The sequence below is a fragment of the Hyphomonas jannaschiana VP2 genome (genome assembly GCF_000685215.1).
GTDB lineage: Bacteria > Pseudomonadota > Alphaproteobacteria > Caulobacterales > Hyphomonadaceae > Hyphomonas > Hyphomonas jannaschiana.
The window spans coordinates 111,130-167,910 of sequence record NZ_ARYJ01000004.1 but is presented as its reverse complement, the minus strand read 5'-3'; the positions used below and the strand labels follow the sequence as shown (position 1 = coordinate 167,910).

53 protein-coding genes (2 of these 53 cut by a window edge) are annotated in these 56,781 nt (G+C 62.0%); 25 read left to right on the top strand and 28 right to left on the bottom strand.

The genetic code is table 11. From position 1 onward, the window contains the following. Positions 1–1,307, top strand: the 3' portion of a protein-coding gene (locus HJA_RS07380) for a M23 family metallopeptidase (RefSeq protein WP_051597480.1). The gene continues 67 nt to the left of window position 1, outside the view; only the last 1,307 of its 1,374 coding nucleotides appear in the window; the start codon falls outside the window, past its left edge; it ends in the stop codon at positions 1,305–1,307. A 76-nt stretch (positions 1,308–1,383) separates the two neighbouring features. Here HJA_RS07380 and clpB read toward each other — a convergent pair whose 3' ends face one another. From clpB to HJA_RS07345, 7 genes are all read right to left on the bottom strand, one after another. Then, positions 1,384–3,999: an ATP-dependent chaperone ClpB gene (gene clpB / locus HJA_RS07375; protein WP_035580253.1), complete on the bottom strand. Its 2,616-nt coding sequence runs from the start codon at positions 3,997–3,999 to the stop codon at positions 1,384–1,386. Positions 4,000–4,194: 195 nt separating this feature from the next. Next, complete coding sequence (locus HJA_RS07370; RefSeq protein ID WP_051597479.1) at positions 4,195–4,863, bottom strand: DUF4167 domain-containing protein; 669 nt, start codon at positions 4,861–4,863, stop codon at positions 4,195–4,197. A gap of 199 nt (positions 4,864–5,062) precedes the next feature. Then, positions 5,063–5,917 carry a peptide chain release factor N(5)-glutamine methyltransferase gene (gene prmC / locus HJA_RS07365; protein ID WP_162177038.1) on the bottom strand — a complete coding sequence of 285 codons (855 nt, stop codon included), beginning with the start codon at positions 5,915–5,917 and terminating at the stop codon, positions 5,063–5,065. Positions 5,918–5,951: 34 nt separating this feature from the next. Beyond that, on the bottom strand, positions 5,952–7,028 hold the full coding sequence (prfA, locus tag HJA_RS07360; RefSeq protein ID WP_035580247.1) for a peptide chain release factor 1: 1,077 nt from the start codon (positions 7,026–7,028) through the stop codon (positions 5,952–5,954). A 65-nt stretch (positions 7,029–7,093) separates the two neighbouring features. Further along, positions 7,094–7,528, bottom strand: a complete 435-nt coding sequence (locus HJA_RS07355; RefSeq protein ID WP_035580244.1) for an MAPEG family protein — start codon at positions 7,526–7,528, stop codon at positions 7,094–7,096. A 49-nt stretch (positions 7,529–7,577) separates the two neighbouring features. Then, positions 7,578–8,864, bottom strand: coding sequence for an alpha/beta hydrolase family protein (locus HJA_RS07350; RefSeq protein WP_035580241.1), 1,287 nt, complete (start codon positions 8,862–8,864; stop codon positions 7,578–7,580). Between the two features lie 85 nt (positions 8,865–8,949). Then, complete coding sequence (locus HJA_RS07345) at positions 8,950–9,786, bottom strand: LytTR family DNA-binding domain-containing protein (protein ID WP_051597478.1); 837 nt, start codon at positions 9,784–9,786, stop codon at positions 8,950–8,952. 183 nt (positions 9,787–9,969) lie between these two features. Between HJA_RS07345 and HJA_RS07340 the strand changes: the two genes are divergently transcribed. Both HJA_RS07340 and HJA_RS07335 read left to right on the top strand, forming a co-directional pair. Further along, positions 9,970–11,184, top strand: a complete 1,215-nt coding sequence (locus tag HJA_RS07340) for an acyltransferase family protein (RefSeq protein ID WP_035580238.1) — start codon at positions 9,970–9,972, stop codon at positions 11,182–11,184. 84 nt (positions 11,185–11,268) lie between these two features. Next, positions 11,269–12,075, top strand: coding sequence for a Stf0 family sulfotransferase (locus tag HJA_RS07335; RefSeq protein ID WP_035580235.1), 807 nt, complete (start codon positions 11,269–11,271; stop codon positions 12,073–12,075). A gap of 38 nt (positions 12,076–12,113) precedes the next feature. On the opposite strand, the gene ispG is transcribed toward HJA_RS07335, so the two are convergent. The 4 genes from ispG to HJA_RS07315 form a co-directional block, all read right to left on the bottom strand. Further along, positions 12,114–13,247, bottom strand: coding sequence for a flavodoxin-dependent (E)-4-hydroxy-3-methylbut-2-enyl-diphosphate synthase (ispG, locus tag HJA_RS07330; protein ID WP_035580232.1), 1,134 nt, complete (start codon positions 13,245–13,247; stop codon positions 12,114–12,116). A gap of 83 nt (positions 13,248–13,330) precedes the next feature. Beyond that, positions 13,331–14,245, bottom strand: coding sequence for a helix-turn-helix domain-containing protein (locus tag HJA_RS07325; protein ID WP_035580229.1), 915 nt, complete (start codon positions 14,243–14,245; stop codon positions 13,331–13,333). A gap of 91 nt (positions 14,246–14,336) precedes the next feature. Continuing rightward, the gene (gene ptsP, locus HJA_RS07320) at positions 14,337–16,601 is read right to left on the bottom strand and encodes a phosphoenolpyruvate--protein phosphotransferase (protein ID WP_035580226.1); all 2,265 of its coding nucleotides are present in this window, start codon (positions 16,599–16,601) and stop codon (positions 14,337–14,339) included. Positions 16,602–16,626: 25 nt separating this feature from the next. Then, a complete protein-coding gene (locus tag HJA_RS07315) occupies positions 16,627–17,874 on the bottom strand; it encodes an aspartate kinase (protein ID WP_035580221.1) in 1,248 nt (415 codons plus the stop codon). A gap of 89 nt (positions 17,875–17,963) precedes the next feature. Here HJA_RS07315 and ubiG point away from each other — a divergent pair, with 89 nt between their 5' ends. Beyond that, positions 17,964–18,734 carry a bifunctional 2-polyprenyl-6-hydroxyphenol methylase/3-demethylubiquinol 3-O-methyltransferase UbiG gene (ubiG, locus tag HJA_RS07310; protein ID WP_035580219.1) on the top strand — a complete coding sequence of 257 codons (771 nt, stop codon included), beginning with the start codon at positions 17,964–17,966 and terminating at the stop codon, positions 18,732–18,734. Positions 18,735–18,752: 18 nt separating this feature from the next. Further along, on the top strand, positions 18,753–19,364 hold the full coding sequence (locus HJA_RS07305; protein ID WP_035580216.1) for a DUF924 family protein: 612 nt from the start codon (positions 18,753–18,755) through the stop codon (positions 19,362–19,364). Here HJA_RS07305 and HJA_RS07300 read toward each other — a convergent pair. Continuing rightward, complete coding sequence (locus tag HJA_RS07300; RefSeq protein WP_035580211.1) at positions 19,361–20,728, bottom strand: MFS transporter; 1,368 nt, start codon at positions 20,726–20,728, stop codon at positions 19,361–19,363. The genes HJA_RS07305 and HJA_RS07300 overlap by 4 nt on opposite strands. Positions 20,729–20,845: 117 nt before the next feature. On the opposite strand from HJA_RS07300, the gene HJA_RS07295 reads away from it, so the two are divergent. Beyond that, positions 20,846–22,333 (top strand): M20 family peptidase, encoded by a 1,488-nt coding sequence (locus HJA_RS07295; RefSeq protein WP_035580207.1) that lies wholly within the window; start codon positions 20,846–20,848, stop codon positions 22,331–22,333. A 73-nt stretch (positions 22,334–22,406) separates the two neighbouring features. Here HJA_RS07295 and HJA_RS07290 read toward each other — a convergent pair whose 3' ends face one another. Further along, on the bottom strand, positions 22,407–23,732 hold the full coding sequence (locus tag HJA_RS07290; protein ID WP_035580205.1) for an oxygenase MpaB family protein: 1,326 nt from the start codon (positions 23,730–23,732) through the stop codon (positions 22,407–22,409). Positions 23,733–23,843: 111 nt separating this feature from the next. Between HJA_RS07290 and HJA_RS07285 the strand changes: the two genes are divergently transcribed. Further along, a complete protein-coding gene (locus HJA_RS07285) occupies positions 23,844–24,455 on the top strand; it encodes a TetR/AcrR family transcriptional regulator (RefSeq protein WP_035580202.1) in 612 nt (203 codons plus the stop codon). Here the strand turns inward: HJA_RS07285 and uvrC are convergent. Both uvrC and HJA_RS07275 read right to left on the bottom strand, forming a co-directional pair. Further along, complete coding sequence (gene uvrC / locus HJA_RS07280) at positions 24,452–26,326, bottom strand: excinuclease ABC subunit UvrC (RefSeq protein WP_035580199.1); 1,875 nt, start codon at positions 26,324–26,326, stop codon at positions 24,452–24,454. The two genes, HJA_RS07285 and uvrC, sit on opposite strands and share 4 nt — an antisense overlap. Positions 26,327–26,364: 38 nt before the next feature. Continuing rightward, positions 26,365–26,694 carry a hypothetical protein gene (locus tag HJA_RS07275; RefSeq protein WP_035580196.1) on the bottom strand — a complete coding sequence of 110 codons (330 nt, stop codon included), beginning with the start codon at positions 26,692–26,694 and terminating at the stop codon, positions 26,365–26,367. A 250-nt stretch (positions 26,695–26,944) separates the two neighbouring features. Here HJA_RS07275 and HJA_RS07270 point away from each other — a divergent pair, with 250 nt between their 5' ends. Both HJA_RS07270 and HJA_RS07265 read left to right on the top strand, forming a co-directional pair. Further along, the gene (locus tag HJA_RS07270; protein ID WP_035580186.1) at positions 26,945–28,156 is read left to right on the top strand and encodes a pyridoxal phosphate-dependent aminotransferase; all 1,212 of its coding nucleotides are present in this window, start codon (positions 26,945–26,947) and stop codon (positions 28,154–28,156) included. A gap of 89 nt (positions 28,157–28,245) precedes the next feature. Beyond that, positions 28,246–28,710, top strand: a complete 465-nt coding sequence (locus HJA_RS07265; protein ID WP_035580177.1) for a Dps family protein — start codon at positions 28,246–28,248, stop codon at positions 28,708–28,710. An 81-nt stretch (positions 28,711–28,791) separates the two neighbouring features. Here HJA_RS07265 and HJA_RS07260 read toward each other — a convergent pair whose 3' ends face one another. Further along, a complete protein-coding gene (locus HJA_RS07260) occupies positions 28,792–30,066 on the bottom strand; it encodes a pentapeptide repeat-containing protein (RefSeq protein WP_155839888.1) in 1,275 nt (424 codons plus the stop codon). A gap of 153 nt (positions 30,067–30,219) precedes the next feature. On the opposite strand from HJA_RS07260, the gene HJA_RS07255 reads away from it, so the two are divergent. Continuing rightward, on the top strand, positions 30,220–31,692 hold the full coding sequence (locus HJA_RS07255) for a high affinity choline transporter 1 (RefSeq protein ID WP_051597477.1): 1,473 nt from the start codon (positions 30,220–30,222) through the stop codon (positions 31,690–31,692). A gap of 159 nt (positions 31,693–31,851) precedes the next feature. On the opposite strand, the gene HJA_RS07250 is transcribed toward HJA_RS07255, so the two are convergent. From HJA_RS07250 to HJA_RS07240, 3 genes are all read right to left on the bottom strand, one after another. Beyond that, complete coding sequence (locus tag HJA_RS07250; RefSeq protein WP_035580173.1) at positions 31,852–32,757, bottom strand: LysR family transcriptional regulator; 906 nt, start codon at positions 32,755–32,757, stop codon at positions 31,852–31,854. Positions 32,758–32,796: 39 nt separating this feature from the next. Beyond that, complete coding sequence (locus tag HJA_RS07245; RefSeq protein ID WP_051597476.1) at positions 32,797–34,296, bottom strand: pyridoxal phosphate-dependent decarboxylase family protein; 1,500 nt, start codon at positions 34,294–34,296, stop codon at positions 32,797–32,799. Positions 34,297–34,363: 67 nt separating this feature from the next. Beyond that, entirely contained in the window at positions 34,364–34,981 is a 618-nt protein-coding gene (locus tag HJA_RS07240) for a S24 family peptidase (RefSeq protein ID WP_035580171.1), read from the bottom strand. Positions 34,982–35,097: 116 nt separating this feature from the next. On the opposite strand from HJA_RS07240, the gene HJA_RS07235 reads away from it, so the two are divergent. Further along, complete coding sequence (locus tag HJA_RS07235) at positions 35,098–35,409, top strand: DUF7957 family protein (RefSeq protein ID WP_035580170.1); 312 nt, start codon at positions 35,098–35,100, stop codon at positions 35,407–35,409. Positions 35,410–35,517: 108 nt separating this feature from the next. On the opposite strand, the gene HJA_RS07230 is transcribed toward HJA_RS07235, so the two are convergent. After that, the gene (locus HJA_RS07230; RefSeq protein WP_035580167.1) at positions 35,518–35,850 is read right to left on the bottom strand and encodes a hypothetical protein; all 333 of its coding nucleotides are present in this window, start codon (positions 35,848–35,850) and stop codon (positions 35,518–35,520) included. On the opposite strand from HJA_RS07230, the gene HJA_RS07225 reads away from it, so the two are divergent. Further along, positions 35,849–36,322: an REP-associated tyrosine transposase gene (locus HJA_RS07225; protein ID WP_051597475.1), complete on the top strand. Its 474-nt coding sequence runs from the start codon at positions 35,849–35,851 to the stop codon at positions 36,320–36,322. The genes HJA_RS07230 and HJA_RS07225 overlap by 2 nt on opposite strands. 106 nt (positions 36,323–36,428) lie before the next feature. On the opposite strand, the gene pdeM is transcribed toward HJA_RS07225, so the two are convergent. Both pdeM and HJA_RS07215 read right to left on the bottom strand, forming a co-directional pair. After that, positions 36,429–37,154 (bottom strand): ligase-associated DNA damage response endonuclease PdeM, encoded by a 726-nt coding sequence (gene pdeM, locus HJA_RS07220; protein WP_035580166.1) that lies wholly within the window; start codon positions 37,152–37,154, stop codon positions 36,429–36,431. Positions 37,155–37,423: 269 nt separating this feature from the next. Then, positions 37,424–39,931: a ligase-associated DNA damage response DEXH box helicase gene (locus HJA_RS07215; protein WP_035580164.1), complete on the bottom strand. Its 2,508-nt coding sequence runs from the start codon at positions 39,929–39,931 to the stop codon at positions 37,424–37,426. Positions 39,932–40,028: 97 nt separating this feature from the next. Between HJA_RS07215 and HJA_RS07210 the strand changes: the two genes are divergently transcribed. Next, positions 40,029–40,721 carry a hypothetical protein gene (locus HJA_RS07210; RefSeq protein WP_035580161.1) on the top strand — a complete coding sequence of 231 codons (693 nt, stop codon included), beginning with the start codon at positions 40,029–40,031 and terminating at the stop codon, positions 40,719–40,721. A gap of 26 nt (positions 40,722–40,747) precedes the next feature. Here HJA_RS07210 and HJA_RS07205 read toward each other — a convergent pair whose 3' ends face one another. Beyond that, the gene (locus tag HJA_RS07205; protein ID WP_081814588.1) at positions 40,748–42,304 is read right to left on the bottom strand and encodes a serine hydrolase domain-containing protein; all 1,557 of its coding nucleotides are present in this window, start codon (positions 42,302–42,304) and stop codon (positions 40,748–40,750) included. Positions 42,305–42,482: 178 nt separating this feature from the next. On the opposite strand from HJA_RS07205, the gene HJA_RS07200 reads away from it, so the two are divergent. The 4 genes from HJA_RS07200 to HJA_RS07185 all read left to right on the top strand — a co-directional run bounded on the left by HJA_RS07200 (position 42,483) and on the right by HJA_RS07185 (position 45,950). Then, positions 42,483–43,511, top strand: coding sequence for a ligase-associated DNA damage response exonuclease (locus HJA_RS07200; protein ID WP_035580160.1), 1,029 nt, complete (start codon positions 42,483–42,485; stop codon positions 43,509–43,511). Positions 43,512–43,596: 85 nt separating this feature from the next. Beyond that, complete coding sequence (locus HJA_RS07195; RefSeq protein ID WP_051597474.1) at positions 43,597–44,058, top strand: nuclear transport factor 2 family protein; 462 nt, start codon at positions 43,597–43,599, stop codon at positions 44,056–44,058. 108 nt (positions 44,059–44,166) lie between these two features. Continuing rightward, the gene (locus HJA_RS07190) at positions 44,167–45,378 is read left to right on the top strand and encodes a S1 family peptidase (RefSeq protein WP_051597473.1); all 1,212 of its coding nucleotides are present in this window, start codon (positions 44,167–44,169) and stop codon (positions 45,376–45,378) included. After that, positions 45,378–45,950 carry a hypothetical protein gene (locus HJA_RS07185; protein WP_035580159.1) on the top strand — a complete coding sequence of 191 codons (573 nt, stop codon included), beginning with the start codon at positions 45,378–45,380 and terminating at the stop codon, positions 45,948–45,950. Before HJA_RS07190 ends, HJA_RS07185 begins: the two co-directional genes overlap by 1 nt. Before the next feature lie 53 nt (positions 45,951–46,003). Here the strand turns inward: HJA_RS07185 and HJA_RS07180 are convergent, their stop codons facing one another. Then, on the bottom strand, positions 46,004–46,618 hold the full coding sequence (locus tag HJA_RS07180; protein WP_035580158.1) for a glutathione S-transferase family protein: 615 nt from the start codon (positions 46,616–46,618) through the stop codon (positions 46,004–46,006). 88 nt (positions 46,619–46,706) lie between these two features. Here HJA_RS07180 and HJA_RS07175 point away from each other — a divergent pair, with 88 nt between their 5' ends. Further along, entirely contained in the window at positions 46,707–48,308 is a 1,602-nt protein-coding gene (locus tag HJA_RS07175; protein ID WP_155839887.1) for a cisplatin damage response ATP-dependent DNA ligase, read from the top strand. Between the two features lie 69 nt (positions 48,309–48,377). Here the strand turns inward: HJA_RS07175 and HJA_RS07170 are convergent, their stop codons facing one another. After that, a complete protein-coding gene (locus HJA_RS07170) occupies positions 48,378–48,794 on the bottom strand; it encodes an HU family DNA-binding protein (protein WP_081814586.1) in 417 nt (138 codons plus the stop codon). 53 nt (positions 48,795–48,847) lie between these two features. On the opposite strand from HJA_RS07170, the gene HJA_RS07165 reads away from it, so the two are divergent. The 7 genes from HJA_RS07165 (at position 48,848) to HJA_RS07135 (ending at position 54,256) form a co-directional block, all read left to right on the top strand. Beyond that, positions 48,848–49,678 (top strand): hypothetical protein, encoded by an 831-nt coding sequence (locus tag HJA_RS07165; protein WP_035580157.1) that lies wholly within the window; start codon positions 48,848–48,850, stop codon positions 49,676–49,678. Between the two features lie 19 nt (positions 49,679–49,697). Continuing rightward, on the top strand, positions 49,698–50,534 hold the full coding sequence (locus HJA_RS07160) for a mechanosensitive ion channel family protein (RefSeq protein ID WP_051597517.1): 837 nt from the start codon (positions 49,698–49,700) through the stop codon (positions 50,532–50,534). A 41-nt stretch (positions 50,535–50,575) separates the two neighbouring features. Then, the gene (locus HJA_RS07155; protein ID WP_051597472.1) at positions 50,576–51,706 is read left to right on the top strand and encodes a mechanosensitive ion channel family protein; all 1,131 of its coding nucleotides are present in this window, start codon (positions 50,576–50,578) and stop codon (positions 51,704–51,706) included. After that, a complete protein-coding gene (locus HJA_RS07150; protein ID WP_051597471.1) occupies positions 51,699–52,052 on the top strand; it encodes a hypothetical protein in 354 nt (117 codons plus the stop codon). Before HJA_RS07155 ends, HJA_RS07150 begins: the two co-directional genes overlap by 8 nt. A 105-nt stretch (positions 52,053–52,157) precedes the next feature. Next, a complete protein-coding gene (locus HJA_RS07145) occupies positions 52,158–52,502 on the top strand; it encodes a hypothetical protein (RefSeq protein WP_155839886.1) in 345 nt (114 codons plus the stop codon). Positions 52,503–52,579: 77 nt separating this feature from the next. Continuing rightward, positions 52,580–53,479, top strand: coding sequence for an SDR family oxidoreductase (locus HJA_RS07140; protein ID WP_035580155.1), 900 nt, complete (start codon positions 52,580–52,582; stop codon positions 53,477–53,479). A 36-nt stretch (positions 53,480–53,515) separates the two neighbouring features. Beyond that, entirely contained in the window at positions 53,516–54,256 is a 741-nt protein-coding gene (locus tag HJA_RS07135) for a nucleoside/nucleotide kinase family protein (protein ID WP_051597470.1), read from the top strand. A 4-nt stretch (positions 54,257–54,260) separates the two neighbouring features. Here HJA_RS07135 and HJA_RS07130 read toward each other — a convergent pair whose 3' ends face one another. The 3 genes in view from HJA_RS07130 to HJA_RS07120 are tightly spaced (at most 41 nt apart) and all read right to left on the bottom strand, a layout consistent with a single transcriptional unit that may run on beyond the window. Beyond that, entirely contained in the window at positions 54,261–55,400 is a 1,140-nt protein-coding gene (locus HJA_RS07130) for a zinc-binding dehydrogenase (RefSeq protein ID WP_035580149.1), read from the bottom strand. 41 nt (positions 55,401–55,441) lie between these two features. Then, entirely contained in the window at positions 55,442–56,416 is a 975-nt protein-coding gene (locus HJA_RS07125) for an NADPH:quinone oxidoreductase family protein (RefSeq protein WP_035580146.1), read from the bottom strand. A 9-nt stretch (positions 56,417–56,425) separates the two neighbouring features. Further along, positions 56,426–56,781, bottom strand: the final stretch of a protein-coding gene (locus HJA_RS07120) for an alpha/beta hydrolase (protein ID WP_035580145.1). Its footprint extends 679 nt past the window's final position; only the last 356 of its 1,035 coding nucleotides appear in the window; the start codon falls outside the window, past its right edge; its stop codon occupies positions 56,426–56,428.

The window sequence follows — 56,781 nt, the reverse complement described above, 5'->3', positions numbered from 1 at the left end:
AGAGCCTCGTGGCCCTGCTGGTTCTGGGCACAGGATCCGCCATTGCGGGCCTCCTGATTGCCGGACCGAACGGACAGAATGGCCCGGGCGCAGCGGAAGCGGCGCCTGCCCCGCCGCCATTGGCCGCGACACTGCTGACAGCGACGGACATGGAGCCGCCTGCCAGCCCGCTGCAGACCGCCAGCGGCAAGCTGGCCCGCCGGGAAACGCTCACAGGCCTCATCCAGCGCCTTGGCGCGCCGGCCAATGAAGCCGCTGGGGCGCTCCAGACACTTTACGACGGAGAGCTCCTTGATCCGCGGCGACTGCTGCCAGGGCTTGAGGCTGAGGTTTTCCTCGACGACGGCCATCTGCGCGCCCTGAATGTGAAAGCCGAGGCCGGCCGGAACCTGTTCATCACCCGCAGCGCCGATGGCGGCTGGACTGCTGCCGCCCTCAATGCCCGGCTGACCCCGCATTATCACCGTGTTGGCGCGCCGATCGAGACATCGATCTATGAAACCGCGCTCAAGCTCGGCGCTGGCGACCAGCAGGTCGTCGATTACGCCTCGGTCTTTGCCTACGATGTTGACTTCCAAAGAGAAATTCACCCCGGGGACTCCTTTGAAATGGTGTACGAAACGTACACCGATGAGGCCGGCCATCCGGTAAAGACCGGAAACCTGATCTATGCCTCACTGAACGGCCAGGCCCTGTCGCGCAGCTTCTACCGCTTCACCCCCTCTGATGATGGAGAGACCGACTACTTTGATTTCAATGGCGAAAGCGCCACAAAGTTCCTGATGAAGACGCCGATCAACGGCGCACGGCTGTCATCTTCCTTCGGCAACCGCGTTCATCCGATTTCCGGCTACACCCGCCTGCACAAGGGCACGGACTTTGCCGCACCGACCGGCACGCCGGTCTATGCCGCCGGCAACGGTACGGTTGAGTGGGCTGCCCGCCGGGGCGGATATGGCAACTACATCATCGTCCGCCACGCCAATGGCTACAAAACGGCCTATGCGCACCTGTCCCGCTATGCCAGCGGCCTGCGCAAGGGTCGCCATGTGCGCCAAGGCGACATCATTGGCTATGTCGGATCAACAGGGGCCTCCACCGGACCACACCTGCACTATGAAGTGTACATCAATGGCCAGCCGGTGAACGCGATGAAACTCAAGCTGCCCACCGGCCGCAAGCTGGCCGAGACCCCGGCCATGCTGGCGGAATTTCTGGAAGCCCGCGATGCCATCGATGCCATTCGCAGTGAGCAGGACGCCCCCCGCCTCAGCGTCTCCCTGCCATCAAACCCGCCTTCTCCATAGGTCGCGGCTCAATCACTGGCAAAAATAAAAACGGCGCAGGTTTCCCTGCGCCGTCTTTGTTTCAGCATTGGCCGGCTCAGTTCAGAACAGCTGCGCCTTTGGCGAAGTCGTTCGGGACGCCGTTGATGGAGAGCTGGTCGCCCTCCACGCCGATCTTGATGGTCTCACCATCATGGATACGGCCTTCCAGCAGCAGCCGGGCCAGCGGGTCCTGAAGCTCCTTCTGGATGACACGCTTCAGCGGACGCGCGCCATAGACCGGATCATACCCCCGGGCGGCCAGCCAGTTGCGGGCATCGAGGCTGAGCTCCAGCTTCATCTTCCGGTCCTTCAGCAGGCCTTCGAGGCGCTCCATCTGGATGTCGACGATATGATCGATCTCGCCGCGGCCGAGCCGCTTGAAGAAGACGATCTCGTCGATCCGGTTGATGAATTCTGGGCGGAAGTGCGCCCGGATGGCACTCATCACCGAATCTTTCGCGCTCTCGGAGATGTCCCCCTCCTCACCGGAGGCCAGCGCATCGGCGCCGAGGTTCGATGTCATGATGATGATCGTGTTCTTGAAGTCCACGGTCCGGCCCTGGCCATCGGTCAGGCGGCCATCGTCCAGCACCTGCAGCAGCGTGTTGAACAGGTCCGGGTGGGCCTTCTCGACCTCGTCGAACAGCACGACCTGGTAAGGCCGACGGCGAACCGCTTCGGTCAGCACGCCGCCTTCATCATACCCGACATAGCCGGGAGGTGCACCGATCAGGCGGGCCACGGAGTGCTTCTCCGAAAATTCCGACATGTCGAGCCGCAGGATGGCCGTGTCGTCGTCGAACATGAATTCGGCGAGCGCCTTGGTCAGCTCGGTCTTGCCAACACCGGTCGGACCCACGAACAGGAACGAGCCGATCGGACGGTTCGGATCCTGCAGGCCGGCACGTGCCCGGCGCACGGCATTCGAGACGGCTTCAAGCGCCGGGTCCTGACCGACGACCCGCTTGCGCAGGGCGTCTTCCATCTTCAGCAGCTTTTCGCGCTCGCCTTCCATCATCTTGTCGACGGGAATGCCCGTCCACTTCGAGACAACGGCCGCAATATCTTCAGGCTGCACAACCTCGGAGACGACACCGCCGCCGCCATCTTCGCTGCTTTCCGTTTCCTGGATCAGTTTTTCCAGCTGCGGGATGGTCGAGAATTTCAGCTCGGATGCCTTGGCAAGATCGCCCTGGCGCTGGGCTTCGGCCATTTCGGCATAGGCCCGGTCCAGCTGCTCCTTCGCGGTGGCAGCGCCTTTCAGCTTGTTCTTCTCGGCACTCCAAGCCGTCGTCAGCTCGTCGGAGTGCGCCTGCAATTCGGCAATCTCCTCCTCAAGCGTGTTTAGCCGCTCTTTGGAAGCAGCATCCTTCTCTTTCTTCAGCGCTTCAGCTTCGATCTTCAGCTGCAAAAGGCGCCGGTCGATCTCGTCCAGCTCTTCCGGTTTGGAGTCGACCTGCATGCGCAGGCGGGAGGCCGCCTCGTCCATCAGGTCGATGGCCTTGTCCGGCAGGAAGCGGTCGGTGATGTAACGGTTCGACAGCGTGGCCGCCGAGACAATCGCCGCATCCGAAACGCGCACACCGTGGTGTGCCTCATAGCGGCCTTTCAGGCCACGGAGGATCGAGATCGTGTCTTCCACAGTCGGCTCGTCCACGAACACAGCCATGAAGCGCCGGGCAAGGGCCGGGTCGCCTTCGACATATTTCCTGTACTCGTCCAGCGTGGTGGCACCCACACAGTGGAGTTCGCCGCGGGCCAGCGCAGGCTTCAGGAGGTTGGAGGCATCCATCGCCCCGTCGCCCTTCCCGGCTCCGACCAGCGTGTGCATCTCGTCGATGAACAGGATGATGCCGCCTTCAGCCTGCTGCACTTCATTCAGCACGGCTTTCAGACGTTCCTCGAATTCACCGCGGAACTTTGCACCAGCGATCAGCGCGCCCATGTCGAGCGCGAGCAGCTTCTTGTCCTTCAGGCTTTCCGGCACGTCGCCATTGACGATGCGAAGGGCGAGGCCCTCGGCAATCGCCGTTTTACCCACACCGGGTTCACCGATGAGGACCGGGTTGTTCTTGGTCCGGCGGGACAGGACCTGGATCGTGCGGCGGATTTCCTCGTCGCGGCCGATGACCGGGTCGAGCTTGCCGTCACGCGCATCCTGAGTCAGGTCGCGGGCATATTTCTTGAGCGCCTCATAGCCTTCTTCGGCATTGGCGCTGTCGGCGGTGCGACCCTGGCGCAGCTGGGCGATTGCCCCTTCCAGCGCTTTCGGCGTCACGCCGGCATTCTTCAGAACATCTGCAGCCGGATCACCGGAAAGACCGGCAATGGCCAGCAGCAAGCGCTCGGTCGTCACGAAGGAATCGCCGGCTTTCTTTGCGCCAGCTTCGGCATCCTGGAACAGTTTCGCCCCTGCCTGCTCAAGCCGCAGACCGGTGTTGGAACCGGAAACTTTCGGGATTTTTCCAAGGGCTGTGTCGACGCCCTGAACCACGAGTTCCGGCCGGCCGCCGCTCGCACGGATGAGGTTCACGGCCATCTGGTCGCGATCCTCCAGCATTTCTTTCAGGACATGGGCAGGTGTCAGCACCTGATGACCCGCCGCCAATGCAGCAGTCTGGGCACCCTGAATAATCGCCCGGGCGCGCTCGGTATATTGCTCAATATTCATCTATTATCCCCTTTCAAAGGCAGATTTGTTTCGGGATCCCGGCACCCCGCTTAGCGGCAGCGCCATTGTCCTTCACAACCAATGTGGGAACAGATTCCGGGGTTGCAACTCCCCTGCGACGGGAAGGTTCATACAAGAAAAAGCCCGGCGGCCAGAAGGCACACCGGGCTTTTCTGTTTATCGGGGCGGGACGCCTTAGTCGGTCGCCTCCGCAGACGTTTCCGCTTCCTCGTCCTTCGCCTTGCGGCGGCCGCGGGAGACCGTTTTCATCACGCCGTCAGACGGATCAGACTCGTCCGATGCGTCATTTTCCTGGCTCTTATAGGTCTTCCGGCGGGTGGTCCGGCGACGCGGCTTCTGCTTGTCGTCGCCGTCATCGTCCGACGACGCGCTGGACTCGTCAGAGTCCTTGTCTTCGTCGATAACGCGCATGGAGTCATCGCCACTGTCATCCTGATTGGACGGCGGATTGCGGCGTTCGACGCTGGCTTCGGTCTTTTCCGCCTCATCCTTGCCGGACTCATTGGCGTTGTCGTCCCCGTCATTACGGGAATTGTCTCGGCGGTTCTGGTCGCGGTCATCGCGGTTGCCGCCGCGCTGTTGCTGCTGGCGCTCACGGGCTTCCTGCTGCTTGGCGACGATCCGCTGGTAATGTTCGGCGAACTGATAATAGGCTTCAGACAGGATGCGGTCGCCGCTGGTCTGGGCGTCGCGCGCATATTGCTGGTACTTTTCAAGCACCTGCTGGGCAGACCCGCGAATTTTCACATCCGGACCGACAGATTCGAAATGCCGGTTTGGATTGTTGAAATTGTTCTGGTTGTTGCCGCCTGACCGGCGGTTGCGCCCGCGTGAGCGTTTCATGAAGTCAGTCCCATGTTCATGCGCCTGCTAGTTCTGTGCAGGCATTCCCGTCGCGCTGGCCTTTTGTTCAGCTGGCCACAGCCCCAATTTTTTGCGCGAAGCCTGTGATCGAAGAGGGAAACCTATGGAACCCGCTCATCTCGTTTCACACGATTCTTCTATCCTGTAATGCCTTGGCCGCCAAGCGAAAATGTAAGTATCACTTTCCGGGTTTCCGGCCCCATACGGCACGATCGTTTCCGCCAAGGTCTTTTGAAGACCCGATTTCGGTAAATTCTGCCAGTTCGAGTTGTCCGGACACCGCGTCTTTCTGGTCGTAGCCGATCTCAAAGACCAGCCAGCCACCGGGTTTCATGTGCTGCCCGGCGAGGCGGATGATCTCGCGATAGGCCACCAGACCATCTTCACCGCCATCCAGCGCGGCCATCGGATCGTGCGCCCGCACCTCCGGCGCGAGCCCCGCGATTTCTGCGCTCGCGATATAGGGCGGGTTCGAGACAATCAGGTCCGCCGCCTGCCAGTCCGGCCAGTCGGCCCAGCTGCCCTCGAACACGGCCGCGCGCGCCGCCAGTCCCAGCCGCGCCAGATTCTCCCGGGCAAGGCTCGCCGCCTGCGCACTGGCTTCGACGCCCACACCGCTTGTTCCGGGCCGGTTCGCGAGGATGGCAGAGAGCAGGCAACCTGTTCCGGTGCCAAGATCCGCAACCATCACCCCCGCCCCTTCCGGGATGAGGCGCAGGGCAGCCTCGGCCACAACCTCACTGTCCGGGCGGGGGATCAGCGCGCGTTCATCGCAGAGAAATTCCAGCCCGAAAAATTCCGCCGTCCCGAGGATATGCTGCAGGGGCCGCCGCGTCTGCCGCTCACGGAGCATTTCACTGAAACGTGCTGCGATGTCTTCCGGAACCGGATCTGTCCCTGCGGAGATGAGACCGGTCCGCGAAAGCCCCGAAACGGCCATCATCATCAGCCTTGCCTCAAGCGCCGCCTCTTCGATGCCGGCATCCCGCAATTGCTGCGTGCCGGTGCGAAGGCATTCCTCATATGTCGCCACGCCGGACACCTCCATGCGTTCGCCCGGACGGCGGTCAGCCCGCCTCTTCCATCGCGGCCAGCTTGCGCGCCTGGTCTTCCGTAATCAGTGCTTCGACCACATCCTGCAGCTTGTCACCGGAAATGATCCGGTCCAGCGAATAAAGCGTCAGGCCGATCCGGTGATCGGTCACACGGTTTTCCGGATAATTGTAGGTACGCACCTTCTGGCTGCGGTCACCCGATCCGATCTGGCTGGCTCGCGCTTCGGCGCGCTCGGCGTCCGCTTCGGCGCGCTGCTTCTCGTAGAGGCGGATCTTCAGCTGCTCCATCGCCTTTTCACGATTCACGTGCTGCGACTTCTCGGAACTCGTCACCATGATACCCGTGGCGAGGTGGGTGATGCGCACAGCGGAGTCGGTCGTATTGACGTGCTGGCCGCCAGCACCGGAAGAGCGCATTGTATCGATACGGATGTCTTCCGGCTTGATGTCGATCTCGATGTTTTCCGGCGCGGGCAGCACGGCGACCGTCGCGGCGGACGTATGGATGCGCCCCTGCGTCTCGGTCGCCGGGACACGTTGCACACGATGCACGCCGCTTTCCCACTTCATGTGGCCAAACACACCGTCGCCGGAGACGTTGCAGACGATCTCCTTGTAGCCGCCGGCATCGCCCGGCGAGGCATCCACCACATCAACTTTCCAGCCCATCAACTGGGCGTAACGCGAATACATGCGGAAGAGGTCACCAGCGAAGATGGCCGCTTCGTCACCGCCGGTTCCGGCGCGGATTTCAAGGACGATGTCGGCCGCATCGTCGACGTCTTTCGGCAGGAGGAGGATCTGCATCTCCTGCTCCAGGCCCGGCAGCTTTTCCTTAAGCTCCTCGATTTCCATCTCGGCCAGTTCGGCCATTTCCTTGTCGCTGCCTGCTGCCAACGCCTGGGCCTCTTTCAGCCCATTGCGCGAATTCAGCAGGTCCCTCGCCTTCTCGACGACGGGTTTCAGGTCTGCGTGCTCCTTCGACAGCGCGATGATCTCGGCCGTGTCGGAGGTCGCGCCCATGCGTGCCTCGACTTCTTCGAAACGGTCGATCACCTGCTCGAGGCGGGAATTTGAAATGCTTGCCATGGCGGCTTCTCTAGAGCCGTTTAGCGCAGCTGGTAAGCCCCTTCAGGCGGTTCTGGGCAGGCGGTCTAGGCCAGCGTGAGGATACGCACGACTTCCTTGCCAGCCAAAACGAACAGGACCAGCGAGGCCAGCGCGAACACCAGGAAACGCTGCGCCACTTTCGGAGACAGGATCTGCACGAAGGAGTGCAGCACCCGCAGGCCAACATAGGCCCAGGCCAGATAGGTCGCGAGATGGTCCGCTCCGCCGGTCAGGGCAGCGAAGAACATCAGCGCGTAGAAGATCGTCGGCTGCTCGTGCAGGTGATTGTAATTGTCGGCCACCGAGCGGACACTTGCCGGCATCCGGTCAGTATAGGTGTGGGGGTGGCGCGCCTCATCCGGGTTGATGCCCGCCTTCTGCATCGCCGGAATGCGCGTCGCATACATCCACAGCCACATCACCAGCGTCCACACGACAAGCGCGAGAACAGGATAAAGAAATCCAACATTAATCGGCATGGGTGCCCTCCCTAAGCACTGTTTTTCTTAAGCTTACTCCGCATCACCTTTAGTGAACAGCGTATTGTGAGGCGCCTTCCCCAACGAGATGGGAGTGCAGGAAGACCGTGAAGGCATCGATGTCTTCCGACACGACGCTATGTCCGCCGGGCCGCAACCACCAGGATATGCCGGCTGCTGGATCGAAGTCCCGCATGCCGGACACGGTGAGCCCCGTATGGCCGGTCGCCTCATAGGCCGCGCTTGCGGCTTCGGCGGCGCGGAAAGAGGAATTCGGATCAGACCACACATCCCGGCGGCCATTGCCCAGCAGGACCGGCGTCGGGGCGACCAGAGCCAGCAATTCATGCTGGTCCACCGGAATCTCGTCCAGGCGGTCGATCCAGTCCTGTGCTTCTGGCGCCAGCCAGTGCGGATAGGCCTTGGCCATCCGGTCCAGCCGTTCGCCGGTATGAGAGCGGGACAGAGAGGCCCCGGCAAAGCCGGACTGGTGCGCGACGACGGCGGCGATCCGCCGGTCCCAGACGGCGGCGATCAATGCCGACTTGCCATGCCGGGAATGTCCCATCACGCCGACGGCCCTCGGATCGATGCGCGGATCAGCATCCAGCACATCCACTGCGGCGGAGAAACTGTAGGCCCAGGCCATCAGGGCGGAGGTCGGATTCACCGGCCCGCCCAGCGCAGCCATCGCCTCAGGCGCTTCCTTCTTCCGGTCGGGGATGAAGTCGGAGGCATAGAAGCTCGCATAGGCGAGCCCGGCATCGAAATAGCGCTCCACCGGCGCCAGCGCGATATAGGTGCCGAAGATCTGCGTCGCGGCCCAGCCGGGGAAGCCTTCCATCATGCCGCCATCGCAGACCTGACCTTCGGCATTGGTGACAGGCTCATCCGGGAAGACCGAGCACGTGTCCGCGAAGGTCTGGCTGATCACGACAGGCACCGGACCGGTCTCCTTCGGGAAAGCCGTGACCATCACGAATGACCGCGCGCCCTCGCCGCTGCCGATCGTGATTTCGACTTCTTCCAGCGTGCCGCGGCCGTCCAGATATTCCGGGTCGATCATCTGCCAGTCACCGAAACTGACCGGCATGCCAGCAGGCCACGGCCCGTAGAGGACGTCCTCGAAACGCTGCTTCAGCGCCTCGCGTTCCGGGCTGCCTTCAGTTGTGATGGCGGGGACATTCAGGGCCGGCTTCGGGGCGGGTTTATTATCGGTTTCGAGGCTCGCATAGTTCATGCCGAGCATGGTGCAGCTCGACATGACGAGCGCCAAGACGAGGATCAGCACAAGCAGCGGCAAACGGGCGAGGAACCAGAATATGGGGCGGATCATAGACTACCTTTATGTATGAACTGCCTCACCACCGGCGACCTTAGCGGCATTCCGTGACCGGGCCAGCCCCCACACGAAATAGTGCTTATGCGATTTGCGCATAGCGCTCCCGGTAGCGGCGCGAGCCTGGCACGGTTTCGCCGGTATCGAGCTCGATCATGGCGTCCCCTTCCCCTGTCGGTGTGATGACCATGGCATGATCAAGATTGACTATATGGGACCTGTGGACGCGCACATGGTGACCACCCGCCTCCTCCAGAAGACGTTCCAGCTCCGTCAGCGTCATGCGGACCAGATGCGTCTTCCCGGCCGTGCTGACCTCGACATAATTTCCGGCCGCCTTCGCATGGATGACGTCCCCGGCATTCAGCATGATGGTCCGCCCGCCGGATTTCAGCATCAGGCGTCGCTCGCGCGTTGCCACTTCATCCATGGCCCGGGATTCCAGCCGGTTCTGCATCGCCATTCGGGCCAGTGCGAAGGTCAGCATCGTGATGCCATAGCCATAGGCATCCTTGCGTCCCTCATAGATCCAGTTGAGCGGGTCGGAGAGGCCGAAATGATAATTGTGCCCGAGGAAGACCGGATAGGTCAGCTTCCGCAGCAGGACAAAGCCCAGCACGTGCAGCACGATAAAGCCGAGGCAGGCCACGATATGCACCGGAACCGACCAGCGCCAGCGGCGCAGGGACAGGGGCGCGATGTCCAGAACAATCGGAAAGAACGGAACAAGGCACAGAAGGGCGAGATGCGATGCCCCCTCCCGCAGCCAGGGCTCCAGCCGGGCTTGCCGGTCCTCCAGCTGGATCGAGGTCGCCTGAATGACCAGAGAGGCCAGCATGAAAATGACAAAGCCAATCATCGCCCAGCGGTCTGCCTGGCGGTCGGCTTCGGTCTCGGGATGGCGAGTCGGCGCGTTCATCCAGTCACTCCTGCCACAAACGCCCTGAGGGCAGGAAGGCAAAGGGCAGAATTTCGTCCCTGATCGCCGCCTTTCGTCCCGGGACGGCGCCATTCGGCCCGCCAGTCCACCGGATACCCCTTGTCGCATGACGCATCGCCGGGCCAGGCCCAGTCTGGCGCCATGAGACAAGGAGTTTCCCCCATGACCGAACCGTCCCCGGCGCCTGCCTTTCCCCGCCGTTACGATCTCGACTGGCTGCGCATCATCGCTTTTGGCCTGCTCATCTTCTACCACACGGGCATGTTCTACGTGACGTGGGGCTGGCATGTGAAAAGCGTGCATGTCGGCACCGGCGCCGAATGGGCCATGATGCTGCTGAACCCGTGGCGGCTCGCCCTCCTCTTCTTCATCTCCGGCGTCGCACTGCGCTTTGCAGCGGACAAGCTGGGCGCCTCGACACTGGCGCGGGAGCGCGCCGTCCGCCTCGGCCTGCCCATCCTGTTCGGCATGGCGGTGATCGTCGCCCCGCAAAGCTGGCTGCAGCTGGTTGAGAATGGCGAGTTCAGCGGCAGCTTCTGGCAGTTCTGGCCGCACTATCTCGATTTCGGATCGGACTATTCCATCACGACGCCGACCTGGAACCATCTCTGGTACGTCGTCTACCTGCTGGTCTACACGCTGATACTGGCCCCGGTGGCCGGCCTCCTGTCCCGGTTCATGACCGGCAGCGGAGCCCGCATCACCCGGGTCCTGTTCGCCGGCCGTTGGGGCCCGCTTGTCGCGCTCACCCTGCCGGTGACGCCGTTTATCCTTTATCGCTTCACGCTCGACCCCTATTTCGAGACCACCCATGCCCTGACGAATGACTGGGCCAACCACGCCCACAGCCTGACCATTCTTCTGATGGGCTTCCTGCTGGCCAAGGACAGGAATTTCTGGAGCGCGACCCGCCGGGCCCTGCCTTTCGCCCTCACAGGCGTGCTGGTGCTTGGCGCTGTCCTCACCCCGCTCTGGGCGAACTGGGACGCCATGGCGGAAAACCCCGACTGGAACTGGCTGGTCTGGCCGGCACGTATCGCGCGGATCTTCTATGCCTGGCTTGCCATTGTGACCATGCTCGGCCTCGCCCAGCGCTATCTCAACCGCCCCAGCCGTGCGCTCACCTACATGACCGAGGCGATCTTCCCCTGGTACATCCTGCACCAGACGATCACGGTCATGGCCGGCTTCTGGCTGACCCGGCAGGGCCTCAGCGTCTGGGTCGAGGCACCGCTGGTCATTCTCGCCACGTTCGGCGGCTGCGCGCTGCTGCACGAACTGGTCATCCGCCGCGTCGGCTTTCTGCGCCCCCTCTTCGGCCTGAAACCGAAAGGGTCGAAGCCAGCGGAGCGAATGGCCGTCCTCGTACAGCAGTGATCATTGTTGGAGGGAGTTGCCTGTCAGCGCCCAGCCCGTAAGGTCGCGAATCTCTGCCAGAACCCTGTGAAGCGACCCAGTATAGTGAACCCGTACCGTACATTTTTCGAGGCCGAGGGGGAGCGTTTCGGCCGCCGCCCCCTCGACCTGTCCTCCGTCTTTCCCGCTCATCCGGATCTGCGGAACTACATGATCGTGATCGCCGGCCGCTGCGGGTCCACCTGGCTTGGCCGCATGCTGGAAGACCTGCGCCTCGTCGGCGCACCGGGCGAATATTTCAACACGCAGGGGCTGCCCGCCCTTTACCGGAAGCGGGAAGCCAAAGGCCTTGAGGATTATGTCCGCAAGACCGCTGCCCTGCACCCGGTTTTCGGTTTCCAGATCAATCCTGCGCGGCTGTTCCACCTCGAAGACCTGGTAGACTTCCGGAAGAGTTTCGCCGGCTTTGCGATGATCGATTTGCGCCGCCGGGATTTCGTGGCGCAGGCCTTTTCCTTCGCCCGCGCAAGCAAGAGCGGCAACTGGCACAATGTAGAAGGTCCGCCGCCCGAAGTCACCGACCGCGACGTGTGGTCCATGATCCACCACATCATCCAGAACGAGCAGCAGATCGACAAATGGTACGCGCTGCAGAAGCGTTCGCCGCTTCGTCTTGTCTATGAGGATATACTGGCTGACAGGGACAGCGTTATCCTCCGTATCCTGTTCCACCTTTCCCGGAACGGAACCTTGCCCGCCTATACCTCACCGCCCCAGCGCCAGAAGCGCAACGGAGATGGCGCGCCGGACACGGCCCTGCTTGGCTTCCTGCAGCGGAACATGGATCAGATCGAACAGGTCCACCAGGACCGGGCACGCATAAATACGGCGAAATTCATTCCAGCGGCCTGACGCGCTTTGAGCATCACAAGAGGCAAACGCCGCCGCACCTATTCCGCGGCGACTTCGGCTTCTTCGCGTTCAGCGCGCATGCGTTCGGCCTTTTGTTCGACCAGTTCGACAATGTGCTCGATCATGTCGGCGTTGGAGACATTGTGGTCCGGCCGTCCGGCTACGAACATCTTGCCGCTTTCCTTGCCGCCGCCGGTAAAGCCGAGATCGGTCAGCGCCGCCTCGCCCGGGCCGTTCACGACACAGCCGATGATCGACAGGGAAATCGGCTCGTGAATGTGCGACAGGCGCTGTTCCAGAATCTCGACCGTCTTGATCACGTCGAAGCCCTGGCGCGCACAGCTTGGACACGCCACGATGTTCACGCCGCGGGTCCGCAGGCCGAGGGATTTGAGCATCTCGAAGCCGACTTTCACCTCTTCCACCGGATCGGCCGACAGCGACACGCGGATCGTGTCGCCAATTCCGGCCCAGAGCAGCGAGCCCATGCCGATGGAGGATTTCACGGTGCCGGTGCGCAGGCCGCCTGCCTCTGTGATGCCCAGATGCAGCGGTGCGTCGGTCGCCTCTGCCAGCTGCTGGTAAGCCGCCACGGTGAGGAACATGTCGGAGGCCTTCACCGAGATCTTGTACTCGTGAAAGCCAAGATCATCGAGGATACGGGCATGGTCCAGCGCCGACTCGACCATCGCATCCGGGCAAGGTTCGCCATATTTTTCAAGCAGGTGGCGCTCAAGGCTGCCGCCATTCACGCCGATCCGGATGGAACAGCCATTGGCGCGGGCCGCGTCCACGACTTCCTTCACGCGGGCCTGCGAGCCAATATTGCCGGGATTGATCCGCAGGCACGCGGCGCCCGCATCGGCGGCTTCGATGCCGCGCTTGTAGTGGAAATGGATGTCCGCAACGATCGGCACGGGGCTCGCCTTGCAGATCGCCTTCATCGCCGCCGTCGACTCTTCCGTCGGGCAGGAGACGCGCACAATGTCAGCGCCGGCCTCAGCCGCGCGCTGGATCTGCGCGATGGTCGCGGCCGCGTCTTCGGTCGGCGTGTTGGTCATGGTCTGCACGGCGATGGGGGCATCGCCGCCGACCAGAACATTGCCGACACGGATCTGCCGGGACTTGCGGCGCGTGATGTCGCGCCATGGACGGATCGGATTGTGGCTCATGTCATGTGCCTCTGGTGCCTTATGGCCCCTAGATGGCGCGTTCGCGCCGATCCGGCAATGCGTTTACGGAAACTTCAACTGCCTCAGCGGGTCGCCTTGCTGCCGCCATTGGCCGCCATGGCCGGGGCGGAGACTTCCGCAGCGCGGGCCAGTTGCTCGTCGACGCTGACGGAAAACACTTCCGCGCCGTCCGGGCCCAGCGGGCTGACCACGATGTCACCCACGCGCCATTCGAACGCGCCGCCATCGCGGGCAGACACGGTCCAGCCGGCATTGAGGCGCGGGAAATAGGTTTCGCCCTCGGCCATCACGCGGCTGCGGAAGATGGTGCCGTCGGCGCCACGCACTTCCAGCCAGCCCTGGCGCACAGCAACCAGTTCGAGCGGCAGCGAATCCGGCACAGGGCGCTGGGAGTCGGTTTCAGAGAACAGGCTGTCACGCGCGCCGTTCACGGCCACGATGGCAGCGGACTCGGTCACTTCCGGCGCAGGGCGCATAAATTGCGACACGCCGATCGCACCCGCCGCCAGCGTGACGAGGGCAACGGCCGAGGCGAGCGCCAGCGGCCAGCGGGCGCGTTCGGCGGCGATCTGCCCCATTTTCGGGACAGGCGCAGCTTCTTTCACTTCCTGAACGGCGCCGCATTCCTTGGTATAAATTGCGATGACGTCTTTCTCGGGCAGGCCGAGGAATTTCGCATAGGTGCCGAGAATGGCCGTCAGATAGCCGCCCTTGGGCAGCTCGCCGACTTCCATCCGCTCAATCCACATCAGGTAGTCTTTACGCAGGAGCGTCGCCTTGGACACGTCCTGCAATTCCAGGCCTTTGATCTCGCGCACGCGGCGCAGGACCTGGCCCATGCGCAGGTCTTCCCCCTCGAAGGAGCGGGTTTCGAAGACCTCCCTGGCCTGCAGGAAACGTTCGCTTTCAGTCAGAGTCTTGCCTTCGGCCCCGGCTTCGGGACCAGGCTGTTCTTGAAGGGAGTCGTCGTGTGCCATGTTCGTCCAGTACCGCCCTGATGGTCGTGCTTCACCACACCACCGCGCAAGAAATGGTCCATGAGTGAGGTTAACTCACGGAGCCAATCTATCAACCTTCCGCCAGTTCGACGCCATGTTCAGCCGCAAGAGCTAACAACTGGTTACGGAACGCATCGTTCGGCTTATCCAGCGCTGCATAGAAATCGGCCCGGAACGCAGCAAGATCAAGGCTTCTGATCATACGTTTCACAGGACCGATGGATCCGGCCGACATGGAAAGATTGGTAAACCCGAGCGCAACGAAACAGAGCGCAGAGAGAGTCGATCCGGTCGATTCCCCGCACGCCGACATCCGGATTCCGTAAGTTTCGCATGCCTCGGAAACCATTTTCAGGAACCGCAGGGCACTCGGTGAGACGAGGTCGTACCGATCCGAAACAGAGGGGGTCATCCTGTCGGCGGCATAGAAGAACTGCATCAGGTCGTTCGTGCCGACGGACAGGAACTCCGCCTCCCCTGCCAGCTCCTTCAGGCTGAAGGCCAGCGCCGGGGTTTCGAGCATGACGCCAACCTCGATCCGCGCCGGGCGCTTGCCGGTCGCCTCCTCCGTCCAGTCGACCTCTTTCATCAACAGGTCTTTGGCCGCGAAAAACTCCTCCGGCACGGTCACCATCGGGAACATGACCGTCAGCGGCGACTCGCCTGCTGCACGGATCAGCGCCCGCAGCTGGCGCCGGAACAGGCCGCGATGATCCAGCGCAAACCGGATGGACCGCCAGCCGAGCGCGGGGTTCTCTTCGCGCTGCAGGTTCAGCGCCGGCAGGACCTTGTCGCCGCCCAGGTCCAGCGTGCGGAAAATCACTTTCTTGCCCGGCGCCTTGTCCAGCACGCGGCGGTAGAGCTGCACCTGGTCGTCCAGCCGCGGCAGCGTCTCGGACACGAGGAACTGGAATTCGGTGCGGAACAGGCCCACCCCGTCGGCGCCGGTCTGGTCCAGCGTGTCGAGGTCCAGCTCCAGACCCGCATTCAGCATCAGGCTGACATGCGTGCCGTCTTTCGTGCGGGCGGGCTTGTCACGCAGCGCGGCATAGGCGGCCTGGCGTTCGGAGCGCAGGGCCACCCGGTCCTTGTAGGCATCGTAGAGCGCATCGTCGGGGCGGACATGAAGCACGCCCTGTTCTGCATCGACGATCAGCCAGTCGCCCTGATCGATCCGGGTCGTCAGTCCTTCGATGCCGCCCAGTGTCGGAATGCCGAGCGCGCGCGCCACGATGGCGGCGTGCGAAGAAGCCGCGGCCTCCTCCATGAGGATCCCCCGCAGGCCGGCATTGGCATATTCCAGCAATTCCGCCGGACCGAGTCGGCGCGCGACGAGCACGCTGCGCTCCTCGCTGATCTCCGGGCGGCCTTCATCGCCGCCAAGAATGCGCAGCAGCCGGTTGTCGAGGTCTTCGAGATCGTGAAGCCGTTCACGCAGATACGGGTCGCGTGCACTCTGCAGCCGGGCGCGGTGTTCGCGGCGGGCCCGGTCGATGGAGGCCTCGGCGGAGAGGCCCGAGCGGACACCTTCCTGCAGCTTTTCTGCCCAGGACGGGTCGTGCGCCAGCAAGCGGTAGGTCTCCATCACATCGCGCGGATCGTCGCCCAGCACGGCGCCGTCGATGGCCATCATCCGGTCGATCGATTTCTTGAGGTCCAGCAGCGCGCGGGTCAGACGTTCCGCTTCGAGTTCCTGATCGCCGGCAAAGAATTTCGCTGCCGGCACGACCGGGTCATGCAACACGGCGCGGCCATAGCCGAGGCCTTCGCAGAACACCCGCCCGCGCAGCGAGGCGAGGTTTCTTGTCCGCTCATGCCCGTTGCCATTGTCCAGATGTTCGGGATCGATGCGGTCGACAATCTCGGCCAGCACCATTGCGATGGTCTGCAGCGTGTCGATTTCTTCGTCGCCATAGACCCGCTCGGTCCGGTTCTGGGCGGTGAGAACGCCGATCACCCGTCCGCCCCGCAGAATGGGCACACCCAGGAAAGCGTGGAACGGGTCCTCCCCCGTTTCCGGGCGGTAGGAGAATGACGGATGGCGGGGCGCATCCTGGATCGCCATCGGCTCGGCCCGCCGGGAGACGAGGCCGACGAGACCTTCATTGGAGGACAGGCGCGTATTGCCGACGGCTTCCGGCTTCAGGCCTTCGGTGGCGATAAGGATAAGTTGACCGCCGCGATCGCGCAGGTAGATCGAGCACACATCGGCGACCATGGTGGACGCGATCAGCCGGACCACATTGTCGAGCCGCGAACGTGTTTCCCCGTCCTCTGCCATCATCTGGCGGAGGCGGTTCATCAGCAGACGCGTGGCAGGTAGATTGTAGGCCATCTAGACCTGCTTGTCGCAGGCGGTCTTACTCGGCGTCAAGGCCGAAGGCAGTATGCAGGGCCCGAACGGCGAGTTCCGTATAGGGCGCTGCGATGAGCACCGAAATCTTGATTTCCGACGTCGCGATGACATCGATGTTGATGTTCTTCTCCGAAAGTGCGCGGAACATGGTCTCGGCAACGCCCGTATGGCTCTTCATGCCGACGCCGATGATCGAGACCTTGGAGACGTCGCGCGTGACTTCCATCGAGTCGAAGCCAATCTCGTCTTTCATCTTTTCCAGCGTCTCTTTGGCGAACGGGCTGTCGCGATCGGTGCAGGTGAACACCATGTTGGCCCGATCCGGACCGCGGGCATTGGCCTGCACGATCATGTCGACATTGATGCCGGCCTGCGCGAGCACAGCGAAGAGTTTTGCCGAAACGCCCGGCTTGTCCGGCATTCCGAAAAGGGTGATCTTCGCCTCATCACGGGAATAGGCGACGCCGCTGACAACCTGCTTTTCCACGATTTCTTCCTCTGCACAGACTAGGGTTCCGGGATTGGGCTCTCCGGGCTTCAGGAAGCTGGAGAGCACGCGCACCGGCACGTTATGGTTCATGGCCATTTCGACCGAGCGGGTCTGGAGGACCTTGGCGCCCAGCGAAGCCATTTCGAGCATTTCCTCGAACGAGATTTTTTCGATCCGCCGTGCTTTCGGCACGATGCGCGGGTCGGTCGTGTAGACGCCGTCGACATCGGTATAGATGTCGCAGACCTGGGCATTCAGCGCGGCGGCAACCGCCACGGCGCTCGTATCGGACCCGCCCCGGCCGAGCGTGGCCACACGCTCATCCTCGGTGACGCCCTGGAAACCGGCGATCACGGCGATCTCGCCGGCATCGATGGAATCCGGCAGGCGGGAATCGTCAAAGCCCATGATGCGGGCCTTGCCGTGGCTCTTGTTGGTTTTCAGCTTCAGCTGCCAGCCGAGCCAGGAGCGCGCCTTCAGGCCGCGCTTGCGCAGCGCCAGCGCCAGGAGGCCGGCGGTGACCTGCTCGCCCGAGGCGACGACGACGTCATATTCATCGTCATACTGCTCCCGCTTGAGCTCGCTGCCTGCCGCACCTTCGGCCAGGGCGACCAGCTTGTTGGTCTCCCCTGCCATGGCCGAAACGACCACGGCCATATGCTCACCCTGCTTTGCGCGGGCGGCCACAATGTCAGCCACGTTCGCAATGCGATCGAGGTCTCCGACTGAGGTTCCGCCAAACTTGAGTACCGTGCGCGCCATTTCGCCCTATATCCTGTAGAAACGGGTATGCCCCTATAAGCGCCCTCATAGGGGCTGTTCTCAGCCGGATCAAACAGGTTTGATAGACCATGGTGAAAACAATTGAAGGCTCCCTAGGGGCACCCTCGACCCCGAGCATCGACCCGGCCGAGGTGGAAAAATTTTCCTCCATCGCTGCAGAATGGTGGGACCCAAAGGGCAAATTTCGCCCTCTGCACCGGTTTAACCCCGTCCGCCTCCGCTTCATCCGCGAGACCGCCGAGCGCCATTTCGGGATCGAGCCAGGCAAGGTTAAACCCTTGGAAGGATTGAGATTACTGGACATTGGCTGCGGCGGCGGCCTCGTCTGCGAACCCATGGCGCGCCTCGGCGCGGCGGTCACCGGCGTCGATGCGTCGGAAGCGAACATCAAAACCGCTCTGACCCATGCTCAGGAAGAAGGCCTCTCCATCGATTACCGGGCCGGCACGGCCGAGGGCCTGATCGATGCCGGAGAGCCCCCTTTCGACATCGTGCTGAACCTCGAAGTGGTCGAACATGTCGCAGACCCGGTCCAGTTCCTGAAGGACACCGCCAGTCTCGTGAAGCCCGGCGGGCTGATGATCGTCGCAACCCTTAACAAGACTGCCAAGGCACTGGCCACGGCCGTGGTCGGCGCTGAATACATCCTCGGCTGGCTGCCGCGCGGCACGCACGACTGGTCGAAATTCCTGCCACCGGAGGAGGTGCGCGATGCATTGGCTGCGGCCGGTCTGGAACCACAGCCACCGGCAGGCGTTTCCTACACGCCGCTGACCGGGGCGTGGAAAATCAGCAACGACACCTCGGTCAATTACATGATCGTTGCCCCGAGACCCTAAAGAACAGGCCTGAACAGAATGAGCGAACTCCCCACACCGCAGGACGTCATCGACTACTGGATTGGCGAGGCGTCTGCCTCTCCGGACGCGGCGGGGGAAAAGCACAAGCTCTGGTTCGGCAAATCGAAAGAGACAGATGCGGAGATCCGCGAACGCTTCGGCGCCCTGCTGGAGACACTGTCAGACCTGCCCTCGGCGGAGGACTGGGCCTCCCGCGGTCCGCGCGAACGCCTGGCCGTCATCATCGTGCTCGACCAGTTCAGCCGGAACCTCTACCGCGACGATGCCAAGGCCTTCGAACAGGACAGCCTCGCCCTTCTCCTCTGCAAGGACGGTCTCGCCCTGAATCAGGACAAGGGCCTGTCGGAAGTGGAGCGGATATTCTTCTACCTGCCGCTCGAACATTCTGAAGCGCCGGACGATCAGGCGCGCTCTGTCCAGGTCTTTACCGACCTTCTGGTCGATGCGCGCGAAGGCTTTCGAGACCTGATCGAGAACACGCTGCAATATGCCAAAGACCATAAGAAGGTGATCGACGAATTCGGCCGTTTCCCGCACCGGAACAAGGCGCTCGGCCGGGACTCAACGGACGCCGAGAAGGAATGGCTGGCCGAAGGCGGCGGATTCTAGTCCATGATCTCCGGCCCACGCGGGTCGAGCGATTTGGCGACTTCCTGCTGCATGGCCCGCGTGAACGGATAGCGCGATGCGGCAAACGCCGCGAGCAGGTAAAGCGTGCCCGGCAACAGGCAGAACACCAGCAAGAGACCATGGATCGCTTCCGGCGAGTTATCCTTGTTCGGATGGAATCCGGCCCACTGACCGAGGATCAGGTAGCCGACGCCAAGGGCCAGGCTGCTGCCGACCTTGTAGGCGCTGGTGATGAGGGAATAATAGATGCCGGACCGGTTCTCCCCGGTCTGTGACACCTGCCATTCCACGACATCCGCCGTCATCGACCGCGCCAGCACCATGGGGGCGCTGAATGCCGCGCCGTTGAAGAAGGCGCCGATGAAAAGCGGCCAGAACCCGCCAACCTGCCCGGCCAGATAGTAGATGAAGAAACTGGAACAGGACAAAAGCGCTGCCGCCTTGAACGCAAAGCTCTTCTCGGTGCGCTCAGCCAGTTTCAGCCAAAGCGGCAGGGCGCAAACCGCCATGATGAAGAAAAACATCAGGATCAGGCTGCTCATCCCATCCGACAGGCCGAACACGAATTCTGCAACGAACAGATAGTTCGCCGAGGTCACGGCAATCGCCGTCCCGGACAACAGCTCCAGCAGCAGGATATGCCCCAGATACCTGTTCCGCAGGGCCGCGATGAAGGGGCGCAACCGGAACTTCTCGGTGTGCCCCTTGTCGCCGCGCACAGGTTCATCGCGCACAAATGTGCATGCCAGGAACGCCGAGATCGGCAGCGCGATCAGCAGCACCCAGCCCATGACAGCCACCTGCCCCATCCGCCCGACTTTAAAGCCGGCAAGCTCCAGCACGACCGGGATCGCGAGAAGGAACAGCATCGACAGGACGCTGACAATTTCGGCCCACTGGAAGAAGCGCGACCGGTCGTCATAGTCGACCGCGATCGCCGGCACCCAGGCCGAGCGCGCCGTCTGCAACAGGGTGAAGCCGATATAGAACAGGATCATCCAGCCGACGAAATAGGCCGGGCTCTCTCCCACGTCCGGCATGTAGACGAAGAAGGTGGCCAACCCCAAGATCGGCACCGACAGCACAACCCAGTGCCGCACGCGCCCCCACGGGCTGCGATACCGGTCGACCAGATAGCCCATCACCGGATCGGTGAAGATGTCCCAGAAGCGGAGCAGCATGAACAGGAGGCCGGTCAGTTCCAGCCCGAGACCGACCTCCCGCGCATAAAGCGGCGCCAGATACACCCCGACCGGCAGGCCAACGCCTGCCAGCGGGATACTCAAAGATGAAAAAGCGAGTACCCTTGGCAGGGACAGGCGCTTGGCCGGAGCGTCAGTCATGCGCGCATGATTGCCGTGAAATTCGTGACGGCCAAGTCATTTTTATGCTGCACTGCGGCTTGACGACCCCGGGGGCAACAGTGTCCGTTCGCGCGCAGCACTGAGGAGGGCCTGACATTGCTGAAGAAAATCCTGATGGGGCTTGGCGCCCTGATTGTTCTGGTCGCCGGGATCGTTCTCTACCGGACGTTCACTTATGGCGGCGCCCCTGTCGGAGACCGGGTCGAGCTGCCGGATGTGCCCGCCATCTCTGCCGACACAGCAGCAGAACACCTCTCCGAAGCCATCCGGTTCAAAACCATCACGCTGGCCGGCGGCGACCCGCGGCCCGGTCAGGAAGGTCCCTGGCTGGAGCTGCATGACTGGCTGGAAGAGACCTACCCCGCCGCCCATGCCGCGATGACGAAGGAAATCGTGCCGGACACGCTGACCCTGCTCTACACCTGGCAGGGCTCTGATCCGTCCCTCCAGCCGCTCCTGCTGATGGCTCACCAGGATGTTGTGCCGGTGAATATCGGCACAGAGGGTGACTGGACCGGCGCCCCGTTCAAGGGCGACATCATCGATGGCTATGTTTACGGCCGCGGCGCGCTCGATGACAAAAGCAACCTGATCGGCATCATGGAAGCTGTGGACGCCCTCGCCGCGTCCGGCTTCCAGCCGAAGCGGACGGTCATTCTCCAGTTCGGACATGACGAGGAAGTCCTCGGCTCCGGCGCAGAGAAAAGCATCGCCCTCCTGAAATCCCGCGGCATCGAGCCTGTCATGGCCGTCGATGAAGGCTTTGCCGTTCTTGATCCGTCGCCGCTGACCGGTGCCAAGATGGGCATGATCGGCGTTTCCGAAAAAGGCTATGTCACGCTACAGGTCACGTCGCTCGGCACAGGCGGACACTCGTCCATGCCGCCGCGCGATTCCGTGAACGTGCAGCTCGGCAAGGCCATCGTCGCGCTCGACGAGAACCAGATGCCGGCGGACTTCTCAAAGCCGCCGGTCTCCGACCTGCTGCGCGCGTCTGCAGGCGACATGCCCTTCATGCAGAAAATGGCGCTCGCCAATATGTGGCTGTTTGGCGGAATGGTGGAGAAATCCTTCTCCGCGACGCCCGCCGGCAATGCGATGGTACGCACCACGACCGCCCCGACCATGCTGGCCGGGTCGGCCAAGGAAAATGTCCTGCCGCAGCGCTCCACCGCCGTCGTCAATTTCCGCGTCCACCCGAATGATACGGTCAAAGACGTGGTGGACCATGTGAAAAAAGTGACCGCTGACATTGAAGGCATCGAGGTCAGCGCCCCGGAAACCGGGAGTGGCGAAGCCTCGCCCGTTTCGCCCACCGATGGCCGCCCCTATGCCGTGCTGGCCAGCGTCGCCGAAGCCGCCGGTGACGGTGCCCCGGTTGCCCCGGCCCTGGTGATCGGCGCCACCGACGGGCGTTATGCCACGGCGATCACGCCGCGCGTCTACCGCTTCTCGCCGGGCGTCCTCACACCGGTGGACCTGACCGGGTTCCACGGCACCAATGAGCGGATGTCGGTTGAGAACATGGGCCGCATCTCCAACGGCTTCGCCCAGATCATCGTCGCCATGGATCAGGGCGATTGATGTCCGTCTCCGGACGGCATCTATAGCGGATAACAGCAGCGGGTTCCCCACCCGAAACCCGCTGCTGCCCCCCCTACTCAGCCGGGACCGGCTTTGCCAGCCGATAGGCTGATGCATCTGTCGTGAACTCGGCATGGCCGTAGCGCACGAGCAAACGGCGGAGTTTGGCGACGAGGTGCCGGTCGACCAGCCCGCGCAGGCCCGGCACTTTTAGCGCCGTCTGATAGATCGCCATCTTGATTGAGATCATCGGGAACAAGACGGCGGCTACGGCATAATCCAGCGGGCCGACCGGCACCCCGATGTCGCGCGCCATCTGGCTGTTCCCACCCAGGAAGTGCCGCACCAGAACGAGGCGCGCCAGGCGGCGCTCCAGTGCATTGTGGACCCGGTTGCCGAGGGATTTGTCCGGCGGCAGATAGGTTGACAGCGTCGCCCGCACCAGCGCCCCGCAGGTCTCGTCATCGAACCCGGCGCGGATCGATCCGCTGCGCGCATTCATGATGTCGATAATGCCCTGCGGCGTATCCATCAGCAGGTCTTCCGGCAAGCCCAGAAGGTAACAGCGATAGCGGCTGAACTCGACGCGGGCGCGTTCTTCCGGTGTGAACTCCGTACGTCCCTCCGCCTCCATCTTGTAGGCCAGCAGGAACACGTCGATCAGGCCTGCCGGCATCTGGTCCACCTGCGGGATCGGAATACCGTAGACGGACTGGTCCCAGCCCTTCACGCGGCGCAGCACATTGAAGCGCACCATCGAGTGCATCAGCCGTACCATGGCGGCAGCCTTGAAACCTTCCCCGCGCGGCTCCAGTGCGCCCGGCAGGGTCGTCACCGTGAAGAAGGTCGCTGTCTCGTTCACCCGGCGCGAGGCGGTCGAATGGCTGAGCGTGCCGGTCAGTGCCATCGGAAGCGCGGTATATTTGTTGAGGAAGGTGGCCAGGAACGCGCCGCGGATCATCCAGGGCGAGGTCTCCGCCATGGGCAGCCGGTTCAGCCGCGCGCCTTCGCGCACAAGATCCATGTCCAGCCAGTCTGGCTTCACTTCCATTTCAGCGATCAGGGCGGCCAGCTCCGGCGGCGCATCCGGCACCGCCTCAATGCCCTCGTCGCAAGCTATGGTCAGCATGTCGACCAGCCGCTTGAAACCATATTCCGGCATCAACGCGGCATAAGCATCCGACGTGATGTCCCCCAGCATCGTATAGGCCTTCACCCGCGCCACCATGTCGGCCGGCGGGGCCGGGAATTTCGTCATGTAATCCTTCATGGAACTGACGGAGAGGTCGTCGGTATAGCGCTCGGGTACGATCGAGAAATCCACATCGCCATACATCACGGGAAGGTCGGTTTTCTGGCGTTCGATACGCCTGTGCACGTCTTCGAGCGATACGGTCATTCAAGTCTCCGATTGCGTTTTACGCATTGTCCAATCCATAATGTAAGAAATCCTCAGATTTTCCATTCGCATCTGGAAGCCCCGGCACACCCGGGCATCGGACAACCTCAAGTGACTGAAAAGAAAAGAAGAAAGCCGAAACAGGATCGCGCCCAGGCGACTGTGGACGCCATTCTGGAAGCAAGCTTTCAGATTTTGGAGCGCGATGGATTGTCAAAACTGACGACCAGCCGCATCGCCGAGCGCGCCGGTGTCAGTATCGGAACCCTCTACCAGTATTTCAGGGACAAGGACGCCATCCTCGCTGCTATGGGCCAGCGCCAGAGCGATGCCATGCGCGAGACAATCACCGCCATCGTGCTCGACGCACCGGAGACCGGCGGTGTCCGGGCCATCGTGCGGGCGCTGATGCATGGGCTGCAGGGCTCGGCGGAAACGCGGATGGTCCTGTCGGATGCCCTCTTCCGCACGGGCGGCGGCGCCGAAGTCAGCCGCCAGCACCTCACCTTCCTCGAATCCATCAGCGGGCGGTCAGAGCTGGACTTTGCCCTCGGCAAGGAATCCTCCTTCATCCTCACCCACGCCGTCATCTACCTGCTGCGCGCGGCCGCGGCCGAACCCGAACTGGCGCTGGATCCGGATGTGCTGGAAGACGAACTCGTCCACCTGATGGAAAGCTATATCGGCAGCCTCGCCGCACGGGCTGCGAACAACGGCGCCTAACCCCCGTTGAAATGGCCGTGGATGCGTTCGGCGAGCGCTTCGTTGACGCCGTCGACTTCCATCAGGTCCGCCACTTTTGCGCGGGACACGCCCTTGGCGGATCCGAAATGGTGCAGCAGCGCCTTCTTGCGCGCCGGGCCGATGCCTTCGATTTCGTCCAGAGGTGACTTGCCGATGGCGGCAGAGCGCTTCTGCCGGTGCGCGCCGATGGCCCAGCGGTGCGCTTCGTCGCGCAGGCGCTGGAGGTAGTAAAGCACCGGCGCATTTTCCGGCAGTTTGAACGGCGCCCGGCCCGGCCGGAAGAATTGTTCGCGGCCGGCATTGCGGTCCACGCCCTTGGCGATGGAGACAAGCGTCACATCGTCCGGCGTCAGATCAATCTCCGCCAGCGCCTCGATCACCGCATTCAACTGGCCGAGGCCACCATCGATCAGGACAAGGTCCGGCCAGTTGGCGGGATTGCCCTCTTCCCGCTCCTTCTTGGCGCGATTGAAGCGGCGGCGCATCACTTCGCGCATCATGCCGTAATCGTCGCCGGGTTCGAGGGTCGTGTCCTTGATATTGAACTTGCGGTAGGCATTCTTCATGAAGCCTTCGGGGCCCGCCACCACCATGCCGCCCACGGCGTTCGTGCCCTGTATGTGGGAGTTGTCGTAAATCTCGATCCGCTCCGGCGGCTTTTCCAGCTCGAACACTTTTGCCACTTCATTCAGCAGGCGCGTCTGGCTGGCCGTCTCCGACAGTTTCCGCGTCACGGCTTCAGTCGCATTGCGGGCGGCCTGGGCGACAAGGTCCTTCTTGCTGCCGCGTTCGGGCTTGCGGATCTCGACCTTGCGATTGGCTTTCAGGCTCAGCGCCTCGGCAATCAGGTCCGCCTGATCAGGCATGTCGGAGACGAGGATCATGCGCGGCGGCGGGCGCTTGTCGTAGAACTGCACGAGGAAGGCGCTCAACACTTCCTCCGCGGTCTGATCACGCTCGTGGCGCGGATAGTGCGCGCTCGCGCCCCAGTTCTGCCCGGCGCGGATGAAGAAGACCTGCACGCACGAGACGCCCCCTTCCATCGAGATCGCAAAGATGTCAGCCTCCTCGATGTCGTCCGGGTTCACGTCCTGGCTGCCACGCACATGGGCGATGGCACGGATCCGGTCACGCAGGGAGGCCGCGCGCTCGAAATCCATCGCCTCGGCGGCCTCTTCCATCTCCTTTGCGAGGCGTTTCTGCAGGTCCGCCCCCTTGCCGCGCAGGAAGTCGGCGGCTTCGTCGGCCAGTTCCTGATAATCCTTTGTGGAGATCAGCCCGACGCAGGGCGCGGCACAGCGTTTGATCTGGTGCAGCATGCAGGGCCGCGTGCGGGCATTGTAGACGCTGTCCTCGCAGGTGCGCAGCAGGAAGGCCTTCTGCAGCGTATCCAGTGTGCGCATCACCGCCCCGGCGCTGGCGAAGGGGCCAAAATAGTCGCCCTGGTCCTGTTTGGAGCCGCGATACTTCTTGATCTGCGGCGCCTCATGGTCCCGCCGGATCAGGATGTAGGGAAAGGATTTGTCGTCCCGCAGCAGAACATTGAAGCGTGGCTTCAGGCTCTTGATGAGGCTCGCTTCCAGCAGCAGGGCCTCGGTCTCGCTTTCGGTGACAACGAATTCCATCCGCCGCGTCAGGGCGATCATCCGCGCGATGCGCTGCGTGTGGCCGCCGAGGCGAGCATAGTTCGAGACGCGCGCCTTCAGGTTCCGCGCCTTGCCGACATACAGCACTTCGTCGACGTCCCCGTACATGCGGTAGACGCCGGGCTTTGCCGGCAAGCGGGTCAGATTGTCCTTGATGACGTCAACGCCCCGCATGGGGGCGGCGCCTGGCGAGTCAGTCTTCATCTCCGCAAAATAGGCGACCTGCCGCCTTTATGCGAGCCTTAGACGAAGCGGCGGATGAAGTCTTCGTTCACGAAGTGGCGCGGATCGAACGGGGAATCGATCAGCATCCCGGCCACAAAGCTGAACACCACCACCAGTGTGAAAGACCCGATAAAGCTCCGGCCATTACCGGGGTCGGCCGACCGTGTCGCAGATTTGGTGAGGATCAGGAAGAACAGGAGCAGGATGAAGCCACACAGCCCCATCAGCCGTTCCATGTCGGAAAGCCGCTCGAACCAGACCTGAAGATCTCTGGTTGCATCTGCCATTGCGCGGCCGAACTCGCGTTCGACCGTCTCGTACGTGTTCGGTACCGATGCCAATATCATTATGTCTCTCCTCCCCTGCCACAGGAAAAAGAAGCCCCTCCAACCAGCGTGTAGATTCGCACACAATGTTTAATCATGGCGCCGCTGCGCAGGCGAAATCGCGCCGGTTGCGGTCATCAGCGATTAACCATGCCCCAGCCCGAAATGCCGCGGGAACAGGGCTTGCCGCCGCGCGCCGCGACGCGTATTCCGGGCCCGCCGGACGCTCCTGCCCGGCCCTGCTCCCGGGGACTTACCTCAAGGATTTATCATGGCTGCTGATCTCCGCCTGTCGGACGCGCTGGACCGCGTCAAACCTTCCGCCACCATCGCCGTCACCACCAAGGCGGCCGAACTGAAACGCGCCGGCCATGACGTGATCGGCCTCGGCGCAGGCGAACCGGATTTCGACACGCCGGACAACATCAAGGAAGCTGGCATTCGCGCCATCCGTGAGGGCAAGACCAAATACACGCCGGCCGATGGCCTGCCGGAACTGAAGGAAGCCATCTGCGGCAAGTTCCAGCGCGAGAACGGCCTGACCTACACGCCCGCGCAGATCCACGTCGCGCCCGGCGGCAAACCGGTGATCTACAACGCCCTCGTCGCCACGCTGAACCCCGGCGACGAAGTGATCTGCCCGGCGCCTTACTGGGTGTCCTATCCGGAAATGGTGCTGATGGCGGGCGGCGAGCCGGTGAAGGTCGAGTGCGGCCCGAACGCCAGCTACAAGCTGACGCCGGATGCGCTGGAGGCGGCGATCACGCCGAACACCAAATGGCTGATCCTGAACTCGCCTTCGAACCCGACCGGCGCTGCCTATACCCGCGCGGAACTGAAAGCGCTGGCCGACGTGCTGCTGCGCCACCCGCAGGTCTGGGTGATGACCGACGATATGTATGAGCATCTCGTCTATGACGATTTCGAGTTCACGACGATTGCCCAGGTCGAGCCTGCCCTGTGGGAGCGCACGCTGACCATCAATGGCGTGTCCAAGGCTTACGCCATGACCGGCTGGCGCATCGGCTATGCCGGCGGGCCGGACAAGCTGATCAAGGCGATGAGCAAGGTGATCAGCCAGACCACGTCCAACCCCTGCTCGATCAGCCAGTATGCCGCCATCGAGGCGCTGAACGGCCCGCAGGACTTCCTGCCCGTCCGCAAGGCCGCCTATCAGGCCCGCCGGGACATGGTGGTCGAGGGGCTGAACAAATGCCCCGGCCTGCACTGCCCGACACCGGAAGGCGCGTTCTATGTCTACCCGTCCTGTGCGGGCGTGCTCGGCAAGACGGCCCCGTCCGGCAAGCTGATCGAGACCGACGAGGATTTCGCGACCGAGTTGCTGGAGACCGAGAAAGTTGCCGTCGTGTTCGGCGCCGCCTTCGGCCTCTCCCCGGCCTTCCGGGTCTCCTATGCGACGTCTGACGCCGCGCTCAAGGAAGCGCTGGTGCGGATTCAGCGCTTCTGCGAAGCCCTGAAATAGATTTTTCCTATAGGTTGCCTGCGACCATTCGATTAGCTGCAACTGCAGCTAATCCCCATATGGTTGGAGTAACCAGAAGGAGAGATTTCATGCCTATCGACATTGGCCTGACCGAAGACCAACGCGCCCAATCCGTCGAGGCGCTGAAGAAGCTACTGGGCGAGACCTACGCGCTCTATGCCAAGACCCATGGCTACCACTGGAACGTGACGGGCCCGCGCTTCAACGAGCTGCACGCCATGTTCATGACCCAGTATACCGAACTCTGGGCCGCCCTCGACGAGATCGCCGAACGCATCCGCGCCCTCGACCATTTCGCTCCGGGTTCCCCCGGTGAAATGACCGACCTCGCCACGATCAAGCCGGACAATGGCATCCCGGAGGCCAGCGACATGGTCGCCAACCTCGCCAAGGGCCACGAAGCCGTCAGCCGCGCCGCCAAGGAAGGCCTGAAAGTGGCCGAAGGCAATGGCGATGCCGTCTCGGCCGACCTGTTTACCCAGCGGGCCACGATCGCCGAGAAAACCGCCTGGATGCTGCGCGCCAGCAGCTAGGATCGCACTAACGCAAACAGCGTATGACGTTCATGTTTGCGCTGTTTGCTTCAATCTAGAATCGAATACCACACACAGTCACTAACGCTTATGAGGCCAAGAGGTCATACCTAGTTCATCAAAGAATTTTGAGACCAAGTGCCCTGTAATTCCGTCTGAAGAATTGTGCGGAGACCAATTTTGAAAGCCGGACTTTTCTAACTCATCAACGAGCTGTTGCTGCTCTTCCGTGAGATCGATTTTTCCAACTCTTCGCCTCATTACAATCGCTTTATTGAATTGAACATCAGGCAATTTGCGTTCACGCATATTGTCGGAAAGCTTTGTGTCTTTTGTACCGAACGTCTTGGCAATTTGATCCGCCTCACCAAGATAGTCGATTGCTGATATGTCTGCTCCAATGAAAGTCGCACCGGAAATATCTCCCATATTGAGACTTTCAACAAACCCACCCGGAACAGGTTCCGGTCTATTCACGACGGCATAGTCAAACCGCGCTCCTTTTAAGTTGGCTGATAGGAAGCTTCCATAATTGAGCAGTGTACCAACGAAATAGCAACCTTCGAACATGCCCTCGTCTAAGACGCTCCCCTCGAATCTGCTCTTCGAGAAATTCACCGCCCTGAAATATCCAGTAGCAAAAATAACCCCATCAAAATCACACCCAGTCAAATCCAACCGCCAATGCCCGTCATCGACTTCTGCGGCGGTTTTTAAAATTCTGCCAATACAATCAACGGCCTTCTGCAGATCCATTCTCGGAACTTTTCGTATCTTTAGCCCTTCAGTCGGCTTAAGGTCATTACACTGAAAGTTTCCACGAATATACGCTGCCAACAGCCTGACAATGCGAGGAGCCGCATCTTCGCGCTCGGCAACTAAGCCTTCTAAGCGGTCAATTGCGACCACCCGTGATACCAGGTCATCTTCCCACACTCGCAAAACTTCTTCGGCACCATTCTGCTCGACGACTCTTGTCACCTCTCGTCGAGCAGAAAGCTCCTGAACTGCAGCGTTGATCTTGTCGTTAAACAAAGCTTCCGCAGCAGTTTGGGCTTGTTGGGCAAGCACAATGGAGCGCCAAACCAAAAACGGTGCTCCGAATAGTGCGGCCAAGACCAACCCGATATTGCGAATACCCTCGCCTGCTTTGTCGTCTGCGTATGGCCCTCTAGTCAGAAGAGCGAGGAAAAAGTGGATGAATATCGCAATTGATGCACAAAACACTACAAAGGCGAGACAAAAAAGGAACGCACCCAAAAGATGCCCAAGCCACCTAAAACTTGACAATGACCACTGCTCGCGAAAACCCAACCACTCCAACAGCCCCATTCGTTTACGCGGATTAGTTGACATACTCGCTCCAGTTCGCTCGTTTTTTTTCACAAGCGACAAATTCCAATGCAAGGTTTAGACTTATTTCCCCCAATTTAACAAACCGCTTGCGCGGCGGCCAAAACGTCATAACCGTTTCGCTCTTCTGAGGGGCTCAGACGGGAGATCTGGCGGATGGTCGCTGCGCTTGCGGTTTATATCGTGCTGCAATTTGCCATCGCGGTCTGGGCCAGCCGGTTCGTCAATTCCGAGGCCGATTATTTCGTCGCCGGGCGCCGGTTCGGTGTGCTGATGGTCGGCGTCTCCGTCTTCGCCACCTGGTTCGGGGCGGAGACGGTGATGGGCGCCTCCGGCGCCATTGCAGAGGAAGGCCTCGCGGGCGGACGGGCAGACCCCTTCGGCTACACGCTCTGCCTGATCGGCATGGCCCTCTTCCTCGCCTACAAGCTGCGCGAATCCGGCGTGATGACGTTTCCGGACTATATACAGCTGCGCTTTGGCCAGCGCGCAGAGGTTACCGCCGCCGTGCTCACCATCCCGACCTCGATCATCTGGGCCTCGGCCCAGCTGCTCGCCATGGGCCAGATCCTGTCGGAGACCGCCGGGATCGATCTTGGCTTTGCCCTGTTCGCCGGGGCGGTGATCATCATCCTCTACACAACCATTGGCGGCCTGCTGGGCGATGCGATGACCGACATGGTGCAAGGCACCGTGATGATGGGCGGCCTCGTCATCCTGCTCATCACCGTGCTGGCGACCGGCGACTTCTCCTTCTCCCATATCGGGGCGGAACAGCTGCAATGGCGCCTGACCGAAGAGGACGGCACGAAGGAAAGCTGGCTCTCCACAATCGACGCCTGGATGATCCCCATCGTCGGCTCGCTCGTGGCACAGGAGGCAATCTCCCGCTTCCTTGGCGCGAAGTCCGCCAGCGTCGCCCGCATGGGCTGTTATCTCGCCTCCGGGCTTTACCTGGTGCTGGGCGCGATCCCGCTGGTCATTGGCCTGCTCGGCCATGCGGCAGGCTTCGAGGCGGAAAGCACCGACAGCTACCTGCCGGAACTGGCGCGGCAATACCTCTCCCCGCTCATGTATACCGTGCTGATGGGCGCGCTCGTCTCAGCCATCCTGTCGACGGTCGACACGACGCTGCTGGCCGTCTCCGCCATTGCCAGCCGGAACCTGATCGAGCGGGTGGCGCGCAACCTGCCGGAGCCGCGCAAGCTGCTTTTCGGCCGCTCGCTCACCCTGCTGGCCGGCCTCTTCGCCTACGCCATCGCGGCCTCGGGCGAAACGATCAAGGGCCTCGTCGAAATCGCCTCCTCCTTCGGCTCTGCCGGCATCGCGGTCGCCTTGCTGATCGGACTGCATTCCAAATTTGGACGCGAAATGGCGGCCCTCGGGGCCATGGTGGCGGGGGCGCTCGCCAGTTTCTTCGGTGAGGGCATGCCGGCCTGGTTCGTCAGCCTGTTTGATGAGGGCGCGTCGGCGTCCATGCCCGGCTGGACGCAGGGCTATGAGGGCTCCTACCTGTTTGCCGTATTGGCTGCGCTGGCGGTCTATCTGGTCATCGGCGGGCTGGAATCCCGCGGCCTGATTGGGGATCGAAAAAAAAGCCCGGCTGCGATTGACGCGCCGGGCTTATGAGTATCGGGTCCCGAAGGGGGAGGAAACGCCCAATCGGAGGAATGATTGGGTAATGCCCGGGACCCTTGGCATAACGCCTAGATAGTCCCTTTTCGCACTTGCACAACCACCACTGTGTCAGATCACTCATGCAATTATGCATGATTAACTGCCGTTCATTTAGACCTGCCGCATGGCTGAGCGGCGTAGCATTTCTGTTTCAGCTGTTACGAAGTCGCGGAACGCCGCAACGCGCTTCGAGCGGCGCAGATCGCTTGGGTAGATAAAGTAGAGATCGAAGATCGGGCCGACATTTTCCGGCAGGACCTTCACCAGCCGCGGCATGGTGGAGGCCATATAGTCCGGCACGTCTGCAATGCCGAGGCCGGCATCGACGGCCCGCAACATGGCGAAGACATTGTTCACCTTCAGCGTTGCCGGGCGCGGCGGGGCATCGTCGCGGCCGACACGGCAGGCAAAGCTCATCTCCTGCAGGGGCGAGCTTTCGTCGCCATAGGCGATGATGCGGTGATTATCGAGGTCCTGCGGCGTGCGCGGCATGCCGGCCGTCTTCAGGTATTCCGGTGAGGCGTAGAGGTTCGTCGCCACTGTGCCGAGCTTGCGCTGGATCAGGTCTGCCTTGTCGGCGGCCCAGAGGCGGATGGCGCATTCGGCCTCCAGCTTGAGCAGGTCGTACTCCCGGTCTTCGAGACGGAGATCCAGGTGCAGGTCCGGGTGCTTTTTCACAAAGCCGCCAAGGCGCGGCACCAGCCAGGTGGAGCCGAAGGCCACCGGGGCCGACACGATCAGCTCGCCCTGCGGGGTTTCCTGCTGGTCGCGCAGCGCCGTATTCGCAGATTGCGCCGCCTGCGCCATGTCCATCGTGGAGCGGAACAGCGTGTGCCCGGCATCGGTCAGCACCAGGCCGCGCGCATGGCGCTGGAACAACGACACGCCCAGCGTCTCCTCCAGCGCCGCGATCTGGCGCGAGACAGCCGACTGCGAAATGCCGAGCCGGTCCCCGGCAGACGTCAGGCTGCCAGCTTCCGCCGCAGCGTGGAAAGAACGAAGTTTACCCCAGTCCATCAATGACTTCTGACCGTTTCTTGTTGTGGCGGCAAGAGCCTAGCCTGCATCCTTCAGCGCGGCGTCGCGTACCGCCGCAACTTCCGGCGACGCGGCGATGCGCTGAACCTCTTCCAGCAGAATATCCAGGTCGGCGCGTGCGGTGCGATGATTGGTGATGTTCACGCGGATGGCGAGACGCCCTTTGAGGCGCGTCGTGGACGGCGCGGCGCTCCCCTGCTCCTGCAGCTGGATGACGATCTCGTCGTTCATCGCGTCCAGCACCGCGTCCGGCAGGCCCGGCTCGACATAGCGGAAGCAGCAGATGTTCAGCGCCACCGGCGCCAGCAGCTCGAGGCCCGGCGTCTTCTCCACCTGCTCGCCCAGATAAGAGGCCTGATAGCAATTGCGCTCGATCATGCGGCCAAGGCGGTCTGTGCCGAACTCGGCGATCTGCGCCCACACTTTCAGCGCGCGGAAGCCGCGCGACAGCTCCGGACCATATTCGACAGGCCACGGATTACCACCTGCCAGGCCGCGGGCCTTGGCGGTCAGATAATCCGGCCGGTCGGTGAAGGCGGCGCGGTGCAGTTTCTCGTCCCGGATCAGCGCGAAGCCCGCATCATAATTCACGTGCAGCCATTTATGGAAATCGAAGGCCAGCGAGTCCGCGCGCTTTACGCCTGTCAGCCTGTCCTTCACCCGGTCGCTCAGTACACCGAGCGATCCGAAAGCGCCATCGATGTGGAACCACATGCTCTCTTCTGCGGCGAGGTCGGCCAGTTCTTCCAGCGGGTCGATTGCGCCGACATTCACCGTGCCCGCCGTGCCGATCACGATGAAGGGCGTGAGGCCCGCCTCCCGGTCGGCAGCGATGGCGGCCTTCAGCGCGTCCATGTCGATTTCGAACCGGTCATTCGCCGGGATCTTGCGCAGCGCGTCAGAGCCGAGGCCGAGCAAGTCAAATGCCCGCGCCACACAGGAATGCGTCTCGGTCGAAGTGTAGCCGACCAGGCCGTGCCCGCAGATGCCTTCCTTGCGGCTCAGGAAGTTCAGCCGCGCATCCCGCGCCACTTTCACCGCGATGATCGTCGCGATGGACGTGCCGGAGACGACAATGCCGCTGGCGGTCTCCGGAAACTCGAACAATTCCCGGCACCAGCGCACGACCTGTTTCTCGACATAGATCGCGCCATGATCGCGCCCGCCGACATTGGCGTTCATCGCGGAGGCAGCAATCTCGGCCAGCAGGTTTGCCGGCGTGCCGGAGCCATGCACCCAGCCGAAGAAGCGCGGATTGGTATTGCCCGCGCCATAGGGCAGCAGCGCTTCCATCCGCTCCATCACGTCCGGCACGCCCCAGCCTTCGCGGGGCAGCGGCGCCTTCAGCGTGTCCTTGATCTCGCCCGGCAGCTCGGTCCACACGCGGCCCTGGCGCGCGTCCTGCAGCCGGTTGATGGCGGCATCCAGCATATGGTGGGCCTGCGCGCGGAATTCGTCCCAGTTTTCCGGGTCGAGCGATTCCTGCGGGGTCGGCTCTTCAATGGGCTTGTCAGTCATGCGCGCGTAATCACCCGCTTTTGGGGGTTTTGCAAAGCATCTGATGTCACAAGGGTGTCAATAATTTCTATTGGCTCGCCCATAAAATCCGCGCGATCCACGCGATTTCACTGGGTTTGAACTCCCGCACCGGATAATCCGGATTGAGCGAGGCGAGCGCGATGGTACGGCTGTTTTTCCGCTCCAGAACCTTGGCCATCACTTCGCCGCCCGTGGTTTTCGCAACGACCCGGTCGCCCTTTTTCACCTCTGCCCCGGGGGCAACGATGATGCGGTCGCCCGCGCGGTAGGCCGGCTCCATCGAGTCGCCGCTGATTTCGAGAGCGTAGACCGTCTCGGTGCCAAGCCCGGGGAAGCGCACTTCTTCCCAGCCCTGCCCGGCGGGAAAGCCCGCATCGTCGAAATAGCCATCACGGCCGGCCTGCGCGAAGCCGATCAGCGGCGCGGTCGCGCCCCGGCGGCCATCGATCAGAGCGGCGAAATCGTCAAAGCCGGAGCCGACTGCGTCCAGCACGCGAGCAAGGCTCTCGGTGCTCGGCCAGCGCGGGCGGCCATCGGCGCCTTCGCGCTTCGACGGATTGAAGGCCGTCGGGTCCAGCCCCGCCCGGCGCGCAAGGCCCGAGGGGGTCAGCCCATGATGGGCTGCCAACTGGTCAATCCCCCGCCAGATATCCTTGTGCCGCATAAGGCCACACTCCGCCATTTTCGCAGGCGCCAGCGCTATAGGATTATTTGCCTACGGTCAAGCGAGGGAGGAATATTGTCCTAGCGCCTACTGTCACGCCTTGCTATGATAATAATATGATCAAAAACCTGAAAGCTTCCGAAATCGCTCAACAATTGGACCTGCCGGACGGAAGCGCAGTTGTTCTACTAGATCGCCTCGCGAAAGGCAGGCGCTTCAGCAAGGAAGAGCAGGCCAGAAATATATTTGCGGTCGATGCGAATGGTAACTTGCTATGGCAAGTACATAGTTGTTTCGATACTGAGGGGACCCCCTTCACGAAACTTCATTTCGAGAATGACACACTGACCGCCTATCGCTGGGATGGGGGCTCTTACCAAATAGACACGCAGACCGGCGCAGCCACGCCCTTAATCCTGGAACGTTGAGAAGATAGCAAGCGCAGGGTGGGTATCGCACCACACCCCCGATTTTCTACATCGTGAATATTTTCCTACGGTCAAGCGGGGGAAGAATATTGTCCTAGCGCACCTTAATTAGAGAAGGGCGTCATCAATTTTGTCCACAAGCAAATTTACGCGATGGCGAACCTGCTGGTCAATTCGATCATTGTTCTTCAGTGGAGACAGATAACAACGCAGCTGCATGAAAATCTCAGTTCCTGACACTCCATTTTCAATTGCTTGTCTCACTTGTTCAGCCTGCTCAGGAAACCCTGCGCCCTCAATTTGATCCGCTATGCACTTGGCTTCGGTATAATGATCATACGTGGACATTTGCTCTCCCAGCAAGCGTAGGGTGGGTTGAACGAAGCGATACCCACCAAACAGGCTTGCAACCTGAACGGTTTTCATCACATCTGCAAGCATGTCCGACTACAGACGCCTTTTCGTGCCCGGTGGCACGTATTTTTTCACGCTGAACCTGCGTGACCGGCGGTCGGACCTGCTGGTGAGGCATGTCGGTCTGCTACGGGAGAGCTGGCGGGAGGTATCGAGAGCACGTCCGTTCGAGACGTTGGCGGCGGTCATCCTGCCGGATCACATGCACCTGGTGGTATCTTTGCCCGAAAGTGACGCGGACTACCCTGCGAGGTTGCGCCTATTGAAATCCGGCTTCACACGTCGCTTACCAGAAGACGCGAAGTCCGAAGGACGCAAAGGCGAACGGAATGTCTGGCAGCGGCGGTATTGGGAACATGCGATCCGGGACGAGGCGGATTTGGAAGCGCATGTGAATTACGTGCACTACAATCCTGTGAAGCATGGGCATGTGGCGGAGATGGATGACTGGCCCTATTCCACGTGGCATCGGCGGAAGGCCGAATTGGGATTTGCGTGATGCACTCGTAGGGTGGGTTGAGCGTAGCGATACCCACCGGACGCATTTCCAACCGGCACTGCAATCGGTGAGTCCGCATGGTGGGTATCGCTACGCTCAACCCACCCTACAGTTTCCACCCAACTCCTCGCGGCACGTCGCCCAGCAAACTCCCGCCTGACAGGACGAACACTTTCCCCTCGCCCAGCGCAAACGCCGTCAGGCCTTCCGGGAAGACTTTGCCGAAGGCGTCGTCTAGCACGTTGAGGCCGCCGGTGAAGGCGCCGAGGGCCGGCATGACGAGGCGGGCGCCGTCGCTGGCGAAGCAGCGGCGGCGGACATTCCGTCCACGGCCTTTCACTTTCGCGACGGGGTGGAGGTGCCCGGCGACCTCGCCTGCCTCCCCTTCCGGCTCGTGGCGGAAGACGAGCGGGCCGAGCCGCACACTCTTTTCCGCCCGGCCGCCAAGATGGGCCGGCGGGTCCGGGTCGTGATTGCCTTCCACCCAGATCCAGTCATGGGCGGCGGTCAGCGCGCGGATCCGCTCGGCGTATTCCTCCGGCAGGCGCAGCTCGGCCGCGCGGTCATGAAAAGAGTCGCCGAGAGAGATGATCGTCTGCGGCATCAGCTGCGCGACCAGCCGCTCGACGACGGCCAGCGTCGCGCCCGTGTCATAGGGCGGCAGCATCTGGCCGCGCGCGGCATAGGCGCTGCCCTTCTCAAGGTGCAGGTCGGAGACGACCAGCAGGCGCTGGCCCGGCCACCAGAGACCGCCCTCCGGCAGCGGCACGAGCATCTCGCCCGCAAGATGCAGGAAAGTCTCTTCACGCCGGTTTGCGAGGGCTGCGGTCATGAGGCGACTCTGGCCTGCCCCGCCGGGCGGGTCAATTTAGGAATGCGGCGGCCCTCACCTCCCACACCCTTGCGGGCGCGGGTCCCTGCTCGGGGCAAACGCAGTGCGTTTGCTGATCCCTCGCAGTCTCCCAGAGGGAGAGGTGGCCCGCGAAGCGGGTCGGTGAGGGGCGGCCGCAAGGGCGTGGGAGGTGAGGGCCCGCTATATATGGTCTATACACGGTGTATTCACGGTGTTCTTTATTGCCTGAAGGGCCGCTTATCCAACACCTAGTCCACGCGCATGGCGTCGCGCACCAGCGTGTCTTCCGCCTCGCTGAGGATCGCGTCCTGCACGCTCGCGCCGAAGACGGGCTCCTTCCCGATCTCCAGCATCACGGGCACGGCAAAGGGGCTGATCCGCTCCAGCGGCATGTGGTCGATCTTGTTCTGGATACGCACCAGCATCTCCCCCAGGCGCCGCACATCCAGCAGGCCCGTCGCCGCATCCTGTCGTGCCGCCTGCAGGAGGACGTGGTCCGGCTCATGGCTGCGCAGCACGTCATAGATGAGGTCTGTGGAGAAGCTCACCTGCCTGGAATTCTTCTCCTTGCCGGGCAAATTGCGGTGGATCAGGCCCGAAATCTGCGCGCACTGGCCGAAGGTGCGTTTCATCAGGGCGCTCTCGTCCAGCCAGGCTTCAAGGTCATCGCCCAGCATGTCCGGATGGAATAATTCTTCCATGTTTACAGGGCTCAAGTCTTCCATGCCCCAGACGGCCATCGCGTATTCGCTGGCCACAAACCCGGTCGGTTTCGCCCCGATCCGCTCCAGCCGCCGGGTCAGCAGCATGCCGAGCGTCTGGTGCGCGAGGCGCCCTTCGAAGGGGTAGGTCACGAGGTAGTGCCGGTCGCCGCGCGGGAAGGTCTCGACGAGGAGATGGTCCGGCGGCGGGATCTCGGAACGCAGACGCTGGATCTCGAACCATTCCTGTACGGGCTGCGGCAGGTGACGCCATTCGTCCGGATTGTGGATCATGTGGCGCACGCGGTCGGCCAGGAAGGTCGTCAGCGGGAACTTGCCGCCATTATAGCTGGGGATGGCCGGCCGGTCGCCGGTGGCGCGGACGACCAGCGCGTCGAGGCCCTCGATGCCGACAAGGCGCAGCACCTCGCCGCCGAACAGGAACGTGTCGCCCGGCGTCAGTTGGGAGAGGAAATATTCCTCCATCTCGCCAAGCTTGTGGCCGGCCCGCACGGCTCTCTGTTCGCCCGGTTTTGGCTTGCCGATAAAGCTCGCCATCCGCACCGACAGCATGGGTGCCTCGACGATGGCGCCGACATTCATCCGATGCGCCTGCGCATCCCGCGGCGTGCGCGCCACCCAGCGCCCGTCCGGTCGGCGCACGATGCGGTGGTAACGGTCATAGGTCTTCAGGGCGTAGCCGCCCGTGGCGACAAAATCGACAATCCTTTCAAAGCCTTCCCAGCCCAGATCCTGATAAGGCCCGGCACGGACGATCTCATCATACAGCTCTGCGAGGTCGAACCCATCGCCGCAGGCCCGGCCCATCACATGCTGGGCCAGAACGTCCAGCGCGCCTTGCCGCAAGCCCTCGCCGTCGATCTCTCCGGCCTCCACGGCGGCCTCTGCGGCGCGGCATTCCAGCACTTCGAACCGGTTGGTCGGCACCAGCACGGCGCGGCTCGCCTCGTCCATTCTGTGGTTCGCCCGGCCGATGCGCTGGATCAGCCGCGCGGCGCCTTTCGGCGCGCCCATCTGGATGACGAGGTCCACCTCCCCCCAGTCGATGCCGAGGTCGAGCGTCGAGGTACAAACGACGGCTTTCAGCTGGCCCGCCGCCATCGCCGCTTCCACCTTCGTGCGCTGCTCCCGCGACAGGGAACCGTGGTGCAGCGCGATCGGCAGGCCATCCTCGTTCACGTTCCACAGCTCCTGGAACATCAGCTCCGCCTGGCTGCGCGTGTTGACGAAGACCAGCGTCATCGTCGCCTTCTTGATGGCTTCATAAACCTCCGGCACGGCAAAGCGCCCGGAATGTCCGCTCCATGGAATGCGCTGATTTGAAATGAGAATATCAACATCCGCCGAGACGCCGCCCTCGGCCTGCAGGATGCGCACGCCCTTTCCGTCCGCTCGCACATCCAGCCAGTCGGCAAGGCCTTGGCGGTCGCGCACCGTCGCAGAGAGGCCGAGGAAGCGGCACCCCGGCGCCCAGCTGGCCAATGTGGCCAGGCCGAGGGACAAGAGGTCCCCGCGCTTCGAGGCGGCGATGGCGTGGATCTCGTCCACGATCACGCACTTCAGGTCCGCGAAGAATTCCTTCGCATAGTCCGACGCGATGAAGAGCGCCAGCTGTTCCGGCGTTGTCAGCAGCACGTCCGGCGGCGTCTTCCGCTGGCGCTGGCGCACATGGCTCGGCGTGTCGCCCGTCCGCGTCTCGATGCGAAGGCCGAGGCCCATCTCCTCGACCGGCATCATCAGGTTCCGCTGCACATCCGTCGCCAGCGCCTTCAGCGGCGAGATGTAGAGCGTGTGCAGCGCCGGGATGCCGGAGTTCCTGCGCGTGCCCTGCTGGCTCAACTCAATGAGGCTGCCAAGAAATCCCGCCAGCGTCTTGCCGCCGCCCGTCGGCGCGATCAGCAGCGCGCTCTCCCCGGTCAATGACGCCTCTGCCAAAGCAAGCTGGTGCGGCCGGGCCGACCAGCCGCGCGCGCCGAACCAGCCTGCAAAAGGCTCGGGCAAGGTAAATGCGGGGGGCGGCGCGCTGTCTGGCATGGCTTCAGATTAAACTACCGCAAGACACGGCATTTGCGGGTTTTTTTCCAGTCACTTTCCGGCAAGGTAATATCTTGCACCTGCTGATGGAAAACCGATGCGCCCTGCCTGCCTGCCTTTGATCGCCTTGCCGCTGCTCGCCTTTCCGGCCTTTGCGGACACGCCGCTGGAGGCCGCCCTCGCCGCCCCGACGGACGGCCCCGCCTATCGGTTCGACATGAAGATCGACGATGCCACCCTCAAGGGGGAAGCGCAGGTAGATCCGACCCGGCCGGAAGGTGAACGCCTGACGCTGATCTCCCCCGATCCGGCAACGCTGGAGGGCGAAGCGGCCGAGACATATGCGAAGCTGCAGGCCAAAACGTCCGGCGACAAGATCTGGTGCACCAGCTTCAAGGCCAACATTCCGGCGGATGCGAAGCTCATCTCCGAATCCGGTGAAGCCGCCGTCTATAGTTTCACGCCGCTGCCGGGCGACGACAAGGATATGGAGAAGGTCTACAAACATCTGACAGGCCGGGTCACCGTGTCCAAACAGACGCCCGCCATCCTTGCTTTCGAGATGTTCGCCGAAAAGCCGTTCAAGCCGGCCATGGTCGCGCGGATCGACAATTTCTCCATGAAGGCCGACTGCAGCCCTGCCCCGGACGGACGCACCTATATCAGTGCGTTCTCCCTCGATGTCAGCGGCAATGCGATGATGCAGCCCTTCAGCCAGTCGGATCACCGCGAGATCACCAAACTCGTCGCCCTGCCCGGCGATGCGGCGCTGACCTCCGGCGATAAATAGGCGCTCAGGCCGCGCCTGTTCTGCCCTTATTCAGTGAGCCCGTACTTGGCGAGAATCTCCTCGCGGATGGCCTGGATGGCTTTTTCGCTGCGGGCCCGGCGCCGGTCGATCTCGGCTTCGATCTCGGCTTCGGCAGCTGCACGCGTCGCCGCGACAGCCGACCGCTCATCTTCCGCCGCCTGCAGCGCCATCAGCACATCACGCGTGAAATTGTTGATGTTGAAACGGGCGCCGCCGATCACATCGAAGCCGCGTCGCACGATCACCGCATTCATGCTGGGCACGATGACGACATACTGGCCGCGATTGCCGGCCATGTAGAATGTGTCCGCCGGCACGCCTTCGGCATCGGTCATCAGCCAGAACTGGGCGCCATAGCCAGGCGACCCGGCAGGCGGCTGGGCCGGGGCGGGTGTACGCACAAAGTCCACCCAGCCTTCCGGCAGGATACGCTCGCTGCCCCACATGCCGTCCTGCAGATAGAGCTGGCCGACACGGGCCAGGTCACGCGCCGTCGACCAGACCTGGCTTGAGGAAACGAAATCGCCGTTCCAATCCACTTCCATCGTCGTGTGGCGCGCGCCAATCTTGTGCAGCACGGCTTCATACGGGAAGCTGTGGAACTTGCTGTCGTCGCCGATGGCTTCACGCAGGGAACGCATGGCGATCAGCGTGTCGTCATTGGCATATTTGAACCGCTTGCCCGGCATGGCTTCCATGACTTTGGACGCAGCCTGGTCGACGACCCGTCCGCCGCCGAAATAGAGCCGGTCGGTCCGCGAACCGGATTCACCGCTATCGAGGCCGCTGGCCATGTGCATCAGGTTGCGGATGGTAATGTTGCGGCGCGGATCGGCACCGGAATCCCATGCGTCGATCACGGCCGGATAATCAATATCGATCATGCCCTGACGGCGCGCGGCGCCCAGCACAGTGGCGGTGATCGACTTGGCAACAGACCATGTCCGCTGCGGCGTTTCATGGTCGATCCCGCGGGCATAGCGCTCAGCGACGATCTGGCCGTCCTTGACGACAACCACCGCGCTGGTGCGCGTGCCATTACCATAGGTACGCTCGTCAAAGGCGAAGGATACCGGGATGTCGAGGCGTTCGGCCTCTTCCGTCCGCAGGCTAACCTGCACGTTCGACCCGATCGCGCTGCCCCGGTCCTCGCCGGTCGCTTCCGGCCAGGCCGCGAAGCGCGGCAGGTAGCCGATCATGATTTCGTCGGCGCCCGCCGGCAGCTGAGTACAACCAAAGCCTGGCCGGTAAGCCGCCATGCGCGGCGGCATGGAGCGGTCATACTGCACGCTCACTGTCTGTTCGTTGAGGTCGATCCGGGCGTCAGGCAGCTGGTTATAGGCCCGGCGGAAATCGGTGTAGATCCCGTCGAGGTCATTGTTCTCGATCGTCTCCATATCCATGCCTGCGACGAAGGTGTCGGAGCAGATGAAGCTCGCTTTCCAGCCAGCTGCCAGCGACTTGTCCATCAGGTCCGTATTTCCGCCTTCCTGGGCGAAAGATGGCATGGCCATCAGGGCCAGCGCGACAGCGGAGGCAAAAACGGAACGAGCTGGCTGCATGTTGGAAAACTCCCTCTTCTCCGGGAGAAGTCTATGCACACCTCTTCGTGTCGCAAGTGTGGCAACTCAGTTAGGATTTAGAAAAATCACTGAAAATTCAGGGACAGGCCTTTCTGTCGGGGTTGAAAATGACTGATCCCCGCCTTCCCTGCGTCCTGCGGCCCGCTACATTGAACGCATGCTCCGCCCGGACCTTCTGCTTCAGCCAACGCCAAAGGGCCTGTATTGCCCGCCGGGGGATTTCTATCTCGACCCGGTGCGCGGCGCCGTCGACCGGGCTGTCATCAGCCACGGCCACTCCGATCATGCCCGGGGCGGGCATGGCGCAGTCCTCTCCCATCCGCACACGCTGGCCATCATGGCAGCGCGCTATGGCAAGAATTTCGCGAAGTCGACGCAGGCGCTGGAATATGGCGAAGTGATCGACGTAAATGGCGTCTCGGTCTGGCTGACGCCTGCCGGGCACATTCTCGGCTCCGCCCAGATCACGGTGGAATACAAGGGCCTGCGGATGACGTTCACCGGCGACTACAAGCGCCGCTGGGATCCGACCTGCACCAGTTTCGAGCCCGTGGACGGCACACACATCTTTATTTCCGAAGCGACCTTCGGCCTGCCCGTCTTCCGCCATCCGCCGACAGAGCATGAAATGGGCAAGCTGCTCCGCAATATCGCTGACTTCCCGGACCGTACACACTGTGTTGGCGCCTACTCCCTCGGCAAGGCACAGCGGATGATCCGTCACCTCCGTCTCGCAGGGCATGACGCGCCGATCTACATCCACGGCGCCCTGGAGAAGCTTTGCGCTGTCTACGAAGAGGCTGGCGTTCCGATGGGAGACCTGCGCCCGGCCACAACGGACGACACGTCCAAAGCTGCGCGGGAGGCTTTCCGTGGACAGGTCGTGATCGCCCCTCCCGGCTCTTTCGAAGGCACATGGGCGCAGCGCTTCCCGGATCCGCTGATCGGTTTCGCCTCCGGCTGGATGAGCGTGCGCCAGCGCGCCAAGGCCAGCGGCGTCGAACTGCCGCTGATCATCTCCGATCATGCCGACTGGGACGAGCTGACCGATACGGTCCGGGAGGTGAACCCCGATGAACTCTGGGTCACCTATGGCCGCGAAGACGCCCTCGTCCGCTGGGCCATGCTGGAAGGACGCCGCGCCCGGCCGTTGCGCCTGGTCGGTTACGAAGAAGAGGCCGGATAAGGGACCGATGACAATTAGTTGCATCGACATGCACACCCCCCAATTTTACCCCAATCAGTTCCAAATTGGCACCGGAAGGACTTTTATGCGCATCAAAAACCCACTTCTCAGCATGCTCGCCCTGGCCACGCTTGGAGCATGCACAACAGTACCGAGCGCGCAGGAACAACTGGAAGCCGCTAACCTCGAAAAGGCAATCTGGTGCATGAATGTCATCGAGGTGGAGCTCGACCTTGAAACGGCGGGCCGCGAATGCATCGCCGACGGCTATATTCAGCATTCGCAACACGTCCCTGATGGCAAGGATGGATTCCTGACCTATTTCGCCGGACGCATCGAGAAATTCCCTGAGATGCATGCAGACATCAAACGCGCCGCTGCGGATGGTGACCTCGTCTGGCTGCACGTCCATTTCAAGGCGGAACCGAGCTCCCGCGGCAACGCCCTGATCCACATCTTCCGTATGAAAGACGGCATGTTCGTCGAGCACTGGGGCGTAAGCCAACCCGTGCCTGAAACCTCGCAGCATGGGAATTCCATGTTCTGAGGCACATTCCCTCCTGCATCTGACCGGCCTTGACGATCAGGCCGGTTGACCCCGCCTGCGGCACCGGCATTAACTGCGTTTCACGGTGTTCCAGAAGGGGATTTCAGAATGAAACGCCACCTGCTTGCCGGGGCTGCGCTGCTGGCGCTGAGTGCCCTGCCCGCCTGCGATGCAGTCCGCCTGCCGGGGATCAACCCGTCCGGCCAGGAGAGCCCGGCCGCTATCCCTCAGGAAGAGGCCACAAGCGACTCGGAAGTCCTGGTCGCTGAGCCCGCCGCGACAACGGAAGAGACCGGTGAAACGCCAACGGTCGACCGCGGACTGACTGTGGACGAGGAAGCGGCCGTGGAAGAGGACGAACCTCTGCTCTCCCCCGAAAGCATTGTCGGCGAAGACGACGACGCTGGGCTTCAGACGGAAGATACCGCAACCGAAGCAGCCGAAACTGAGGCGCCCGGCCTGACACTGGCCGAACTGAACGCGGTCGCCTGCGGCCTGCCGGATGACGCGCCGCCGACGCCGACCGTTGGCGCTGTTGCTGGCGCAACCCAAGTCGAAGACGCCGCCGTCGGTGCGGAAGCCGTGAACGGCCTCGCCGCCAGCCTCGCCAGCTTCCCGGGCATTGTGAAACTGGAACCGGTGAAACCGGAACAGGATGGCATGATCACAACCGGGCATTGCGGCGCGGTGCGGATCGCGGACCGATGGCTGGTCACAGCGGCCCATTGCGTGGACGAGCCCTATGAGCAGCTGCGGATCATCGGCACGGCCGAGAATCTGCGCTCGCCACTGGCTCACACGACCGAAGGGGAATTCGCCATCTGCCATGGCGGCTATGCCGGGACGGCCAACGGCTATGCCAACGACCTCGCCCTGATCCGCCTGTCGGAGGAGGAAGTCGAAGCGCTCGGCGATGTGCCTGTCGCCCGCTATGGCGCAACCGACCTGCCGCTTGCCCCGGCGAATTATCCGACCGGCGACATGGCCGGCTGGGGCCTGACGCATTTCGGCGGGAAGCTGTCCAACAACCTTCTCTCCGCCAGCATCCGTATCATGGGCACAGGCCCCGCAACGATCTATGTCGCCAGTCAGGCCGGTGCGGGCCCCTGTGTGGGTGACAGCGGCGGTCCGCTCTATGTGACTGAAGCGGACGGTTCAAGGACGGCCATTGGCGTTCTGTCCGTCGTCGAACAGAACCGCGAGACCGGCCAGTTCTGCGCCGGGGATTATAATGGCCGCTACACAAACCTGCAGGGCTATACCAGCTGGCTAAGCGACGTCATGGCGCTGTGCGACAGCAATGAAGAGGCTTGCCGTTAATGCGCCGCACGATACTGCTCGCAGCATTCGCCGCACTCGCGGCCTGCGCCAGCCGGGGGACGGACGATTCGAGCCGTTACGCGCCCCTGCCTGCGCAACCGGACGCGCCTTACGAGCTGCCGACCGGCGGTCCGGACTCGATCAGCATTGCAGTCATGGACTGCAAAATGCCGGGCTGCCCGATTGTGAACGTTCTGCTGGACCCGGACAATTACTGGCAACGCACATCCAATGATGGCGCTTATTCCGGCATCGCGCCGGGCGACCTCTATGCATCGGCCAAAGCGGCGTTCGAAGACCAGGGCTTTGACGATGTCGCCAGCGTGCTGGACATTACCAAGGATAACCCAGCCGCCTGCCCGCAATACCTGCAGCGCGGGCTGGTCTATTACATCCACCTTGGCCGGGGCGGGAAACCGGGCCAGCGGATCACCTATGATACCGGCTGTTCCGGCTCACTCGATGCGCGCCGCGCAGAATTCGTGACGGAGGCTCTGGCGGAGATGACAGACCTCACCCATATTATCGATGGGGCTGTGACCCTGGAGGATGACATGGGCGACGAAGAGTAAGCACCGGTTTCCCGGCTTCCGGTGTCAGCCTCCGGAAGCCGGACGGTTCCCGCCTAGATCCCGACTTCCATCATCTTCTGCCAGCCCGGACGGGCCTGCATCTTTTCAAACCATGCCTTTGTCGCGGGCCGGTTTTCCAGACCGCCCTGCGCGTTTGACATCAGGATCTGGAAGCCCATCAGACAGTCTGCCGCGGTGAACCGCTCACCGGCGAAGTACGGATATTTCGACAGGTGCGCCTCGATCGTCGCCGCCGCTTTTTCACGTTCAGCCGCCATCAGGGCCTGCGCCGGATTGCCGGTCATGTCGACCCGGGCGAAGTAGACCTGCAGCAATCCGGGAAGAAACACAGCGCCCTCGGCGGCGTGGATCCATTCAAGGTAACGCGGAAACTCCGGAGAGCTGGGACGCGGATGCAAATGGTAGTCGGTGTCATACCGGCCCATGAGGTATTCCGCGATGGCGCCTGTTTCGGCGATGACGACATCCCCATCTTCCAGCAATGGCGACTTTCCCATCGGGTGGATCTTCAGCAACTCCGGCGGCGCGAGGTTCGTCTCTTCGTTGCGCTTGTAGTGCACGATCTCGTGCGGCACGCCGAGTTCGGCAAGCAACCAGACGATCCGCTGCGAACGGGAGGCGTTGAGATGGTGGAGCTTCAGCGTCATGTGGCGTTTCCTCTGGATGCATTGATTTTTTCGCGCGCCAGGACGTCCAGCGCTGTAATGCATCGCATTTGGCCCTATGTATCTGCATATGCAAGATTTTGCCGACCTGCTGGAACGCCTTCTGCTGACGCCCTCGCGGAACGGCAAGCTGCAATTGCTGACCAGCTACTTCGCGGCCGCGCCGGATCCTGACCGGGGGTATGCGCTTGCCGCGCTCACCGGCGAACTGGACCTGAAGAGCATCAAGCCGGCCGCCGTACGTGCGCTAGCCGAAGAACGGATGGACCCGGTCCTGTTCAACATGTCCTATGACTATGTGGGAGACCTCGCCGACACAGTGAGCCTCGTCTGGCAAGGCGAGCATGGCGCGAACCGGACGCCGCCCCTGTCGGAGATCGTCGAAACCCTCCAGGACGCGACGCGGGCCGAAGCCCCCCGCCTCGTCGCGGGATGGCTGGACGGACTGGACGCCACCGGCCGGTGGGCCCTCCTGAAACTCATCATGGGCGGCCTCAGAATTGGTGTTTCGGCGCGCATGACGAAAACCGCACTGGCCAGCTTCGGCGATGTCGACATCACGGAGATTGAGGAGATCTGGCATGGCCTCGCCATTCCCTACGAACCGCTGTTTGCCTGGCTGGAGGGCAAGACAAGCCGTCCGTCACCAGACATTCCTGCCCCGTTCCGCCCGGTTATGCTGGCCCACCCCCTGATCCCGAAAGCAGACCGGGAAAACCCTGACGCCATAGACGCCAGCCTGATCACACCGGACAGTTTTGCCGCCGAATGGAAGTATGACGGCGTGCGTATACAGGCCTCGGTCGAGGGGACGGTACGGCGCATTTATACACGCACCGGCGATGACATTTCCCACACGTTTCCGGACGTGCTGGCTGGCCTCAACTTCCAGGGCACGCTGGACGGTGAACTGCTGATCCGCGCAGAGGACGGCGAAGGCGTCGCCCCCTTCAATGCCCTGCAGCAGCGCCTTAACCGGAAGACAATCACGAAACGGCTTATGGAAAGCCACCCGGCGTTTATCCGCGCCTATGACCTGCTGCATGACGGTGAGACCGACCTGCGTGCCCTGCCTTTTCAGGATCGGCGTGCCGCGCTGGAAGATTTCATCACCCGGCATGGAACGGCGCGGCTGGATCTCTCCCCGCTTGTTCCGGTGACAAACCTCAAAGATCTCGACACGCTCCGCATGAATCCGCCCGCACCAGAAATCGAAGGCCTGATGCTGAAACGATGGGACAGCGCCTATGTCGCCGGGCGGCCCGCGGGCCTCTGGTACAAGTGGAAACGTGATCCGTTCCTTGTGGACGCAGTGCTGCTTTACGCCCAGCGCGGGCATGGCAAGCGGTCAGGCTTCTATTCCGATTTCACCTTCGGCGTCTGGAAGAGCGATACGCTGACGCCCGTCGGCAAAGCCTATTTCGGCTTTACAGACGAGGAACTGAAACAACTCGACAAATTCGTCCGTGAAAACACGATTGAGCGTTTTGGCCCTGTGCGCTCGGTCACAGCTGAAATCGTTCTGGAAGTCGCTTTCGAAGGACTGCAAAGGTCAGCGCGTCATAAATCGGGCCTCGCCATGCGGTTTCCCCGCATCAACCGCATCCGCTGGGACAAGCCAGCAGAAGAAGCCGACCGGCTTGAAACGCTGGAAGCCATGTTGCCTGAATAGGACGCGCATAAGAAAAGGCCGGGCGCATCAAACGCCCGGCCTTCAGTAAGTCTGGAATTTCGTCTGTTATCAGACGGATTCCTTGAGTTCTTTCGCAACGCGGAAAGCAACTTTCTTGGAAGCCTTGATTTTGATGGCTTCGCCGGTTGCCGGGTTGCGGCCCATACGGGCCGGACGCTTGCGCACTTCCATCGTGCCAAGGCCCGTGAACCGGACTTTTTCACCTTTCTTGAGGCGCTTCGTGGTCATGGTGACCAGATCGCCCAGAACAGCTTCAGTCTGCTTTTTCGTCAGACCATGCGCTTCGGCCAGTTCAGCAGCCAGCTGGCGCAGGGTGACGGTCACGACCTTCTTCGGAGCAGCAGCTGTTTTCGCAGCAGTGCGTGCAGCAGGCTTGGCAGCCGGCTTCGCAGCAGCAGCCCGGGTCGTTGCCGGCTTAGCGGCGGTTTTCGCAGGGGCCTTCTTGGCCACGGGTTTCTTTGCCATGAGCAAATTCCTCTATTCCGACTCAAATGAGTCGGCAGGCGAATAGCGTAAAAATGCCCGTCTGCCTTGCTTTTTTTCAGTTCGACGCAATTTTCTTCAGACACAAACCCTGCAACACAGTGACGATGAAATCGCGTCTTCCCCTCTTCCTGGTCGTGCTCGGAATCCTTCAACCGCTGTCCGGTGCCCTGGCGCCGGTGCTGGGAATTGGTACGCCAATCGGTGAGGCAACGCGCGGACTGCAGGCACCGGAACAACCGCTTCCCGCCTACTTTTCGATCTGGAGCCTTATTTTTGGGGCATATATTGCCTTTGCCTACACCGCATGGCGCCATCGCGAGCCATGGATGTTGCGCGTGGGTGCACCGCTAGCGGCCGCCGGACTGGCCAACATCGTGTGGATGCTGAGCGCACAATTGATCGCCCTGCAACGCGTCGACTTCGTGCTCCTCTTCCCCATTGCCACTTTGTCATGGACCGCCGCAGCGCGCTTCGACCGGATGCGCGGCATGGGTGGAAGCCCGCAAAAACTTGTTGCAGATGCCGCGACCGGACTTCTTTCCGGCTGGATTCTGGTGGCCATCGGGATCTCCGTTCCCCTGGTGATTCGCGGACTTGCCGGCTATGGCCCAACCGATCTTCCTTGGCAGATGCTATGGATCTTTTTAGGAACTGTTGCGTTGGGGTCATGGGTTTATGCGCGCTATATCAGCCGCAGCTTGTGGTTCTTTGCCGCCCTGGCCTGGGGCCTTCTGGGTGTCATCGCGAACAACTGGATGGTGACGGGAATGGAGTGGCTCGCGATCATGACAGCCGTTTCCGGCAGTTTGATCCTTGGCCTGCGCCTGCTGCGCGGTGCCGACGGAACGACTGTCCCGGCCTGAATTCAATACGGAGTTTGAAATGGATTTTCTGAACAATATCGACTGGGAAGCCCAGATGGCTGAGCATTGGCCGGTTCTGGCCGGCTATGCACTTAAAGCCGTCGGAGCCCTCATTGTCCTGATCATTGGCCTTCGCATTTCCGGCTGGGTCGCCAGCATGGTGCGTACCCAGGCAACGAAACGTCCGAACATCGACGATACGCTCGGCAGCTTCTTCGCCTCTATCACGCGCTGGTTCCTCACGGCGGCAACAATCATCGCGGCGCTGCAGCTGTTCGGCGTTCAGGCAACCAGCTTCGTGGCGATCCTCGGCGCCATGACCCTGGCCATCGGCCTTTCGCTACAGGGCGCGCTTGGCAATATTGCGTCCGGCATCATGGTCATGCTGTTCCGCCCCTACAGTGTCGGCCAGTATGTCGAACTGGCAGGCGAAGGCGGCACGGTTAAAGACATCAATCTCTTCCAGACCATCCTCGCCTCCCCCGACAATGTTCAGATCATCGTTCCGAACAGCCAGGCGATCTCAGGCGTCATCCGCAACTATGCCGGTTACACGACGCGCCGCGTCGATCTTGTCTTCAGCGTCGACTATGGCGACGGACTGGAGAATGCGATGGACGTGATCGAGCGCACGGTGAAAGCCGACGACCGTGTTCTGGCGGACCCGGAAACGGTCGTACGTGTCAGTACGCTGGGCGCCAGCTCCGTCGACATCATCGCCCGCCCCTGGGTAAAAACCGCCGACTATTGGGAAGTTCGCTGGACGCTGACCCGGACCGTGAAAGAAGCGCTCGATGCGGCTGGCATTTCCATCCCGTATCCGCATCAGGTGAATATCACGCGTGAGGTCAGCTGAAGTCAGTTGAAGCGGATCAGACTGCGTGACAGAAGATTCGCATGAAGCTTCCGATTGACACCGCCGGCTGGCCGCCATGGGCCGCAACGCTCGAACCCTATGTCGAGAAATGGGGCATCGTGCTCCTGTCGGCAATTGCCGTCTGGGTGGTTGCCAGCCTGTTGCGGCGCCTGGTCCTGCTGATCGGCAAGAAAGCCTTGTCCAAGGACAAGGAGTTCGAAGGCTCGAACTGGGACCTTGCCGCTTCCATCACCCGGGTCTTCGCGCTGATCCTCCTCAGCCCGATCCCACTTGGCCTCGCGGGCTATGACTGGGAAGCCATGGTGGAGCAGCGCGGGCCCGGCGCGATCGGGGCTGTCGCAATCCTGGTGATCGCCGTGGTCATTGCCAACGGCGTCGCCCGCTCCTTACGGCGGTTCGGGCGCAAGGCCCACCGGCGGGCGGGCGCAGACGACACGCTGTTCGCCTTCGCTGCCTCGCTGTTCAAATACCTGATCTTCGCCGTCGCGATCGTCTTTGCCCTGACGCAACTCGGCTTCCCGACGGCATCGCTGGCAGCCTTGCTCGGCGCTGCGGGTCTCGCGATCGGCCTTGCCCTGCAGGACACGCTGAAGGCCGTTGCCGCTGGCATCATGCTGGCAATCTTCCGGCCATTCAGGATCGGCGACTATGTCAGCGCAGCCGGCCTGGATGGCGAAGTGATCGACATCACCCCCTTCCTCACGCAGGTGAAGCAGATCGATAACAAGATCGTCTCCATCACCAATGACAAGGTGTGGGCAGAGCCCCTGATCAACCACACGCGGCAGACGCGCCGGCGGCTCGATCTCTATTTCGACATTTCCTATGACGACGATATGGACCTTGCGCTCCGGCTCGTCCGCGAAGTGGCGGACGCCCATCCGCGCATCCTTGCCAATGATGAGACCTGGGTGGGCATCCACGCGCTCGCCTCTTCCAGTGTGCAGGTCAGATTGCGCGCCTACGTGGCCACGCCGGAATTTGTCGATGTCCGCGCCGATGTCACCAAGGCAGTGAAAGAAGCTTTCGATGCGAACGGCGTGACCATCCCGTTCCAGCATGTCGTCTACGTCCCTTACAAGGCGCCTGGCGGCGACGAAGAAAAGACACAGGCAGCGCCTCCCCCGATGGCCACCGGGGCAAATGACTGACACGCCGCCCCCAAGCGATCCGGCGCCTACGCCACCACCGCCGGAGAAAACCGGCAAACCTCCCAAACGCCCTCTGCTGCTGCGCCTTTTCGGCATCAGTCTCTGGGGCGGGGTGAAGCTGACCGGGCTCTGCATCCTTGTCGGCTTCTTTGTGCTGGCAGCGAACTTCAACCCGGCCGCTCAGGATGCGAACATTCCGGGTGCGCTGGCCGCGATTGCGAAACAAACGCTCGCAGCCGCTGGCTGGGCCATCCGCAATTTCTGGAAACCCGCTTTGGCAGGCGCCACGATCGTCCTCCCGCTCTGGGTCCTCTGGCGCCTGATCAGCCTGCCTTTCAGAAAGTAAGGGAATAAGCCTTACCCACAGAGAAATGGATGTGTCCGGTTTACGCTTTTTTGAGTGAAGCTTGCCACTTTAAAGGGAATGAATTTGTTCCGTCGGAGAAGGCGCGTGGTTGAAGGAAGAAGCAGGCGCGATATTCCCAAACGTCCTTTTCTGGACAAGCTTTTGTCCAAGATATTCATATTCGGGCGCTTCGAGCTCGCCATTCTCATTTATTTGAGCATTCCCGCAGGAGCGGGCATCTTTATCCTGTCATACGCCACACCCGAAAACGGTCCTCTCCTGCAAATATGCCAGGCATCGCGAGATTATCTCGCCAGTCTTCACCTCGTTATGGCTCCCGCTACGGCCAGCCGCTTCCTGTTCAGTCTCTGGATAGTGGGCGTGATTCCGCTCTTTGCATTGCTCGTTCTCTGGCGGATCAGCACCTTGCCTTTCCGAAAACTAGGCTGAGCGGAATCGCATAGAGACACGGGCTGGTCAGCCAGCCTGCCTGATCTATGATCTTCCCCAACAAAAGGGAGGTTACAATGGACACAACCAAACTCATGTATCGCGACGGCCTGATGAAGGACGAGCGTATCCTGATAACAGGCGGCGGCACCGGCCTTGGCAAGGAAATGGCCGAAGGCTTCCTGAAGCTCGGCGCTGAAGTGCACATCTGCGGCAGGCGTGGCGGCGTGTGCGAAGAAACCGCCACAGAGCTTATGGATAAACATGGCGGTAAAGTCGTGCCGCATGCCTGCGATATTCGGGTCGCCGAAGCGATCACCGACATGAATGACGAGATCTGGGCCAAACATGGCCCGCTTACCGGCCTGATGAACAATGCCGCCGGCAATTTCATCTCGCGTACGGAAGACCTATCCATCCGCGGCTTCGATGCGATTTCGAATATTGTGTTCCGCGGCTCCTTCTACATGACGCACGACATCGGCAAGCGCTGGATTGACCAGAAGCTCAAGGGCAATGTCTGCTCCATCCTGACGACATGGGTGTGGAATGGCGGGCCGTTCGTTGTGCCGTCGGCGATGTCGAAAGCTGCCGTCAACACGATGACACAATCGCTTGCCGTCGAATGGGGCCGTTATGGCCTGCGCTTTAACGCGATTGCACCGGGCCCCTTCCCCACCAAAGGCGCATGGGCGCGCCTGTCACCGGATTCCGGCACCAGCAGCATGGAACAAAGCGTCGCCAACCCGATGGGCCGCGTCGGCGAGATGCATGAGCTGGTGAACCTTGCCGTCCTGCTGATGGCGCCAGGCGCTGAGTACATCAACGGCCAGACCATCGCGATCGATGGCGGTATGTACAACGCATCCGGCGGAAACTTCAGTGCGCTGGCCGCCTGGAGCGACGAACAATGGACCGCGGCAAGGGCCGCGATTGAAGGCGCGAATGCAGAGGACAAGGCCAAGCGAACCGTGTAGGTTGCGAGCGTTTCGCAACCAGATGATCGGCCCGGAATGACGACAACGCCCAAGACGCCCGCTGACGAGGGCATTCGCGCATTGGCCACCCGCCTCGCTGAGCTGCAATCCGACCGGGCCGGCCTGATCGCCGGACTCACCGGATCGGTCGCTTCCGGCAAGACGACGCTTGCCGGGGCGCTTGCCGACGTTCTGAACGATACGCTGGAAGTCGAAACCGTGTCGACCGATGGCTTCCTGTTCCCAAACAGCGTGCTGGCCGAACGTGACCTGACCCTTCGCAAAGGCTTCCCGGAAACCTATGACCATCAGGCCCTCGGCACGGCCCTCAGCGCCCTTCGCACCGGGGAAGCACCGTTCCCGGCCTACAGCCATGTGACCTATGACGTGGACCCGGCCCTGACGCGCATCATCGCGCAGCCGGACGTGCTGATCCTCGAAGGTCTCGGCTTCCAGCCGCTCTCGCCGCCCCCGCGCGAAGCACACGAACCAGACCTGCTGATCTATCTCGATGCCAGCGAGGACGATCTGCTTTTCTGGTTCCTTGAGCGATTCGTTCGCCTGTGGAATGCCGCGCGGGAGGATCCCTCCTCATTCTATGCGAACTTCCTCCATATGTCCGAGCCCGAACTCATGGAGTTCGCTCAATCCGTCTGGGAGCGGATCAACCTGCTGAATTTGCGCGAGAACATCGCCCCGCTGAAACAGCGGGCCGACATCGTTCTCTTCAAGACCCGCGACCATACCGTGACGATCGCGGAAGACAGGTTGCTCTAACCCCCTAGAGCGTTGGATCGATAAGGTATTTCTCACCCGTCGCCTTGGCGTTGTAGGCGTGCAGGGTTTCCAGATCGAGTGCCTCGGCCAGCGAGATCGTCTTCGTATAATGGCTGGCGAAGGTCGTGTTCAGCTCATCGATCACGCGCTTATACATGCGCGCGCACACTTCCGGAGACGCCTTTTCCAGGAACGGCGTCAGCAAGTAACCGCTGAGATTCCAGGCAAAGCCCACACCTGCCGGCACGATGGTGGGAGACATGTCGAGCCGGCCATAGATATAGACCTGCGTCTCCTGCCCCGATCCGTAGCGGGAGTATTCCTTCATCTTGCGGCTGGCCGCAGCCTCCATCGCGATCAGCAGCTGGCCAGCGAGCGGGCCGCCGCCAATGGCGTCGAACCCCATCGTCGCACCTGTTTCGACCAGACCATTGATCAGGTCTTCCATGAATGTCGGTGAGGTCGAATTGACGATATGCTTGGCACCGATGCCGCGCAGGATCTCCGCCTGCTCCTCTTTGCGCACGATGTTGAGGATCGGTACGCCATCCTTGAGGCAGATCTTGTTCAGCATCTGGCCAAGGTTCGAGGCAGCCGCCGTATGCACGAGCGCCTCATGGCCTTTCGCCTTCATCGTCTCGACAAAAGACAGCGCCGTCAGCGGGTTCACATAGCAGGACGCGCCCTGTTCTGCCGTCGTACCGTCTGGCAGCGCCATACACTGCGAAACGTGCAGTGTACGGTATTGCTGGTACATGTTCCCGCCAAGGCAGGTGACCATCTTGCCGAGCAGCGCCTGAGCCGCCGGGGAGTCGCCTGCGGCGATCACAGTGCCGGCGCCCTCATTGCCAACGGCCAGCGACTGGCCAAGCCGGGCCTTCATGGCGCGCAGACCACCCTCGGGTACGTCAGCCGAAACGGTCGGGCTGTCTTTCGTGCCCCCCTGCACGGCGGTTGACATGTCCGCGCCGCCCACCAGGAGCCCAAGGTCAGACGGGTTGATCGGCGTCCCCTCGACGCGCACGAGCACCTGGTCCGGACCGGGGGCCTTTACGGGGGCGTTTTCGAGCGAGAGTTCCAGCTTGCCTTCCGGTGTCACCAGGGTACGGATTTGCAGGCTTGTCTCGGGGAGTTGATCAGCCATTGGGTATTCCTCTCTAAGCGTTTGAATCTTTGAATCTGTTTTCAGGGTCTTATGATGACTTTACCGACAACTTCGCGGTCGGTCAGCAGGCGCCAGGCTTCGCGCCAGTCTTCCAGCGGGATCTCACGGAAGACATGCGGGTGCACCTTGTCCTCTTCGGCCAATTTGCGGATCGCTGCCTGATTGGCCCGTCCCCGCTCAGGGAACTGGCGGCCATATTCCCCGGCGCGCACGCCGACGACCGAAAAGCCCTTGATGAGCGGCATGTTCACTTTCACTTCCGGAATACGGCCTGACGTGAAGCCAACCACCAGAAGCCGCCCGTCGAACGCGATACAACGCACGCTCTCGTCAAACACATCGCCGCCAACCGGATCGAAGATCACGTCTGCGCCTTTGCCACCGGTCAGCGTCTTGACCTTGTCCCGGAAGCCCTGCGTAATATTGATGCCGTAATCGGCACCGTATTCCAGCACCTTGTCGAGCTTGGTGTCCGAGGCAGACGTCGCAATCACCGTCGCGCCCAGCAGCTTGCCGACATCGACGGCCGCCATGCCGACCCCGCCGCTGGCACCATGCACCAGAAGCGTCTCACCCGGCTGCAGGTTTGCACGCACGACCAGCGCAACATAAGCCGTGATGTAGGCGGCAGGAAATGCGGCTGCCTCGGCGAAAGTGAACGGCTTCGGCTTGGCAGACAGGCTCGCAGCCGGAAGGACCGCGAATTCAGCATAAGCGCCGGTCTTGTTGCCGCCGATCACCTCGTCGCCCGGCTTCCATTCCGTCACGCCTTCGCCGACCGCTTCGATCAGGCCGGCGACTTCCATTCCGAGCGTAAACGGCAGCTCCGGTTTGAACTGGTACTTTCCCTGACTCATCAGGAGGTCCGGGAAGTTCACGCCTGCGGCCTTCACACGGACGAGGACTTCGCCCTTCCCCGGATCCGGCACGGCAATATCCCGCACCTCCAGCCCGGAAAAGTCATCCGTGATCTGGTGACAGACAAGCGCTTTCAAATCGCGCTCCTAAAGCTTTGAATAGACGGTGCGGACCATGTCCGCGATTTCGAGACAGGCCTTGCGCGACCCCGGTGAAATCAGTGTGAAGGCCGTGAACGCATGCGCGAGATGGTCATAGCATTTGTGCATCACCGGCACGCCGGCATCCTTCAGCCGGCGGGCATAATCATCGCCTTCGTCGCACAGCGGATCATGACCTGCCGTAATGACAACGGCGGGCGGCAGGCCATCCAGATGGCCCGTCTGGCCGGGTGACAGCATCCGGTCGGACTTGTCGAAGCCTTCCGGAAGGTACTGCTCCATGAACCAGTCCATCGTGTCGGTGGAGAGCGAGAAAGTCTCGCTAAATTCCTTGCGCGAGG

Bases quoted from the DNA above. Each gene is read 5' to 3' on its own strand.
- clpB (WP_035580253.1), bottom strand. From the start codon at position 3,999: ATGAATATTGAGCAATATACCGAGCGCGCCCGGGCGATTATTCAGGGT.
- HJA_RS07370 (WP_051597479.1), bottom strand. From the start codon at position 4,863: ATGAAACGCTCACGCGGGCGCAACCGCCGGTCAGGCGGCAACAACCAG.
- prfA (WP_035580247.1), bottom strand. From the start codon at position 7,028: ATGGCAAGCATTTCAAATTCCCGCCTCGAGCAGGTGATCGACCGTTTC.
- HJA_RS07355 (WP_035580244.1), bottom strand. From the start codon at position 7,528: ATGCCGATTAATGTTGGATTTCTTTATCCTGTTCTCGCGCTTGTCGTG.
- HJA_RS07350 (WP_035580241.1), bottom strand. From the start codon at position 8,864: ATGATCCGCCCCATATTCTGGTTCCTCGCCCGTTTGCCGCTGCTTGTG.
- HJA_RS07345 (WP_051597478.1), bottom strand. From the start codon at position 9,786: ATGAACGCGCCGACTCGCCATCCCGAGACCGAAGCCGACCGCCAGGCA.
- HJA_RS07340 (WP_035580238.1), top strand. From the start codon at position 9,970: ATGACCGAACCGTCCCCGGCGCCTGCCTTTCCCCGCCGTTACGATCTC.
- ispG (WP_035580232.1), bottom strand. From the start codon at position 13,247: ATGAGCCACAATCCGATCCGTCCATGGCGCGACATCACGCGCCGCAAG.
- HJA_RS07325 (WP_035580229.1), bottom strand. From the start codon at position 14,245: ATGGCACACGACGACTCCCTTCAAGAACAGCCTGGTCCCGAAGCCGGG.
- ptsP (WP_035580226.1), bottom strand. From the start codon at position 16,601: ATGGCCTACAATCTACCTGCCACGCGTCTGCTGATGAACCGCCTCCGC.
- HJA_RS07315 (WP_035580221.1), bottom strand. From the start codon at position 17,874: ATGGCGCGCACGGTACTCAAGTTTGGCGGAACCTCAGTCGGAGACCTC.
- ubiG (WP_035580219.1), top strand. From the start codon at position 17,964: ATGGTGAAAACAATTGAAGGCTCCCTAGGGGCACCCTCGACCCCGAGC.
- HJA_RS07305 (WP_035580216.1), top strand. From the start codon at position 18,753: ATGAGCGAACTCCCCACACCGCAGGACGTCATCGACTACTGGATTGGC.
- HJA_RS07300 (WP_035580211.1), bottom strand. From the start codon at position 20,728: ATGACTGACGCTCCGGCCAAGCGCCTGTCCCTGCCAAGGGTACTCGCT.
- HJA_RS07290 (WP_035580205.1), bottom strand. From the start codon at position 23,732: ATGACCGTATCGCTCGAAGACGTGCACAGGCGTATCGAACGCCAGAAA.
- uvrC (WP_035580199.1), bottom strand. From the start codon at position 26,326: ATGAAGACTGACTCGCCAGGCGCCGCCCCCATGCGGGGCGTTGACGTC.
- HJA_RS07275 (WP_035580196.1), bottom strand. From the start codon at position 26,694: ATGATATTGGCATCGGTACCGAACACGTACGAGACGGTCGAACGCGAG.
- HJA_RS07270 (WP_035580186.1), top strand. From the start codon at position 26,945: ATGGCTGCTGATCTCCGCCTGTCGGACGCGCTGGACCGCGTCAAACCT.
- HJA_RS07265 (WP_035580177.1), top strand. From the start codon at position 28,246: ATGCCTATCGACATTGGCCTGACCGAAGACCAACGCGCCCAATCCGTC.
- HJA_RS07260 (WP_155839888.1), bottom strand. From the start codon at position 30,066: ATGTCAACTAATCCGCGTAAACGAATGGGGCTGTTGGAGTGGTTGGGT.
- HJA_RS07255 (WP_051597477.1), top strand. From the start codon at position 30,220: ATGGTCGCTGCGCTTGCGGTTTATATCGTGCTGCAATTTGCCATCGCG.
- HJA_RS07250 (WP_035580173.1), bottom strand. From the start codon at position 32,757: ATGGACTGGGGTAAACTTCGTTCTTTCCACGCTGCGGCGGAAGCTGGC.
- HJA_RS07245 (WP_051597476.1), bottom strand. From the start codon at position 34,296: ATGACTGACAAGCCCATTGAAGAGCCGACCCCGCAGGAATCGCTCGAC.
- HJA_RS07240 (WP_035580171.1), bottom strand. From the start codon at position 34,981: ATGCGGCACAAGGATATCTGGCGGGGGATTGACCAGTTGGCAGCCCAT.
- HJA_RS07235 (WP_035580170.1), top strand. From the start codon at position 35,098: ATGATCAAAAACCTGAAAGCTTCCGAAATCGCTCAACAATTGGACCTG.
- HJA_RS07225 (WP_051597475.1), top strand. From the start codon at position 35,849: ATGTCCGACTACAGACGCCTTTTCGTGCCCGGTGGCACGTATTTTTTC.
- HJA_RS07230 (WP_035580167.1), bottom strand. From the start codon at position 35,850: ATGCTTGCAGATGTGATGAAAACCGTTCAGGTTGCAAGCCTGTTTGGT.
- pdeM (WP_035580166.1), bottom strand. From the start codon at position 37,154: ATGACCGCAGCCCTCGCAAACCGGCGTGAAGAGACTTTCCTGCATCTT.
- HJA_RS07215 (WP_035580164.1), bottom strand. From the start codon at position 39,931: ATGCCAGACAGCGCGCCGCCCCCCGCATTTACCTTGCCCGAGCCTTTT.
- HJA_RS07210 (WP_035580161.1), top strand. From the start codon at position 40,029: ATGCGCCCTGCCTGCCTGCCTTTGATCGCCTTGCCGCTGCTCGCCTTT.
- HJA_RS07205 (WP_081814588.1), bottom strand. From the start codon at position 42,304: ATGCAGCCAGCTCGTTCCGTTTTTGCCTCCGCTGTCGCGCTGGCCCTG.
- HJA_RS07200 (WP_035580160.1), top strand. From the start codon at position 42,483: ATGCTCCGCCCGGACCTTCTGCTTCAGCCAACGCCAAAGGGCCTGTAT.
- HJA_RS07195 (WP_051597474.1), top strand. From the start codon at position 43,597: ATGCGCATCAAAAACCCACTTCTCAGCATGCTCGCCCTGGCCACGCTT.
- HJA_RS07190 (WP_051597473.1), top strand. From the start codon at position 44,167: ATGAAACGCCACCTGCTTGCCGGGGCTGCGCTGCTGGCGCTGAGTGCC.
- HJA_RS07185 (WP_035580159.1), top strand. From the start codon at position 45,378: ATGCGCCGCACGATACTGCTCGCAGCATTCGCCGCACTCGCGGCCTGC.
- HJA_RS07180 (WP_035580158.1), bottom strand. From the start codon at position 46,618: ATGACGCTGAAGCTCCACCATCTCAACGCCTCCCGTTCGCAGCGGATC.
- HJA_RS07175 (WP_155839887.1), top strand. From the start codon at position 46,707: ATGCAAGATTTTGCCGACCTGCTGGAACGCCTTCTGCTGACGCCCTCG.
- HJA_RS07170 (WP_081814586.1), bottom strand. From the start codon at position 48,794: ATGGCAAAGAAACCCGTGGCCAAGAAGGCCCCTGCGAAAACCGCCGCT.
- HJA_RS07165 (WP_035580157.1), top strand. From the start codon at position 48,848: ATGCCCGTCTGCCTTGCTTTTTTTCAGTTCGACGCAATTTTCTTCAGA.
- HJA_RS07160 (WP_051597517.1), top strand. From the start codon at position 49,698: ATGGATTTTCTGAACAATATCGACTGGGAAGCCCAGATGGCTGAGCAT.
- HJA_RS07155 (WP_051597472.1), top strand. From the start codon at position 50,576: ATGAAGCTTCCGATTGACACCGCCGGCTGGCCGCCATGGGCCGCAACG.
- HJA_RS07150 (WP_051597471.1), top strand. From the start codon at position 51,699: ATGACTGACACGCCGCCCCCAAGCGATCCGGCGCCTACGCCACCACCG.
- HJA_RS07140 (WP_035580155.1), top strand. From the start codon at position 52,580: ATGGACACAACCAAACTCATGTATCGCGACGGCCTGATGAAGGACGAG.
- HJA_RS07135 (WP_051597470.1), top strand. From the start codon at position 53,516: ATGACGACAACGCCCAAGACGCCCGCTGACGAGGGCATTCGCGCATTG.
- HJA_RS07130 (WP_035580149.1), bottom strand. From the start codon at position 55,400: ATGGCTGATCAACTCCCCGAGACAAGCCTGCAAATCCGTACCCTGGTG.